At 62.0% G+C, this 56,948-nt stretch carries 54 protein-coding genes and 1 pseudogene (1 of these 55 running past the window's edge); 27 read left to right on the forward strand and 28 right to left on the reverse strand.

Features of this window, described 5'->3' with window-relative positions:
• Positions 1-373, reverse strand: a pseudogene (locus tag KHO23_RS21345) (bifunctional lysylphosphatidylglycerol flippase/synthetase MprF); the annotation flags it as partial.
• Positions 374-891: 518 nt separating this feature from the next.
• Between KHO23_RS21345 and KHO23_RS35455 the strand changes: the two are divergent.
• The gene (locus KHO23_RS35455) at positions 892-1,023 is read left to right on the forward strand and encodes a hypothetical protein (protein ID WP_268963903.1); all 132 of its coding nucleotides are present in this window, start codon (positions 892-894) and stop codon (positions 1,021-1,023) included.
• 156 nt (positions 1,024-1,179) lie between these two features.
• Positions 1,180-1,722, forward strand: coding sequence for a PaaI family thioesterase (locus KHO23_RS21350; RefSeq protein WP_211613227.1), 543 nt, complete (start codon positions 1,180-1,182; stop codon positions 1,720-1,722).
• A 35-nt stretch (positions 1,723-1,757) separates the two neighbouring features.
• Here the strand turns inward: KHO23_RS21350 and KHO23_RS21355 are convergent, their stop codons facing one another.
• A complete protein-coding gene (locus KHO23_RS21355) occupies positions 1,758-1,910 on the reverse strand; it encodes a hypothetical protein (protein WP_211613228.1) in 153 nt (50 codons plus the stop codon).
• 234 nt (positions 1,911-2,144) lie between these two features.
• On the opposite strand from KHO23_RS21355, the gene KHO23_RS21360 reads away from it, so the two are divergent.
• On the forward strand, positions 2,145-3,542 hold the full coding sequence (locus KHO23_RS21360; RefSeq protein ID WP_211613229.1) for an MFS transporter: 1,398 nt from the start codon (positions 2,145-2,147) through the stop codon (positions 3,540-3,542).
• A 35-nt stretch (positions 3,543-3,577) separates the two neighbouring features.
• Here KHO23_RS21360 and KHO23_RS21365 read toward each other — a convergent pair whose 3' ends face one another.
• Positions 3,578-4,630 carry an NAD(P)/FAD-dependent oxidoreductase gene (locus KHO23_RS21365; RefSeq protein WP_211613230.1) on the reverse strand — a complete coding sequence of 351 codons (1,053 nt, stop codon included), beginning with the start codon at positions 4,628-4,630 and terminating at the stop codon, positions 3,578-3,580.
• 486 nt (positions 4,631-5,116) lie between these two features.
• Here KHO23_RS21365 and KHO23_RS21370 point away from each other — a divergent pair, with 486 nt between their 5' ends.
• Positions 5,117-6,226, forward strand: a complete 1,110-nt coding sequence (locus tag KHO23_RS21370) for a porin (protein WP_211613231.1) — start codon at positions 5,117-5,119, stop codon at positions 6,224-6,226.
• A gap of 5 nt (positions 6,227-6,231) precedes the next feature.
• On the forward strand, positions 6,232-7,350 hold the full coding sequence (locus KHO23_RS21375; protein WP_211613364.1) for a nucleoside hydrolase: 1,119 nt from the start codon (positions 6,232-6,234) through the stop codon (positions 7,348-7,350).
• A gap of 62 nt (positions 7,351-7,412) precedes the next feature.
• On the opposite strand, the gene KHO23_RS21380 is transcribed toward KHO23_RS21375, so the two are convergent.
• Positions 7,413-8,339, reverse strand: a complete 927-nt coding sequence (locus KHO23_RS21380; protein ID WP_211613232.1) for a LysR family transcriptional regulator — start codon at positions 8,337-8,339, stop codon at positions 7,413-7,415.
• A 94-nt stretch (positions 8,340-8,433) separates the two neighbouring features.
• Here KHO23_RS21380 and KHO23_RS21385 point away from each other — a divergent pair, with 94 nt between their 5' ends.
• Both KHO23_RS21385 and add read left to right on the forward strand, forming a co-directional pair.
• On the forward strand, positions 8,434-9,780 hold the full coding sequence (locus KHO23_RS21385) for an NCS2 family permease (protein WP_211613233.1): 1,347 nt from the start codon (positions 8,434-8,436) through the stop codon (positions 9,778-9,780).
• Positions 9,781-9,883: 103 nt separating this feature from the next.
• Positions 9,884-10,981, forward strand: a complete 1,098-nt coding sequence (gene add, locus KHO23_RS21390) for an adenosine deaminase (protein ID WP_211613234.1) — start codon at positions 9,884-9,886, stop codon at positions 10,979-10,981.
• Between the two features lie 37 nt (positions 10,982-11,018).
• Here the strand turns inward: add and KHO23_RS21395 are convergent, their stop codons facing one another.
• A complete protein-coding gene (locus KHO23_RS21395; protein ID WP_211613235.1) occupies positions 11,019-11,879 on the reverse strand; it encodes a LysR family transcriptional regulator in 861 nt (286 codons plus the stop codon).
• A gap of 147 nt (positions 11,880-12,026) precedes the next feature.
• On the opposite strand from KHO23_RS21395, the gene KHO23_RS21400 reads away from it, so the two are divergent.
• From KHO23_RS21400 to KHO23_RS21415, 4 genes are all read left to right on the forward strand, one after another.
• Positions 12,027-13,427, forward strand: coding sequence for a DHA2 family efflux MFS transporter permease subunit (locus tag KHO23_RS21400; protein ID WP_236066943.1), 1,401 nt, complete (start codon positions 12,027-12,029; stop codon positions 13,425-13,427).
• A 271-nt stretch (positions 13,428-13,698) separates the two neighbouring features.
• Entirely contained in the window at positions 13,699-14,628 is a 930-nt protein-coding gene (locus tag KHO23_RS21405; protein ID WP_211613237.1) for a LysR family transcriptional regulator, read from the forward strand.
• Between the two features lie 1,224 nt (positions 14,629-15,852).
• Complete coding sequence (locus KHO23_RS21410) at positions 15,853-16,938, forward strand: glycosyltransferase family 2 protein (protein ID WP_211613238.1); 1,086 nt, start codon at positions 15,853-15,855, stop codon at positions 16,936-16,938.
• A gap of 302 nt (positions 16,939-17,240) precedes the next feature.
• Complete coding sequence (locus KHO23_RS21415) at positions 17,241-17,462, forward strand: hypothetical protein (RefSeq protein WP_211613239.1); 222 nt, start codon at positions 17,241-17,243, stop codon at positions 17,460-17,462.
• Between the two features lie 115 nt (positions 17,463-17,577).
• Here the strand turns inward: KHO23_RS21415 and KHO23_RS21420 are convergent, their stop codons facing one another.
• The 12 genes from KHO23_RS21420 to KHO23_RS21475 all read right to left on the reverse strand — a co-directional run bounded on the left by KHO23_RS21420 (position 17,578) and on the right by KHO23_RS21475 (position 33,989).
• A complete protein-coding gene (locus KHO23_RS21420; protein ID WP_211613240.1) occupies positions 17,578-18,891 on the reverse strand; it encodes an MFS family transporter in 1,314 nt (437 codons plus the stop codon).
• A 147-nt stretch (positions 18,892-19,038) separates the two neighbouring features.
• On the reverse strand, positions 19,039-20,190 hold the full coding sequence (locus tag KHO23_RS21425) for a GSU2403 family nucleotidyltransferase fold protein (RefSeq protein ID WP_236066944.1): 1,152 nt from the start codon (positions 20,188-20,190) through the stop codon (positions 19,039-19,041).
• A 99-nt stretch (positions 20,191-20,289) separates the two neighbouring features.
• The gene (locus KHO23_RS21430; protein ID WP_211613241.1) at positions 20,290-22,005 is read right to left on the reverse strand and encodes a SpoVR family protein; all 1,716 of its coding nucleotides are present in this window, start codon (positions 22,003-22,005) and stop codon (positions 20,290-20,292) included.
• Entirely contained in the window at positions 22,002-23,273 is a 1,272-nt protein-coding gene (locus KHO23_RS21435) for a YeaH/YhbH family protein (protein ID WP_211613242.1), read from the reverse strand. The genes KHO23_RS21430 and KHO23_RS21435 overlap by 4 nt, the downstream gene beginning before the upstream one ends.
• Positions 23,274-23,413: 140 nt before the next feature.
• Positions 23,414-25,336 (reverse strand): PrkA family serine protein kinase, encoded by a 1,923-nt coding sequence (locus KHO23_RS21440; RefSeq protein ID WP_054039598.1) that lies wholly within the window; start codon positions 25,334-25,336, stop codon positions 23,414-23,416.
• Positions 25,337-26,159: 823 nt separating this feature from the next.
• Positions 26,160-26,921 (reverse strand): 2-keto-4-pentenoate hydratase, encoded by a 762-nt coding sequence (locus KHO23_RS21445; RefSeq protein WP_211613243.1) that lies wholly within the window; start codon positions 26,919-26,921, stop codon positions 26,160-26,162.
• A 345-nt stretch (positions 26,922-27,266) separates the two neighbouring features.
• Positions 27,267-29,063, reverse strand: coding sequence for a methyl-accepting chemotaxis protein (locus KHO23_RS21450; protein WP_211613244.1), 1,797 nt, complete (start codon positions 29,061-29,063; stop codon positions 27,267-27,269).
• Between the two features lie 484 nt (positions 29,064-29,547).
• Entirely contained in the window at positions 29,548-30,591 is a 1,044-nt protein-coding gene (locus tag KHO23_RS21455; protein ID WP_211613245.1) for a LacI family DNA-binding transcriptional regulator, read from the reverse strand.
• Positions 30,592-30,718: 127 nt separating this feature from the next.
• Entirely contained in the window at positions 30,719-30,871 is a 153-nt protein-coding gene (locus KHO23_RS21460) for a hypothetical protein (protein WP_211613246.1), read from the reverse strand.
• Positions 30,872-31,107: 236 nt separating this feature from the next.
• Positions 31,108-32,070, reverse strand: a complete 963-nt coding sequence (locus tag KHO23_RS21465) for a sugar ABC transporter substrate-binding protein (RefSeq protein ID WP_211613247.1) — start codon at positions 32,068-32,070, stop codon at positions 31,108-31,110.
• 269 nt (positions 32,071-32,339) lie between these two features.
• The gene (gene corA / locus KHO23_RS21470) at positions 32,340-33,317 is read right to left on the reverse strand and encodes a magnesium/cobalt transporter CorA (protein WP_211613248.1); all 978 of its coding nucleotides are present in this window, start codon (positions 33,315-33,317) and stop codon (positions 32,340-32,342) included.
• Between the two features lie 231 nt (positions 33,318-33,548).
• Positions 33,549-33,989, reverse strand: coding sequence for a hypothetical protein (locus tag KHO23_RS21475; protein ID WP_211613249.1), 441 nt, complete (start codon positions 33,987-33,989; stop codon positions 33,549-33,551).
• Positions 33,990-34,264: 275 nt separating this feature from the next.
• On the opposite strand from KHO23_RS21475, the gene cydX reads away from it, so the two are divergent.
• The 7 genes from cydX to KHO23_RS21510 all read left to right on the forward strand — a co-directional run bounded on the left by cydX (position 34,265) and on the right by KHO23_RS21510 (position 37,287).
• The gene (gene cydX / locus KHO23_RS21480) at positions 34,265-34,414 is read left to right on the forward strand and encodes a cytochrome bd-I oxidase subunit CydX (RefSeq protein WP_211613250.1); all 150 of its coding nucleotides are present in this window, start codon (positions 34,265-34,267) and stop codon (positions 34,412-34,414) included.
• Positions 34,411-35,028: an AAA family ATPase gene (locus KHO23_RS21485; RefSeq protein ID WP_211613251.1), complete on the forward strand. Its 618-nt coding sequence runs from the start codon at positions 34,411-34,413 to the stop codon at positions 35,026-35,028. The genes cydX and KHO23_RS21485 overlap by 4 nt, the downstream gene beginning before the upstream one ends.
• 53 nt (positions 35,029-35,081) lie before the next feature.
• Positions 35,082-35,303, forward strand: a complete 222-nt coding sequence (locus KHO23_RS21490) for a hypothetical protein (protein WP_211613252.1) — start codon at positions 35,082-35,084, stop codon at positions 35,301-35,303.
• A gap of 365 nt (positions 35,304-35,668) precedes the next feature.
• Complete coding sequence (locus KHO23_RS21495; protein WP_211613253.1) at positions 35,669-35,869, forward strand: hypothetical protein; 201 nt, start codon at positions 35,669-35,671, stop codon at positions 35,867-35,869.
• Positions 35,862-36,392: a PAAR domain-containing protein gene (locus tag KHO23_RS35125; RefSeq protein WP_236066945.1), complete on the forward strand. Its 531-nt coding sequence runs from the start codon at positions 35,862-35,864 to the stop codon at positions 36,390-36,392. Before KHO23_RS21495 ends, KHO23_RS35125 begins: the two co-directional genes overlap by 8 nt.
• Before the next feature lie 2 nt (positions 36,393-36,394).
• The gene (locus tag KHO23_RS21505) at positions 36,395-37,009 is read left to right on the forward strand and encodes a hypothetical protein (protein ID WP_211613254.1); all 615 of its coding nucleotides are present in this window, start codon (positions 36,395-36,397) and stop codon (positions 37,007-37,009) included.
• Positions 37,006-37,287, forward strand: a complete 282-nt coding sequence (locus KHO23_RS21510) for a hypothetical protein (protein WP_211613255.1) — start codon at positions 37,006-37,008, stop codon at positions 37,285-37,287. The genes KHO23_RS21505 and KHO23_RS21510 overlap by 4 nt, the downstream gene beginning before the upstream one ends.
• Positions 37,288-37,887: 600 nt before the next feature.
• Here the strand turns inward: KHO23_RS21510 and KHO23_RS21515 are convergent.
• The 3 genes from KHO23_RS21515 to KHO23_RS21525 form a co-directional block, all read right to left on the reverse strand.
• Complete coding sequence (locus tag KHO23_RS21515; RefSeq protein WP_211613256.1) at positions 37,888-38,985, reverse strand: saccharopine dehydrogenase family protein; 1,098 nt, start codon at positions 38,983-38,985, stop codon at positions 37,888-37,890.
• Positions 38,986-39,209: 224 nt separating this feature from the next.
• Positions 39,210-39,668 (reverse strand): Lrp/AsnC family transcriptional regulator, encoded by a 459-nt coding sequence (locus KHO23_RS21520; RefSeq protein WP_211613257.1) that lies wholly within the window; start codon positions 39,666-39,668, stop codon positions 39,210-39,212.
• Positions 39,669-39,750: 82 nt separating this feature from the next.
• Positions 39,751-40,635: a LysR family transcriptional regulator gene (locus KHO23_RS21525; RefSeq protein ID WP_211613258.1), complete on the reverse strand. Its 885-nt coding sequence runs from the start codon at positions 40,633-40,635 to the stop codon at positions 39,751-39,753.
• Between the two features lie 187 nt (positions 40,636-40,822).
• Between KHO23_RS21525 and KHO23_RS21530 the strand changes: the two genes are divergently transcribed.
• Both KHO23_RS21530 and KHO23_RS21535 read left to right on the forward strand, forming a co-directional pair.
• Positions 40,823-41,347 (forward strand): Spy/CpxP family protein refolding chaperone, encoded by a 525-nt coding sequence (locus tag KHO23_RS21530; protein ID WP_211613259.1) that lies wholly within the window; start codon positions 40,823-40,825, stop codon positions 41,345-41,347.
• Between the two features lie 254 nt (positions 41,348-41,601).
• Positions 41,602-42,039 (forward strand): PGDYG domain-containing protein, encoded by a 438-nt coding sequence (locus KHO23_RS21535; RefSeq protein WP_211613260.1) that lies wholly within the window; start codon positions 41,602-41,604, stop codon positions 42,037-42,039.
• Position 42,040: 1 nt separating this feature from the next.
• On the opposite strand, the gene KHO23_RS21540 is transcribed toward KHO23_RS21535, so the two are convergent.
• The 8 genes from KHO23_RS21540 to KHO23_RS21575 form a co-directional block, all read right to left on the reverse strand.
• The gene (locus tag KHO23_RS21540) at positions 42,041-42,406 is read right to left on the reverse strand and encodes a DUF3022 domain-containing protein (RefSeq protein ID WP_211613261.1); all 366 of its coding nucleotides are present in this window, start codon (positions 42,404-42,406) and stop codon (positions 42,041-42,043) included.
• A gap of 166 nt (positions 42,407-42,572) precedes the next feature.
• Positions 42,573-43,385: a YhfC family intramembrane metalloprotease gene (locus KHO23_RS21545; RefSeq protein WP_211613262.1), complete on the reverse strand. Its 813-nt coding sequence runs from the start codon at positions 43,383-43,385 to the stop codon at positions 42,573-42,575.
• A 71-nt stretch (positions 43,386-43,456) separates the two neighbouring features.
• Positions 43,457-44,674: a LacI family DNA-binding transcriptional regulator gene (locus tag KHO23_RS21550; RefSeq protein WP_211613263.1), complete on the reverse strand. Its 1,218-nt coding sequence runs from the start codon at positions 44,672-44,674 to the stop codon at positions 43,457-43,459.
• A complete protein-coding gene (locus KHO23_RS21555; RefSeq protein WP_211613264.1) occupies positions 44,671-45,636 on the reverse strand; it encodes a 2-hydroxyacid dehydrogenase in 966 nt (321 codons plus the stop codon). Before KHO23_RS21555 ends, KHO23_RS21550 begins: the two co-directional genes overlap by 4 nt.
• Positions 45,637-45,640: 4 nt before the next feature.
• Entirely contained in the window at positions 45,641-46,936 is a 1,296-nt protein-coding gene (locus KHO23_RS21560; protein WP_211613265.1) for an MFS transporter, read from the reverse strand.
• Between the two features lie 213 nt (positions 46,937-47,149).
• Complete coding sequence (locus KHO23_RS21565; RefSeq protein ID WP_211613266.1) at positions 47,150-48,133, reverse strand: sugar kinase; 984 nt, start codon at positions 48,131-48,133, stop codon at positions 47,150-47,152.
• Positions 48,134-48,174: 41 nt separating this feature from the next.
• Complete coding sequence (locus KHO23_RS21570) at positions 48,175-48,948, reverse strand: sugar phosphate isomerase/epimerase family protein (protein ID WP_211613267.1); 774 nt, start codon at positions 48,946-48,948, stop codon at positions 48,175-48,177.
• Positions 48,949-49,107: 159 nt separating this feature from the next.
• Entirely contained in the window at positions 49,108-50,028 is a 921-nt protein-coding gene (locus tag KHO23_RS21575) for a LysR family transcriptional regulator (protein WP_211613268.1), read from the reverse strand.
• Positions 50,029-50,148: 120 nt separating this feature from the next.
• Here KHO23_RS21575 and KHO23_RS21580 point away from each other — a divergent pair, with 120 nt between their 5' ends.
• From KHO23_RS21580 to KHO23_RS21610, 7 genes are all read left to right on the forward strand, one after another.
• Positions 50,149-51,240, forward strand: coding sequence for a YeiH family protein (locus tag KHO23_RS21580; RefSeq protein WP_211613269.1), 1,092 nt, complete (start codon positions 50,149-50,151; stop codon positions 51,238-51,240).
• Between the two features lie 145 nt (positions 51,241-51,385).
• Positions 51,386-52,123, forward strand: coding sequence for a glutathione S-transferase (locus KHO23_RS21585; protein WP_211613270.1), 738 nt, complete (start codon positions 51,386-51,388; stop codon positions 52,121-52,123).
• Positions 52,124-52,235: 112 nt separating this feature from the next.
• Positions 52,236-53,969, forward strand: coding sequence for a ClcB-like voltage-gated chloride channel protein (locus KHO23_RS21590; RefSeq protein ID WP_211613271.1), 1,734 nt, complete (start codon positions 52,236-52,238; stop codon positions 53,967-53,969).
• A 216-nt stretch (positions 53,970-54,185) separates the two neighbouring features.
• Positions 54,186-55,523 (forward strand): C45 family autoproteolytic acyltransferase/hydolase, encoded by a 1,338-nt coding sequence (locus tag KHO23_RS21595; protein WP_211613272.1) that lies wholly within the window; start codon positions 54,186-54,188, stop codon positions 55,521-55,523.
• Between the two features lie 292 nt (positions 55,524-55,815).
• The gene (locus KHO23_RS21600) at positions 55,816-56,070 is read left to right on the forward strand and encodes a hypothetical protein (RefSeq protein WP_211613273.1); all 255 of its coding nucleotides are present in this window, start codon (positions 55,816-55,818) and stop codon (positions 56,068-56,070) included.
• Between the two features lie 23 nt (positions 56,071-56,093).
• Positions 56,094-56,324, forward strand: coding sequence for a DUF2795 domain-containing protein (locus tag KHO23_RS21605; protein WP_211613274.1), 231 nt, complete (start codon positions 56,094-56,096; stop codon positions 56,322-56,324).
• Positions 56,321-56,948, forward strand: partial view of an AraC family transcriptional regulator gene (locus tag KHO23_RS21610; RefSeq protein ID WP_211613275.1) — the 5' portion only. The gene runs 278 nt beyond the window's last position; only the first 628 of its 906 coding nucleotides appear in the window; it begins with the start codon at positions 56,321-56,323; its stop codon lies beyond the right edge, outside the window. Before KHO23_RS21605 ends, KHO23_RS21610 begins: the two co-directional genes overlap by 4 nt.

Below are 56,948 nucleotides of genomic sequence, written 5' to 3' on the forward strand. Positions count from 1 at the left end.
GCGTGACGTCCGACACCCCATAGACGCGCGCGCGCACGGCGCCGCCCGTCAGCGCGCCGAAGCCTGTCGCATTGCCGAGCGCGGAGCCCGCGGTCGAGCCGATCCACAGCGCCGCGCGCGGCACCGTGGCGCCGAGGTAGCGCAAGCCGACCGCGTCGCGGCCGACCAGCGCGATGTAGCTAAGCGCGGTCGCGCCGAGCGCGCCGGCCCACTCGCCCGCTGTCAGGTGACGCAGCTGGCGCATGATCGAGCGATAGTCGACCGCTTGCGAGAGATGTTGCAGGACGACCAGCAGCAGCCCGCAAATGACGAGTGCGAGCACGGGCGAGAGGATGCTCCGTTTGCCAAGCGTCTTCGATACACGGTCGAACATCGCGCCTAGCTGGTCGAACTTATTGTTATATCGGTGGAACATGGTCAATGCGGGCCTTGCGTGGAGCTGTCGCGGTGACGGATCGTCTGCCGCGGCGTCGCCTTACTTCGGCGATTACAAATGGATAACGGCAAAGTGTTGAAAAGGTTGACAGCGTCAGGCAACTCACCGGGATTTAATCTGGGCCGTCGTTGAAGCGGAATGTGCTTCGCGGCATGGCAGAGCGAGGTGGCCAGGCAATACGCGCCAATAAACGGTCGATATTGCCGATTGGGCTGCCGGGCTGGTGTGGGCCGCTGCGCTCGACAGGGGGCAGGAGTTTAAACGCTTATCGAGTCCGGCGAGACAAAGATTCGAGCTCGCGCCAATATCGCACCGGCAACGCGCGATCGCGCACTGATTTAAAGACTGATTTGCTCCATCAAGATTTTCGCTTCGCGTGCCGTAATCGAGAGCAATAGCACGGCGCAATGTTGAGCTTTCGTAGCAGGAATGACGGTAATCGAAGGGGAATGACGATGGCGGATCAAGATTGGGTGATGGCCGGTGTGTATCTGGTCGGGTTGGTGTCGATTGCACTTCTCATGAGCGCGTTGTCCGCGCGAGCGACCCGAGAGCGGCGGCCGGTCGTGTCGCGTATCAGGGAGTAATGCACGGGCAATCCGGGCCTCACTGTGAACGGCACGGGCGCAGCGCGTGCCAGCGAACCAGAGGCGGCCCTCCAGCGCCCTGAAGCGGTTTGGTGCTTTAATCGGGAACGATGCATCGATTCCGAAGCACGCTTCCCTCAGGACTGGAGACACGGATTGACGAACGAAAATCAACTCGAACGCTGGCTCGCACGCGAGCAGGAAGTATTGGCGGCGATTCACGCCGGACCGGGCCCCGGTGTCGCAAGCCCCGAACAGGCGGCGGGCAAGACCGGCCTGGAATTCATGCAGGCGATGATGAACGGGGAACTACCGTACGCCGCGATCGCGCGCACACTCGACTTTATGATCGTGGAAGCCAGTGCGGGGCACGCGGTGTTTCAGGGCACCCCGCTCGCGCAGCACCTGAATCCGCTAGGCACCGTGCACGGCGGCTGGATCGCCACCTTGCTCGATTCCGCGCTAGGCTGTTCGGTGCACACAATGATGCCGCCGGGCCGCGGCTACACCACCGCCGAGCTGAGCGTGAACTACGTGAAAGCCGTCACGCCGCGCGTGCAGCGCGTGCGCGCCGAAGGCAAAGTGATTCATTGCGGGCGGCAACTGGCGACGGCGGAAGCTCGCCTGGTCGGCCCCGACGGCACGCTCTACGCGCATGCCACAACAACCTGTCTGGTGTTCGAGATTCCGGGCCGGTAACGATCGATACCGTTGCTTGCCCGAACGCGTTGCGCTTACTGCGGGCGGCGATGCGCTTCGGCAAGCACGGCGCAGTTTTGCAGATGCAGGTTGAGCGCATGCAGCGCCAGTGCGCGGAGCTTGCTCAGCCACGTGGTGTTAGCGGCGGGTGCGGTGCGGACGGTAGCGGCGTTGGAAGCAGTGTTCATGGCGGACTCCTGTATAGGGTTTATACCTAGGCAATAACCCGATTATAGCCCTCTCGTGCCGCACCGCAACAAATATCAATAAAGTCACGGTGCGGTGTGCCACGGTCACATCCGCGATCCGCGCGATCTCGAAAAGGGGCGGCATCCGGCGGTGCGCTATTAACCATCCGCACCGTACAGGTGCAATAATGTCCCCTTTGCCTGCGACCATCCGCCGCGGACCGCCCGTCCCTCATGACCGTCGCCGAGAAAGCCCTGATTGCGCCCCTTATCGTCGCATGCGCGATGTTCATGGAAAGCGTCGATGCGAACGTGATCGTCACCGCCTTGCCTGCCATGGCGCGCGACTTCGGGCGCGATCCGGTCACGCTGAAAATTGCGGTAACGAGCTACGTTCTGGGTCTCGGCGTCTTTATTCCGGTATGCGGCTGGCTCGCGGACCGATTCGGCGCGCGCACCATTTTCCGCACCGCGATCGGCATCTTCGTCACCGGCTCGCTCCTGTGCGCCGCGTCGAACTCGCTGGCCACCTTCACTCTCGCCCGATTCGTGCAAGGTGTTGGCGGCGCGATGATGGTGCCGGTCGGGCGGATCATCATCTTCCGTGTGGTCCATAAGTCCGACTTCATCCGCGCGATGAACTATCTGAGCGTCCCCGCGCTGCTCGGACCGGCCGCCGGGCCGCTGCTCGGCGGCTTCATCACCACCTATCTGCACTGGCGTCTGATCTTCTTCATCAACGTGCCGATCGGTATTCTCGGTATCTATCTGACCAACCGGCATATCGCCAACACACGCGAACCCGATCCCGGGCCGCTCGACTGGATCGGTTTTTTTCTGTCGGCAGCCGGCGCGGTGCTGCTTCTGCTCGGACTGTCGCTAGTGGGCGGCGAACTCATGTCGAATCAGGACGCGTTCGGCATGTGCGCGAGCGGCGCCGTTCTGCTCGTGGGCTATGTCGCATACGCTCAGCGCGTCAAACTTCCGCTGCTCGATCTGCGCTTCTTCAAGGTGCCGACGTTCCAGGCGAGCGTGCTCGGCGGATCGCTGTTTCGCATCGGCCTCGGCGCGCTGCCCTTTCTGCTGCCGCTGATGCTGCAGGAAGGACACGGCATGAGCGCGTTCGAGTCCGGCCTGATCACCTGCGCCTCCGCGTTCGGCGGCATGTTCATGCGCACGTTCGCCTCCCGCGTGCTGCATCGCTTCGGTTTCCGTTCGGTGCTGGTGGTGAACGCGGCGCTCTCAGGGATATCAATCGCCGCATGCGGACTGTTTTTTCCGGGCACGCCGACCTGGATCATCTGGTTCGTTGTGTTGCTCGGCGGCTTCTTCCCCGCGCTGCAATTCACGAGTCTCAACTCGCTCACTTATGCGGAAATCGCCAGCCGCGACGTGGGGCGCGCGACGAGTCTCGGCAGCGTCGTGCAACAGATGTCGCTCGGTCTCGGCGTGACGGTGGGCGGTATCGTGCTGCAGATTTCGCGCGTGCTGCATGGGCATCCGAGCATCGCGTGGTCGGATTTCTGGCCCGCGTTTCTGGTGGTGGGCTTGTGCTCGTTCGCGTCGATTCCGGTCACGCTGCGCATGCCGCATCGCGCCGGTGAAGACATCTCGCGAGGCGGTCGAGGGTAAAGACCAGCCTTCTCAGGCCTTCTTACCGAACAGGCTCACCCCGCCGCCGCGCCGATCTTTTCCGCCAGCTTCGCGTCGTAACTGGAATGGACATGCACCCGCTTCTTCTCCGGATAGGCGTAGGCGTACGCCTTGCGCAGCGCTAACGAGGCCTCGTGAAAGCCGGACAGAATCAGCTTCTGCTTGTTCGGATAGTTGGCGATGTCGCCGACCGCGAAAATGCCGGGCCGCGAGCTTTCGTAGTTGGACGTATCCACATCGACGCGGCCGCCGTGGATCGACAGATTCCACTGCGCGATCGGCCCAAGATCGGCGACCAACCCGTACAGCACGACGAGGTGCTCGGTGTCGAGCTGTGTTTCGCCTTCGATCTGCCGCAGCGCGATCGATTTCAACGCATCGCCCTCGACGTTGAGCCCCGAAATCGCGCCCACGACAAAATCCATCTCCTCTGCCTCGACCGCGCGCCGCATCGACTCGACGCTCGAATTCGTCGCGCTGAAGCCGTTGCGACGGTGCACCAGCGTCACGCGCCGCGCGACCTTACGCAATGCCAGCGCCCAGTCGAGTGCGGAATCGCCACCACCGGCCACCACCACCGTCTTGCCGGCGAAATCGGCGAGACGCTGCACGCTGTAGTGCACGTGACGCGACTCCAGCGGCACGGCTTCGGCAAGCGTGAGTTTCTGCGGGACGAATGCGCCATTGCCCGCGGCAAGCAGAATGGCCGCCACGTCGAAGATGAGGCCGCGGTCGGTACGCACGGTCCAGCGCCCATCGTCGCGCTGCTCGACCGACTCAACCCGTTGCTCGAGATGAATCGGCACATCGAACGGCTTGCATTGCACCAGCAAACGCTCGACCAGTTCGCGCGCGGTACATGACGGAATGGCGGGAATGTCGTAGATCGGCTTGTCCGGATAGAGCTCCGTGCATTGGCCGCCGATCTCGTCGAGCGCATCGACGATCTGGCACGACAGGCCGATCACACCCGCTTCGAAAGCGGCAAAGAGGCCTACGGGGCCGGCGCCGACGATCAGGACATCGGAGCGAATCGGTTGCGGAAGAGAGTCTGCGGCGGGCGTCATTCGGGATCTCGTCGAGTAGGTCGATGATCCACCATACAGAATCGCCGGAAGCCCGGCAACGATGCCATTACAGGCGGTAAGGACGCTTGGGTGGCGGACGTCCTCCTGAATCGAGGCACTTGCCCTTGTGTTGCATGAGCATGTGCCTGGCGCTCCTAAGCGCTGATTGGCGACATTCAGCCCGCAATGCGCGGCGACTGTGTCGATGAATCGATCGAATGCGAACCGGCGCGCACCCTGGTGACGGTCGCGCCCAGCTTGTCCTGCATGGACGCAACGTGCGCCAGCTGATGAACGCTACCGTCAGACCCACCAGAATGCTGCCGATACACGCAACCGGTGGCCAACGACGGCTTGATTGAATAGATTAAATTTATAGAACCATAAAAAAACAACATTATTTTTATAGACGACGGCTTCGTATAGTCGAGCCCAGTTCGAATGCGCCCTCTGCCCGGCGCCCTCCTTTCCCGCTACTGGACCACGATGAAACTACTCAAGTTCGCCCCTCTCGCGATCGCCGGCGCGCTCTCCGGCGCCGCCCATGCGCAAAGCAGCGTGACACTGTATGGCCTGATTTCGGCGGGCATCGGCTACGCGACGAATCAGGGCGGCAAGAACGCGTGGCAGGCACTCTCGGGGACCAACCAGAATCCGCGCTGGGGTCTGAAGGGCGTCGAAGATCTGGGCGGCGGCACGAGCGCGATCTTCCAGCTGGAAAACGGCTTTAACGTGATGACCGGCACGGCGTCGCAAAACGGCCGGGAATTCGGCCGGCAGGCTTACGTCGGGCTCGCCAGCAAGACATTCGGTACGCTGACCTTCGGCCGTCAATACGACACCGTGCATGACTATGTCGGCCCGGTGATTATCGCGAGCAACGGCGTGAACATCGGCGACAACGACAACGGCTATAACGACATCCGCGTGCAAAATGCGGTGAAGTACGTGACACCCGACTATCGCGGCCTGAAGGCCACTGCCGAATACGGTTTCAGCAACGCCACCGGTTTCGCCAACAACAATGCGTACAGCTTCGGCGCCGGCTACGAGAACGGCCCGCTGAAGTGGAGCGTGGTCTACGCGCAGTACAACCACCCGTTCAGCGCGACCAATCCTGACGGTGCGATTTCGAATGACTACGCGTCGTCGCTGCTGATCTTCGCGAAGAGCGCGCTGCATCCGGCCGCGTATGCGAGCAAGCAGCGCATCTTCGGCACGGGCGGCTTCTATACGGTCGGTCCCGCGCAATTTGCAGCGCTTTTCACCGATGTCCACTACGATTATCTCGACGGTTCACATCTGCATTTGCAAAACTACAACCTGAACCTGAACTACCACGTGAGCCCCGCGTTCATTCTCGGCGCAGCGTATGCCTTCACTGACGGCAAATACGATGTGATCAACACGAGCCCCAAATGGCATCAGGTCAATCTGCAAGCCGACTATTACCTCTCGAAACGCACCGACGTCGCGCTGACGGTGGTCGCGCAACAAGCCGCCGGCGACGCGCAACACGCGCAGATTTTTGCCTACGCTCAATCCACCGGCATACGTCAGATGATCGCGACGGTCGGCATGCGTCACGTGTTCTGACGATGATGAACGCCTTCGATCCAACGCAAGACCGGCGCGCGTTCTTGCGCACGGCCATGGGACTCGCTGCGGGGGCATCGGCATGGCCGATGCTTGCAAGCGCGGCTTCAGGTGGTGCGGACACCGCTAACGCGGCAAGTGGCACGTCCTCTGCGGCCGCCATCGAAGCGAAAAACGGCGCGCGCCGCAACGTGATTATCGATTGTGATCCCGGTCAGGACGACGCGATTGCCATCCTGTTCGCCCTCGGTGCGAGCGACCGGCTCGACGTGCGCGCGATCACGACGGTTGCGGGCAACGTGCCGCTCGCTCTCACCGAACGCAACGCCCGCATCGTGCGCGACTGGGCCGGGCGTACGCAATCGCTGCCGGTGTATGCGGGCTGCCCGCGCCCGCTCACGCGCGAACTGATCACCGCCGCCAACGTGCACGGCAAGACCGGCCTCGAAGGCGTGCCGCTGCATGAACCGCTCGCGCCTCTCGCGCCGCAGCACGCGGTTGCTTTTCTGATCGACACGTTGCGCGCGGCGGCGCCGCATAGCGTGACGCTGTGCGCGCTCGGGCCGCTGACTAACCTCGCCACCGCGTTCACCGAAGCCCCGGAGATCCGCGACGGCATCCGCGAAATCGTGCTGATGGGTGGCGCCTTCTTTGAACGCGGCAACATCACGCCCGCGGCCGAATTCAATATCTACGTCGACCCTCAAGCCGCACAGGTCGTGTTTGCCAGCGGTGTACCGATCGTCGTGCTGCCGCGCGACGTCGCCGTGAAAGCGATGATCACACCGGCACGGATCGCGCCGATTCGCGCGCTCCGCAATCGCTGCGGCACGATGGCCGCCGACATCATGGCTGCGGAAGTCGCTTATCAGAAGGGACGCAAGGGTGTCGAAGAAGCCCCCATGTACGACCCCTGCGCGACCGGCTACCTGATCGAGCCGTCCCTGTTCAAAGGACGCGAGGTCAACGTGATGATCGAGACGATCGGCGAATGGACGCTCGGTGAAACCGTGGTGGACTGGAGCGGACACAGCGGCCGTAAGCCGAACGCGACCTGGATCGCCGAAGTCGACGCGGACGGTTTTTATGCCGCCTTGCGCGCCCGGCTCGCTACGCTGCCGTGAGCCGGCACATCCGTGCACCCCTGAAAGGGTCGATAACGATCATGGATACAACGCACGTTGCGTCAGATATGCGCGGCGATCCATTCGCGGCAAGCTCGCACATGCGGGCCGCGGTCCTCGCCGGCAAGCGAAATCAGTGCGATCGAACGGGTGACGCGCGGCTTGTCGAGGCGCAACGCGACGAGTTCCGTGTCGTGCAGATGCATGGTGTAGAGACTGGGCAGCACCGCAATCGCCAGACGGTTGCGTACCAGTTCGTACAGCGGTTCCGTGTACTCGACGCGGTAGGCGACCGTCAGTTGCAGACCTTCGGCCCCGCCGGTGCGCTGCAGCGCGTCGCTGACGCTGCCGCGCACGAACACCGCCAGATCTCGGCCCACCAGCTTTGCCCACGCAAGGCTCTTCTTCTGCGCGAGCGGATCGTCGCGCCGCACCACCACCACGATCTGATCCTCGAACAGATCCTGGTAGCGCAGCGCGGCTTCGCCGTCATTGTCCGCTGCGGTTGCATCGGGCTCATGCACACCGACGCCGAAATCGGCCGCGCCCTGGCGCACGGCATCGATCAAGGCGGTGTTCGGCATGTCGTTCAGCGTGAAGCGCAGCGACGGTTGCTGTGCGCGCAACGAGGCGAGCGCGGGCAACAGGCGCGCCGCAGCCGACGGAATCAGTCCGATTCGCACCGTCTGCACGCGTTCGGCGAAGGTACTCGCCATATCGTCGAAGGTGCCGCGCGCCTGATTGAGCAGGCGCTCAGCGAGCGGCAGAACGCTGGCGCCCGCATGCGTGAGCGTCAGCCGATGCGCGGAGCGCGCGAACAGCGGGCCGCCGAGCAGGAACTCGATCTGCCGGATCGCCGCCGTCAATGCGGGCTGCGTGAGAGCGAGCGACTGCGCGGCCTGCGTGAAGCTGCGCGCATGCGCAAGCGTGACGAAGTACTGGATTTGCCGCAGCGTGAGCGCGGGCAGCAGGGAGGAACGGTCGGTCATGGAGCGCAATGCATCGACACAATGCGCAGCAGTATAAATGGCGTGGTAATGGCGTGGTTACAGGATGAATCAATTGATCAATAACGAATCTACAATGCCGAAGACCCAAAACCCGGCACCGGCCGCACACGGCGGCTGGCTCGAACGGCGTTTCGCGCTCGCCGGGCGCAAAACCAGCGTGCGTATCGAAACGATCGCCGGTATCACCTCGTTTCTCGCGGCCGCCTATTTGCTGGTGGTGATTCCGTCGCTGCTGTCGGCGGGCGGCATGGACCGCGGCGCGGCGACCACCGCGACAATTCTCGTGTTCGTGCTGAGCACGGTGCTGATGGCGCTGTATGCGAATCTGCCGTTTCTGGTGGGACCCGGCATCGGCGGCTCGGTGATTCTCGGCATCACGCTCGCGGGCGAACACGTCGCATGGCAAACGGGTCTGGGCATTGCGTTCGTGTCCGGCGTACTGTTCCTGATCCTGACCCTGGTGGGTGCGCGCAGCCTCGTGGTGCGCCTGATTCCGGCGCAAATCAAGCTCGGGCTCGGTGCATCGATCGGTTTGTTCATCGCGGTGCTCGGTTTCCGTAACGCCGGCATGGTGATCGCCAACGCGAAAACCAATGCACTCGCGCTCGGTGATTTCTCGCGGCCCGGCACGCTGGTGGCATTGATCGGCCTCGGCGCGGCTGTCGTGCTGCAAGGCCGCCGCGTGCCCGGCGCGATTTTGTGGGCGATCCTGATCGCGGCCGCCGCCGGTGTCCCGCTCGGCGTCACGCATATGCCCGCGTCGTTTCTGTCGTGGCCGCATAGCATCGTACCGATCGCGTTCAAGCTCGACATCGCGAGCGCCTTGAGTGTGGCCTCGATTCCGTATCTGTTCGTGTTCTTCGCGGCGGAGTTTTTCTCGACACTAGGCACCACGCTCGCGGTCGGCGCCAAAGCGGATCTGCTCGACGAAAACGCAAATCTGCCGAACATCAACCGACCGTTCCTCGTCGATTCGATTGCCGCGACGCTCGGTCCGGTGTTCGGCATTCCGGCGCTCACCGCGCTGGTCGAATCTGCGGCAGGCGTTGAAGCGGGTGGGCGTACCGGCCTCTCCTCGCTCGCCGCGGCCGCCATGTTCGCACTGATGCTGTTGTTCGTGCCGGTCGCGCTGGCGATTCCGAAAGAAGCGACTGCGCCGGCGCTGATCCTGATTGGGCTGTCGATGTTCAGCACGATTCGCCATACGCATTTCGACGACTTCAGCGACTCGCTGCCCGTTCTTTCGATGGTGCTGCTCACACTGATGTCGAACAGTTTCGGCACCGGCATCGCGGGCGGCCTGCTCTGCTACGTCCTCGTCAAACTGCTCGCCGGACGTTTCCGTGAAGTACCGTGGGGTCTCTATGTGCTGGCCGTGCCGCTCGGTTATTACTTCTATACCGTGGTCAAACCGCATTGAGTTCCTGATCTGAGTGACCCTGCGCAGCAGCACGTTTTGATCCTGCATTTGCACTAAACCGAGTTTGCGTCGAGTTGTACGCACTACCGAACATCATACCGACATGAAAGAGACACTGGGCAACGTGCCCGCATCGCGCCTCGGCATTACGCTCACCGATGCCCATCGCGCCTTCTTCACTGCCCTGCCGAAGGTCGAGTTGCATTGCCACCTGCTGGGTGCGGTGCGTCACGAGACTTTCGTCGCGCTCGCCGAAAAGAGCCACGCGCCAATCGACCGGGACGAGATCGACGCGTTCTATACGCGCGGCGAAAAACCCGTCGGCGTGCTGCGTGTGCTGCGCGCGCTCGACGAGCATCTGCTCACGCATGCCGACGACCTGCATCGCATCGCCTACGAATACCTCGCCGACGCCGCCGCACACCAGGTGCGTCATAGCGAATTCTTCTGGAATCCTACCGGTACGGTGCGCGTTTCAAAGATTCCCTATGCGGATGCCCAGGCGGCCATCGTTGCCGCGATTCGCGACGCCGCGCGCGACTTCGGCATCAGCGCGCGCCTGATCCCGAGCATCGACCGCGAAGCCGATCCCGACGAAGCGGTCGCGCTGGTCGACTGGATGTGCGCGCATCGTGCGAACGAAGTGGCCGGTCTCGGCATCGACTACCGCGAGAACGACAGGCCACCTGAGTTGTTCTGGAAGGCATACCGCAATGCGCGAGACGCAGGCTTCAGGACCACTGCGCATGCAGGCGAATTCGGCATGCCGTGGCGCAATGTCGAGACGGCCGTCGACCTGCTGCAATGCGACCGGATCGATCATGGCTATACGATCGTCGACAACCCGCAGTTGGCAGCGCGTTACGCGGAGCGCGGCATCGTCTTCACCGTGGTGCCGACCAACTCCTACTATTTACGCACGCTCGCCCCCGAGGTCTGGGCCGAGCAGCATCCAATGCGGCGCATGCCGGGCCTGGGCCTGAAAATTCACCCGAACACCGACGACCCCACGCTGCACAAAGTGACGCCGAGCGAAGCATGGCAATTGATGGTTAGCCACTTCGGCTTCAGCATCGCTGAGTTGCGGGAGTTCATGCTGAACGGCATCGACGGCGCATGGATCGATGAAACGACGCGACACACATGGCGCGCGGCATGGGGCGCGGAATTCGATACGTTGGCGGCAGCCTTGCCCGCTTAAGTCGACGAACGCCCCGGGTCACGCCACCCGCCCAGCTTCATTCACCAATCCACGAACCGCGCAAATCGCTGTCGTGCAGCAATTGCAGCAACGTGCCCGCCGGACGGCTCAACCGTTTGGCGGCCAGCGCGATGAATTCCACCGAGGGCAGCGCCGGTAGACCGGCCGCGTTGAGCGGCGGCGTCAGGCCCCGGGCAGCCAGATACTGCGGACGAACCGTTATGCCGAGCCCGCCGCGCGCGGCTGCGATGCAGCCCGCGTGGCTGCTGCTGGTGCAGACCACCTGCCAGCTAAAACCGGCTTCGGCGAGCGCGTCGAGCACCACGGCGCGCGTCACGCTCGGCTCGGCGACCAGAATCAGCGGCAACGGCTGGCTGAGATCGACCAGTGTGCCGGTGCGCGCCAGCCACTCCAGGCGCCCCGTAAAAAGCGGCACGCCGCGGCGGTCACCCAGACGCCGCTTACCGACAAGCAGATCGATCGAACCGGCGTCCAGCAACTCATACAGCTTGCCGGTCATCCCGATCGTGATTTCCAGTTCGACATCGGGATGCGCATTGCGAAACGCCGCCAGCACCGTGGGCAGCGGCCCGAGCGCGACGTCGTCCGATGAGCCGAGCCGCACGCGCCCTTTCAGCCGCGGCGCGCGAAACTGCGACTCGGCCCGTGCGAGTGCTTGCAGGATCACGCTGGCGTGCGCGAGCATGGCCTCGCCGTCCGGGGTCATTGCGAGCGAATGGGTGTCGCGTACGAACAGACGCCGTCCGACGCTCTGTTCGAGCCGGCGGATATGTTCGCTGACGCTCGACTGCGTGAGATCGAGTTGCCGCCCCGCCTCGGTGAAGCTATGGCAGGCGGCGACTGTCGCGAAGGTCTTGAGCCAGATGGGATTGAGCATGCGTCATTGTGTTCCTGGTTATCGGCAAAGTCGATAACAGTCAACGCCTCCAGTGGGGTTCCCGATTGACGGCGATGTCAATATGATGACGGAATCCCCCCAACGATTGCTCCGAGCACGGCCCGCCGCCCCGTGGCTCAAATGAACATGAACAAGGATTCCGCCCAGACCGCGCTGCTCTGGATCGTCGCCGCCGGCTTCTTCATGCAGTCGCTCGACACGACGATCGTCAACACCGCGTTGCCGTCGATTGCGAACAGCCTGCACGTCGCGCCACTTGCCACGCAACCGATCGTGGTCGCCTACGCGCTGACCATGGCGATGCTGACGCCTGCTTCGGGCTGGCTCGCCGATCGCTTCGGCACGCGGCGGGTCTATTTCGCGGCGATTCTCGTCTTTGTGCTTGGCTCGGTCTGCTGCGCGAGCGCGCATACGCTCAGCCAACTGGTGATGGCGCGGGTGCTGCAGGGGCTGGGCGGCTCGATGCTGCTGCCGATCGGTCGGCTCGCCGTTTTGCGCAGCGTCTCGAGCGAGCAATACGTGTCGGCACTCGCGTTCATTTCGATTGCCGGCCAGTTGGGGCCGATCGCCGGTCCAACGCTCGGCGGCTGGTTCGTTCAGGCCATCACGTGGCACTGGATTTTTCTGATCAATGTGCCGATTGGCGCACTGGGTCTCTACGCGGTACAGCGGTTTTTACCGGCGCATGATGAAACCCGCGCGCCGCCGTTCGACTTCGTCGGCTGTGGGCTGCTGTCGCTGTGCATGATCGCGTTTTCGCTGGCCGTCGACGCCCCCGTCGACTCGCACCGCGTGGCATGGTCTTCGGGTCTCTTTGCGCTCGCGGTGATCAGCGCGCTCGCCTACATTCCGCACGCAAAGCGCCGCAACACTCCCCTCTTCAAGCTCTCGCTCTTTAGCGAACCGAATTTCAGCGTCGGTCTGATCGGCAACCTGGTATGCCGCGTCGGCTCGAGCGCCGTACCGTTTCTCGTACCGTTGCTGCTGCAACTACAACTCGGCTACTCGCCGCTGCATTCCGGCCTGATGATGCTGCCCGCCGCACTTGCCGGCACTCTTGCCAAACGCTGGATCGCGCCGCTCGTGCGGCGCTATGGCTATGACGCGTTCCTGCTCGTCAACACCGTGATCGTGGGGTCGGCGATCGTTGCGTTTGCACTGATTACGCGTGGTACGCCGCTCATCGTCGGGATCGTGATTCTGGCCGTGTTCGGCGCGGCCAACTCCATGCAATTCGCGGCGATGAACAGCGTCACGCTCAAAGGCCTCTCGCATGAAGATGCCGCCAGCGGCAACAGCCTCTTCTCGATGGTGCAGATGCTGGCGATCGGGTTGGGCGTTTCGATCGGCGGCGGGCTGGTGAATCTGTTCTCGGCGCAATGGGGATCGGCCGCGCTCGGGTTCCGCCTGAGCTTCGTGTGCGTGGGCGTCATTACGCTGGTGTCGGCATGGATTTTTCGCCATCTCGACGAAGCGCCCGTTACGCGCGACGTGCGTGGCCAGACGACCCAAAGCGCGGGACGCTGAATAGCGTCTTTCAGTCCACGACGGCGTTCTCCGTTAATCGGCATAAATATGCCTGACGCATGACGAGAACCGCATTCCTTTGTGCATCAGGCGGGCTCATCCGGATTGGCGTCAATCGGGTGCCTGACGCCGTAGCGTGGCTGATATTCCACTCATGATGCAGCGTCATCGATGCGGCCGGACGGGTCGCGTTTCCCGATAGCGGCGCATGAAATCAAACGATGTTTCGCGTTAGCATGTCATGCATTAATGCATAACAAAGGAATATCACATGCCATTTGACGAGCGCATGCTGAACGGCATGGGCGTGCTGACGGCGATCGTCGACTGCGGAAGTTTTGCGGCGGCTGGCGAAGCACTCGACATGTCGCAATCGGGGGTCAGCCGTTCGGTTGCACGGCTTGAAGCACGCCTCGGCATCCGGCTATTCGATCGCACCACCCGTTCGGTCACGCTGACAGACGAAGGCCGGCGCTTTTACGAACAGATCGTGCCGCTGCTCGGCGGGCTCGAGGAAGCGGCTGCTTCCGCGGCTGAGGGCGCCACTGCGGTTCGCGGGCGTTTGCGCGTGAACATGGACCCGTTCTTTTCGCGTCTCGTGCTGGGGCCGAGGCTTGGCGGCTTCATCGATAAGCATCCCGATCTGCAACTCGAGTTGATCACGCGCGACCAGTTAGGCGACATGGTCGCCGACGGCTTCGACCTTGCGATCCGTTTCGGCGATCCGCCCGTATCGACCTTGATTGCACGCAAGCTGCTCGACACGCGCATTCTGACGGTGGCTGCGCCCTCGTACCTGAAGAAGCACGGGCATCCGGCAAGCCCCGCGGAACTCGAAAACGGCAAGCATGTGTGCATCAAGTTCCGTGATCCGCTGACGGGTTATCCGTTCAGTTGGGAGTTTCATCGCGGACGCAAGAAGATCGTGACGAGCCCGCGGGGGCGGCTTACCGTGAATGACGTTGGTACTTTGCACAGCGTGTGTAGTGCCGGACAAGGCATCGCGCAAATTCTTGCGCTGGGGGCCGAGTCGTTGCTTGCCAATGGCAAGTTGGTGGAGTTGTTCCCCGATTGGGGGGATGAGGTTTATCCGCTGTATGCGCTTTATCCTTCGCGGCATCATCCGCCGGCTAAGGTTCGGGTGTTTTTTGACTTTGTTGTTTCGTTGACTGGAGGGGGGGTGCGGGAAGCGGGTGCTTGAGGTGGGGGTATGGTTTTTTTTGGGGGGGGTTGCCTGCTGGCGCTTGTTTGTCTGTGGTTTTGTGGTTTTGTGGTTTTGGCCTTTCCTTGATTTGTTAGGGGTTTATTAGCGTTCCCCCTGTGCGGGGGGGCACCTACTTTTCTTTGCCTGCCGCAAAGAAAAGTAGGCAAAAGAAAGCGGCTCAAACCGCTAATTTTTAAGCGGGTCCCCTGGCTTGGAAGAGGCAGTGGTGCATCTGGAATCCGTGCCCCCGCACACTCCGCGTTAGTGACTAAGGACTCATCAGCTCCCACTCCGCACTACGTGCGTCGCGGATGGGTATGTATGGGAAACCTGAGGCTTTGATTGGGCGTGATGGGCCATCGGCTTTGCCTCGGCGAAAACGGATTGGCGTGGGGAACCAACGGCTTCGTTTGGGCCCGGTGGGAACCATCGGCTTCGCCTCGGCGCGCGCGAGTCCGCATTGGAAATCGGTGGCTCCGTTTAGCGCGACGGGGAACATGCTTCGGTGAGACGCCGTGTCCGCATACCTAGCAGTACGACAGACCGGTGTGCGGCAGTGTGAGCCTGGGGGAGCGCGTTCACGGCCGGACGGTGCGCTGCCGTACCAAATCGAAAACGGACGCGAAACGATCGAATGGTTGGTGAAATACCCTTCGGCGCGCGCAGCGCCGCCGGAAGTATGACTGCCTTGTCACTCACGCGGAATGTGCGAGGGCACCGATTCCAGATGCACCACTACCTCCTCCGAGCTAGGGGACCCGCTTAAAAATTAGCGGTTTGAGCCGCTTTCTTTTGCCTACTTTTCTTTGCGGCAGGCAAAGAAAAGTAGGTGCCCCCCCGCACAGGGGGAACGCTAATAAACCCCTAACAAATCAAGGAAAGGCCAAGCACCCCAAATCAAGGAAAGGCCAAGAATTCCAGATCAAGAACAGGCCAAAACCACAAAACCACAAACAACCCGCCGAGCAGGCAAAAAACCCCCACCACCGAACGCAAGCCGCCACTCAACTAAAATACCTAGCACCAACCCAAGCGGCTTTGCTGCGTTTTAGCACCAAAATCGCACAAATTTTCCCCTTCGAACCCCTTTCATAACGCAGACATTTTTTCCGATTTATTACAGATTATTTTTTTCTTGTGATGGACTAATTTGCTGCATGCAGCAATGTGTGCGCAAGGCGAACAGGTTGCTCCCCTTAACAGATAAAAAAGGAGACGCCCGTGCTTACCTTCTCCACTACCGCCCCGACGTCCCATCCCTCTCCCAGGGTTTCCATTTGCCTGCCAACCTGCAATCGGCCTGAGCTAATCGTCGAGTGCATTGATTCGTGCCTCGCGCAGACGTATGGCAATCTGGAAATCGTGATCGGCGACGATTCTAAAGACACTCGCACGCAGCAGTTGATGGCGACGCGCTATGCGAACGAGCCGCGCATCCGCTATGCAAAGAACCAGCCGCCGCTCGGCCAGGCGCACAATGTCGCGAGCCTGTTCGAGCGCGCACGCGGCGACAAGATTCTGCTGATTCACGACGACGATCTGCTCACCACCGACGGCATCGAGAAGCTCGTGTCGCTATGGGCGCTTCATCCGCAACTCGAGGTAGCATTCGCCGATCAATACGAGGCCGATCACAACGGCGCAATCGATTTCGACGCGAGCCTGCGCCTGAACACCGCGTTTCGCCGCACGAAGGACGCCGAAGGCTTGCAGCCTTTGCCGGGTAGAACCGGGCTGATCCAGATGTTCCCGAACAACGGCTGGATGGCCAACGCGGACCTTGTCAGGCGGATCGGCTACAAGGATCAGTACGGCATGTGCTGCGATTTCGTGTTCGGCACCGAACTCTGTCTCGCGGCCCGCGAGGTGTTTTATCTGCACGAATACGTGTCGGTGTATCGGAAGACGGCAACCTCGATCTCGCATAGCACGCGCGGCACGGCGGTTGCCGCGACCGTCAGTGCGTATGCGTTCGTCAAGGCGTTGAAACTGCCCCCGCAACTGGAGCCGTCACGTAAGCTGGCATTGCGCCGGCTCGCGCCGGTCGTCGTCTCGGTTCATGCGAAAAATCGCCACGCAGCGCTCGGGTTGAAGATCGCGTTCACGCATCTCTTCGCCTACAACTATGGTTTCAGCATGCGCCTCTATTACCACCTGCTCATGCTCTCACGCGCGGCGGTGAAGATGCGGCAGCACGCAGCGGTGACGGGTGTGGCCGCAGCAGCACCTGCTGTCGCCGTCGAGCCGCTGGCTGCCGTAACGGAGCGTGTGACGGAGCTCGTGACCGATCGATCCGAACTGATCTGACGCCGCGGTAGCCGAATAGGCAACCGAGCGGTCCTTCACCAGCGACACCCCTTGATTCACGAACGAAAGTTGGCGCGTTATCCGTCGCAACGCTGACGCAAGCGCGAGATGCAGCCGATCGCCGCGCATGGGCACCACATCGGCAGCGGCGCAGCACGTACCGAATCAGGAAATGCTCCTGTTATAAGCGCGTTTTCTGCTAAGCATCCGCTCATTAGCAAACGTGTATTTGTCGCTTGGTCTTGTGCGTGCGGCTGATTACGATGGACCTCGATCCGTCATCAGCCCCGAGGTGATTCGCCATGTCCGACAGTGCCTGTTTCAAGCCGCGTGTGATCGAGCCGGTTGTCGTCAATCAGCCGGAAGGATTGGGGCTTGGGGTGGAATTGTGGCTCGCGCATCCCGTCGATGGAATCGCGGGACGGGCCGTGCAGATCCATTTGCGCAGCGATGCGAAGATGGCGCAAGCCGAGGCGCTGCGCGATCTGCTGCATGTATTGGGCACGGAGATCGTGGTGGTTTGAGCAGGCGCCGTGCTCGCGGTGCTTGCCGATGCGATAAAAAAACGGCGGCCGGGTTGCCCCTGGCCGCCGTCCTCAAGCAGCGCTCACGCGCGCTGTTCGAGCGTATCGCTTACGCTCAGGGTTCGTGACGCAGATACCCTTCTTTCGACGGATCGCGCATGCGCAGCGATACGAGACCGGCGATCGCGCACAGCACGGTCACATACCAGTAGAACATCGACTCGTTGCCCACCGACTTCAGCCACAGCGCGACGTATTCCGCCGAACCGCCGAAGATCGCATTGGCCACCGCATACGACAAACCCACGCCGAGCGCGCGCACCTCCGGCGGGAACATTTCGGCTTTGATCAGGCCGCTGATCGACGTATAGAAACTGACGATCGCCAGCGCCACGACCACGAGGCCGAAGGCCGCATACGGGCTCGTCACGTCTTTCAAGGCGTGCAGCAGCGGCACGGTGCCGATGGTCGCGAAGAAGCCGAAGAACAGCATTGAACGACGACGGCCGATACGGTCCGACAAGGCGCCGAACGCCGGCTGCATGACCATATAGACAAACAGCGCCGCGGTCATCACGTTGCTGGCCGTCTTGGCGTGCATGCCGGCCGTGTTGACCAGGTACTTCTGCATGTACGTGGTGAACGTGTAGAAAATCAGCGAGCCGCCGGCCGTGAAGCCGAGCACCGTCGCGAATGCGCCCTTGTGCACCCACAAGCCACGCAGCGTGCCGGCTTCCTTGCGTTGACGCGTTTCAGCCGTGGTCGTTTCTTCGAGCGATTTACGCAGATACAACGCGACCAGCGCCGCCAATGCACCGATCACGAACGGCACGCGCCAACCCCACGCTTTCAGTTCTTCGGTGGAGAGGGTTTGTTGCAGTATCACCAGCACCAGCAGCGCGCACAACTGCCCGCCGATCAGCGTGACGTACTGGAACGACGCGAAGAAACCGCGGCGGCCCTTGAGCGCGACTTCACTCATATAGGTAGCGCTGGTGCCGTACTCGCCACCCACCGACAAGCCCTGGAACAGACGCGCGACCAGCAGCAGCGCCGGCGCCAGGGCGCCGATCTGCGCATACGTGGGGAGCAGCGCGATCACGAGCGAGCCGCCGCACATCATGAACACCGACACCATCATCGCGGTCTTGCGCCCACGCTTGTCGGCGAGCCGGCCGAAGAACCAGCCGCCGATCGGACGCATCAGGAAGCCCGCGGCGAAGACGCCGGCGGTATTGAGCAACTGCGTGGTGGTGTTGCCGTTCGGGAAGAAGGCCGGCGCGAAATACAGCGCGCAGAACGAATACACGTAGAAGTCGAACCACTCGACTAGATTGCCCGATGAAGCGCCAACGATCGCGAAAATGCGGCGCCGGGTGTCGTGTGCGTCGTGGACCGTGGCCACGGTTTGGTCGGTTAGGTCGGTCATGCTGTTTTCTTTCCTTGTCTTTAAACGGAGGAAGCGGTCGTGGCGCCGCCTTCACAACGCGTGCATCCAGGTGCCGCAGTGGCATCCGTAACGCGCGTGCCGCGAATTTTACAGAATGGCAAGAAAAAGTTGGGAGTTTGTTAGGGACTATCCGGCGAGACTGGTTGCGAGTTCGTCGAGCCCGGCTTCGTGAGCGTCGCGCATCAGCGCTTCGACCTCGGGCAAGGTGCGGCGAACGAGTGCGCGAGCCGACCGCGGAAGGTCGGCGCAGGCGTCTTCGATATCGCCGGTGCGATGTTCGCCGAGCATAGCCAGTAATACCGACGCCTGACGCACGTCCTTTTGCGACTTGACGAGCGTGTTCGTACGCAGGCGCGACACGAGTAGTTTATGGATTGCAAAACGGGCCGCGTCAGGTACGCGCACGGGCACGGCACCATGCCGTGACACCAGCGTTCCGGTCTGAGAGCGGCCCAGCAGATAGGCCAGATACGGCAAGCCCGTGGCATGCGTGTTGAGCTCGGCGACCTGCACCGTGGGAAACGAGTCGTCATGCGAGGGAACCAGCAAATCGACGTGAAAGCGCGACTTTCCTGCTTCTGTAAACGATGTGGATGCCTCACCGCGTTTCATGGCGGGGACTGGCACGAAGTTAATGCCGGTCTCTTTCAGCATTGCGAGCAGTCCGCCTTCGGGAACGTTGACGAGCGCGAGCTGATGCCGGCGCGCGATATCGATATCCTCGGTCTCGTATGAGACGGCCTTGATGCCAAGCGCGTTGAGAATCACGGCGTAGGCGTGCGAGCCGACCAACACGGCCCCGGCATCGAAAAGGCCGTAATTGTAAAGAACGCCGACGGTAGCGTAGGTCTCGTTGTCTGCCAGTTGGAAGCCCAGCTTGCCCAGGTCGCGGATTCGCGAAATGAGATCTTTGCTCAGATCGATGCGGTGCTGCACCTCTTCCACGCGGCGGTCCACCTCAGGATCGCCCTTTGGACCGCCAAGGCTCTCCTCCTGCCTCTTGCCTTCCGGCCCCATATATTGACGGGCGTAGTAGACGGCTTCGCCCCGTTTGTGCTCGATAATCGTTCCGGGCGCGCCCATCAGGACCCTATCCTGAGTGGCCGCTGCCTGTTCGATGTTGGCGAACTGGGAACAGTAGGCTTGTTCCTGCTGCTCGTAGAGAGGAAAAGGCGACATGAGATTTTTCAGTAATTTTTTATATTTTACTGAAAAACGTGAGTCCGCGTGTTTTTCAGTAGTTTTTCGAGAATTACTGAAAAACGGGCGCCGAGTCATCCACCAGACTTTGCACGAAAAAGGCCCCTGTTCGTCGTAGACAAACAGGGGCCTCTGACAACTCAACAACCAGCCTCCATGTGACAAGACCGAACGAACTCAAACCCTTATCGCCGGAGGCACATACTTACATTCATACCGCTTCCTCACCGTGCCGTTCTCATCGACGCTTTCCAGAAAGACGTCGAACTGCCACAAGCGCGCCATGTGCTTCAGCACTTCATCGCTATCGCCGGAGAGATGCCGGTTGTCGCTCATGAAATGCCGCAGCGTCAGACTCCGGTCGCCACGTGTATTCACCGCCCACACCTGAATATTCGGCTCCCGGTGATGCATGTCGTACTGCCGCGACAACGCCTGCCTCACGTACTGATACCCGCTGTCGTCATGAATCGCGGACACTTCGAGCGCATCGCGCATATCGTCATCGAGCACCGAGAATAGACGCATCTCGCGGATCAGATGCGGCGACAGATACTGCGCGACGAAACTCTCGTCCTTGAAGTTGCGCATCGCGTAGTGCATCGCCTGCAGCCAGGGGCTGCCCGCCAGTTCGGGGAACCACTTGCGGTCCTCCTCCGTCGGCGCCTCGCAGATCCGGCGAATGTCGCTCATCATCGAAAAACCGAGCGCGTACGGGTTGATGCCGCTGTAGTAAGGCTTCGTGACCGGCGGCTGGTAGACCACATTGCTGTGCGAATGGAGAAACTCCATCATGAAACCGTCTTCCAGCTTGCCCTGGGCGTACATCGTGTTGAGCAAGGTGTAGTGCCAGAACGTGGCCCAGCCCTCGTTCATGACCTGGGTTTGCCGCTGCGGATAGAAATACTGCCCGACCTTGCGCACGATGCGGATCACTTCCCGCTCCCACGGCTCGAGCAGCGGCGCGTTCTTCTCCGCGAAATACAGCAGGTTTTCCTGCGGCTCAGGCGGGTAACGTTCCTCGATTTCCTCCGGCAACGGTGTATGCCGGGTCGGCAAGGTGCGCCACAACTCGTTGACCTGCGATTGCAGATAAGCCTCACGTTCGCGGCGCGCCGCAAACTCCCTTTCCAGCGACAGTTTCTGCGGACGTTTATAACGGTCCACGCCGTAGTTCATCAACGCGTGGCACGAGTCGAGCAGTTCCTCCACCCGGTCGAGCCCGAAGCGCTCCTCGCACTCCGCGATGTAATTCTTCGCGTAGACGAGGTAATCGATGATCGCGTGCGCATCCGTCCACAGCTTGAACAGATAGTTGCCCTTGAAGAACGAGTTGTGCCCGTAGGCCGCGTGCGCGATGACGAGCGCCTGCATCGTCATCGTGTTCTCTTCCATCAGGTACGCGATGCAAGGGTTCGAATTGATGACAATCTCGTACGCCAGCCCCATCTGCCCGCGACGGTAGCTCTTTTCCGTAGAGAGAAAGTGTTTGCCGAACGACCAGTGACGGTAGTTCACCGGCATGCCGACGGACGCGTAAGCGTCCATCATCTGTTCGGCGCTGATCAGTTCGAGCTGGATCGGATACACGTCGAGTTCATATTGCTCTGCAACAAGAGCGATATGGGAGTCGTACTCTTCGATCAATTCGAAGGTCCAGTCGGACGGGCACGGCAAAGGCCGTCTATCGGCTACGTTCATACGGACTTCCCTTTGCCCCTCAGTGGGCGTTCCGGTGTGTCCCCGTGCTGCAGCGGCGTCGACTGCTCCGGCTGGGGCGGCCCCAGTATCGTCCGCCTTCGCCTTGGCATGCCCCGACTGTTGCTGCTGCGGCACGCCTTTCCCACGCTCCGGCTGATAGCCGCGCGCTTCGTTGTGCAGGTGCTTGGTCATGAAGACGCCACCTGCTTCTCAAACAATTCCCGAAACACCGGATAAATGTCAGCCGCGGTTTCGACCTTCTTCATTGCCATGTGCGGCTGGCTGAGCGCCAACTGGGCATATTCGAGCCACAGGTTCTGCTCTTCCGGCGTGACCTGGATATACGCAAAATAGCGCACCTTCTCCAGGATGTCATCCGAAAGTATCTTGCGGCACTTGGGCGAATCGTCGGTCCAATTGTCGCCGTCGGAAGCCTGAGCGCCGTAAATATTCCATTCAGTCGGCGAATAGCGCTCGTCCATCACCTTCTGCATCAGTTCCAGCGCGCTCGACACCACCGTGCCGCCGCTTTCCGTCGAATGAAAGAACGTGTCTTCGTCGACTTCTTCGGCGCGCGTATGGTGGCGGATGAACACCACCTCGATCTTCTCGTAGTTACGCTTGAGGAACAGATACAGCAGGATGAAGAAGCGCTTGGCGAGATCCTTGCGCTGCTCGTCCATGGAACCGGACACATCCATCAGACAGAACATGACCGCCTGGCTCGACGGCGTAGGCTGCTTCACGCGATTCACGTAGCGCAGATCGAACGGATCGATAAACGGAATGCGCCAGATGCGCCCGCGCAAATGGTGGATTTCCTCTTCGAGCAGTTTGATCTCTTCGCGACGGTCGGCCGGATCGGCCTTCATCACGTCGAGCTGCCGTTCCATCTCGTGCAACTGATTGACGAGCGGCGCACCGAGCGCAATCCGGCGGCCGAGCGCGCTGCGCAGCGAACGGACCACGTCGATATTGTTCGGCGTGCCTTCGGCCGCCCAGCCGGCGCGGATGCTTTTCCACGTAGGCACGGCCATCAGATGGGTTTTGACGAGACGCGGGAGTTCGAGGTCGTCGAAGAAATACTGCATGAATTCTTCGCGGCTCAGCTCGAACACGAAGTCGTCCTGACCTTCGCCTTCGTTGCTGGCCTGACTGCCCCCGCCTCCGCCGCCGCCACCTTGCGGGCGCTGGATCTTGTCGCCGCGGATGTAGTCGGAGTTGCCCGGATGCACCATTTCCCGCTTGCCGCCGGGACCATGCCGGAACGACGGCTCCGCGATGTCCTTGCGCGGAATCGTGATGCTCTGGGTGTTCTGGATATCTTTGATGCTGCGGTCGCGCACGGCTTCCGAAACGGCGCGACGAATGTAGTTCTTAACGCGTCGCAAAAAGCGCTCGCGATTTGCAATGCTCTTGTTCTTACCAGCTAACCTGCGGTCGATGATTTGATGAAGCACGCCCGGTCTCCAGCTGTAATTTCGGCTGCGCGAGACGCACGTCGCATAGGCATGTCTGCAAACGCAACGCTATGTCCATGCAACATGCGTCTCGCAAGGTGCCCGCGCGGTTGGGCCGCGCGGGCGGCACGCAGTGCGTATCATGACGACTTGCGCACGCGCAGATACCAGTCACACAGCAAGCGCACCTGCTTCGGCGTATAGCCCTTCGTCACCATCCGGTTGACGAAGTCTTCGTGCTTGCGTTGTTCTTCCGCCGAGCCCTTGGCGTTGAACGAGATCACCGGCAGCAGTTCTTCCGTGTTCGAGAACATCTTCTTTTCGATCACGACGCGCAGCTTCTCGTAGCTGATCCACGCGGGATTCTTCCCCGCATTCGCAGCACGCGCACGCAGCACGAAGTTCACAATCTCGTTGCGGAAGTCCTTCGGGTTGCTGATACCCGCGGGTTTCTCGATCTTCTCCAGTTCGGCGTTCAGCGCCGCGCGATCGAAACTCTCGCCGGTGTCGTGGTCGCGGAACTCCTGATCCTGAATCCAGAAGTCCGCATACGTCACGTAGCGATCGAAGATATTCTGACCGTACTCGGAATACGACTCCAGATACGCGGTCTGAATTTCCTTGCCGATGAACTCGGCATAGCGCGAAGCGAGCACGTCCTTGATGAACGACAGGTACTTCTGTTCGGTTTCCGGTGGGAACTGCTCGCGTTCGATCTGCTGCTCGAGCACATACATCAGGTGCACCGGATTCGCCGCGACTTCAGTCGAATCGAAGTTGAACACGCGCGAGAGGATCTTGAACGCGAAGCGGGTCGACACGCCGGTCATCCCTTCATCCACGCCCGCGAAATCGCGGTACTCCTGATACGACTTGGCCTTCGGATCGGTGTCCTTGAGATTCTCGCCGTCGTACACCTGCATCTTCGAGAACAGGCTGGAATTCTCCGGTTCCTGCAAGCGCGTGAGCACCGACATCTGCGCCATCATCTTCAACGTACCCGGCGCGCAGATCGCACTGGCCAGCGATGAATTGCGCAACAGCTTCTCGTAGATCTTGACCTCTTCGCCATAGCGCAGGCAGTACGGCACCTTCACGACGAAGATCCGGTCGAGCAGTGCTTCATTGTTGCGGTTGTTGCGGAACGCCTTCCATTCCGACTCGTTCGAGTGGGCGAGGATCACGCCGTCGAACGGGATCGCGCCGAAGCCTTCCGTACCCTTGAAGTTGCCTTCCTGAGTTGCGGTCAGGAGCGGGTGCAAGACCTTGATCGGCGCCTTGAACATTTCGACGAACTCGAGCAAGCCCTGATTCGCGAGGCACAGGCCACCGGAGTAGCTGTATGCGTCCGCATCGTCTTGTGCGTACTGTTCGAGCTTGCGGATGTCGACCTTGCCGACCAGCGACGAAATGTCCTGATTGTTTTCGTCACCCGGTTCGGTCTTGGCGATACCGATCTGACGAAGGATCGAGGGGTAGCGGCGCACCACGCGAAACTTGCGGATGTCGCCGTTGTATTCGTGGAGGCGCTTCACCGCCCACGGGCTCAGAATATTTTTCAGGTAGCGGCGTGGAATACCGTATTGCTCTTCGAGGATCGGACCGTCCTCGTCGTAATCGAACAGACCGAGCGGCGACTCGTTCACGGGCGAGCCCTTGATCGAGTAGAACGGCACGCGTTCCATGAGTTGCTTGAGACGTTCCGCGATCGACGATTTACCGCCGCCGACCGGTCCCAGCAGATACAGAATCTGTTTCTTTTCTTCGAGCCCCTGGGCCGAGTGCCGGAAGTAGGCGACCACCTGCTCGATCACCTCTTCCATTCCGTAGAACTCACGGAATGCGGGGTATACCTTGATGACCTTGTTCGCGAAGATGCGCGACATGCGCGGATCGTTGCGAGTGTCGATCTGTTCTGGTTCTCCGATTGCCGTCAACATGCGTTCGCCGGCCGTGGCGTACGCGGCGGGATTGTCTTTGCAGAGCGCGAGATACTCCTCGAGCGAGAGTTCGTCTTCTCGCGTTTTCTCGAAGCGGGTCGCGAAACTGCTGTAGATATCCATGCTACCTCCTCGCCGAAGTCTAGACCGATGTCGTGCGCGGCGCGCTATTCGGAAACGACATCGCTCGAATTCATCCTAAACCCTTTTAAATTTTTTTTCACGGACTACGTGATGAAAATCGTGCCGTGTTGGCCCCCCTACAATCCTCACTTGGAAACACAGATACGCTCACCTACAATCTTGCACTCGCATTGCAGCGCATACGCAACGACTGCCGGCTCACGTTGCTGCCCGTCCAACACCCTCTGCTCGCCGTGCTGTTCAGCACAGTTCGCATCCCCCTGTTACACGAATCGCCTCATTCATCGAACGATCTCGCTGCTGCACCGGACAGCCTGTCTGCACGCGCACACTTTGTCGCATCGAACGCGGACGTCATGCAAATTCGTGTGCCATGGTACTTTTTTATCAACGTGCGGCATCGCCGTTTGGTCTACAGCGCGAAGCATGGTGTTACATGTTCGTTCGCCGTGCTGACCAGAAGCGCTGTTCACGGGTGCATCGCCTGGAGGTTCGTCAACGCACTGGTGGATTTGTTCCATGCCGTTTGCCATGGCGTGCATGTGTATCGCCGCGCTTGCCGCTCACGCGGAGCCCCGGTATTAACCGTACCGGCGGCATGGTCGGCCGGACGTATAACTGGATGACGACCGCACAATGAGCCGATTCATAGGTGTATACGGCAAAGCGTCCCGCGCAGATGCGCCAAATGTAAAACGGCTGCCCGCGGGCAGCCGTTTGCTCGATGCTTCGTAATAGGCGGTAACACACCGGCAGTAGCTGGCGGGCCGTTACACGTGAGGTGCGGTACCCCGCGCCACGCTCAGGTCAGTTCAATCTCCACTTCCCCAAGACCGTCGATGTGCCCGCGCACAATGCCCGGTTTGTCCACATTGTGCGCACCGACGTACGAACCGGTGGTCAGCGTCCATTCCGGCTCGATGGTGATGCCCATGGCGGCGCAATGGTTGACGAACCACACCAGCAGTTCGCGCGGATCGCCGGCCGGGTTGCCGGTGGTGTCCGGCACCAGCGAGTCGCCGTCGAAGCTCAGTTCCAGTTCAGGCGACACGAAATCGAAGCCGCGGGCGAGGCCCGCATAGGCAACCGGATGGCCGGTGATCAACGCGCCGTTGTTCTGTGCGTCGGCCAGTTGCGCGAGCGGCGCGACATTGGGCCATTCGGCGAAGCGGCTATCCACGATCTCGATGGTCGGCAGCACGACACCCACCTTCGAGAGCACCTCGTCACGCGCATAAGCCCGGCCGCGCGGCTCGATTGCCTCGGCAAAGCGAAAGGCGATCTCCAGCTCCACCAGCACGCGGAAGAAGCCGGCATGGCCCACCCGGGCGGGCGACGGCACCACCAGCGAAGCCGGAATCGGCGCGCCCGAGGCGGCCCCGCCCGGCGCTCTGGCGCCGATCTTCCACGCTCCCGTCGCGTCGCCGAGACCTGCGATGACAGCCTGCTGGATCGCGTAGGCGGTTGCCGCGTCAGGCGGGAGGCTATCGAGCGGGGGCGCATCGATCGGGCGATGCTGCCGGCGGGCTTCGACGAGGCGGTGCGCGAGGTCGTATTGCGTCATGTCGGTCCTTTATGGCTGGCGCGTTGAGCGGTGGGCTGGCGCGTTGAACGGTGGACTGCCGCGCAGTGTTGCGACAGTTGGGAAAAGCGGGCTCACGGTCCGCGCGCTGACTGTCGGCAGCGGCGAGGTTACCGATACGAGCGGTAGTCGCGCCCGTCAATGTACCGGATCACGGCGCTCGCCAGGGTGCCGACCACGTTTATGAACGTCACTTAGTCCGCAGACCATGAAAAAAGACCGCGGTTGCATGTGCAATCGCGGTCTTTATCGTCATGCGGCCGATCCGCATCAACGTGGTTCTGTCTCATGCTGCATCGGGAACGAATGTTGCAGCACGGTGGCCGATCAGAAGGTTTCCCAGTCCTGATCGCTGCCGGAGCTTGCCACTGCCTTGGCGGGCGCCCTCGTCGGCGCGGCGGCAGCCGGCGTTGCGGCGGGTGCCGCCGGTGCCTTGGCGGCTGTAACGGGCTTCACAGCGGGTTTCACAGCGGGCTGCACAGCCGCTTGCGACGCGGAATGTGACACTTTGCGTGCCGCCGTCGAGCGAACCGGCGCGGCCGCGCGCTTCGGCGCCGCGCTCACCGGCGCCTTGTAGCCGCTTTCTTCGAGCTGGAACACCGCGACCGCGGTACGCAGCTTGCCGGCCTGATCTTCGAGCGAAGACGCCGCCGCGGCCGCTTCCTCGACCAGCGCGGCGTTCTGCTGCGTCACCTCGTCCATCTGGGTGACCGCGCGCGCCACCTGGTCGATACCGCTGCTTTGCTCTTCCGAGGCCGCCGCGATCTCGCCCATGATGTCGGTCACGCGCTGCACCGCACTGATGATCTCGGTCATGGTGCGGCCCGCTTCGTCGACCAGCGCCGAGCCGGACTGCACACGCTCCACCGAGGTGTCGATCAGCTCCTTGATCTCCTTGGCCGCCGCCGAAGAACGCTGCGCGAGGCTGCGCACTTCGCCCGCCACCACCGCGAATCCGCGCCCTTCTTCGCCGGCCCGCGCCGCCTCCACGGCCGCATTCAGGGCGAGGATGTTGGTCTGGAACGCAATCCCCTCGATGATCGAGATGATGTCGGCAATCTTCGCCGAACTCTGATTGATGTCGCCCATCGTGCCGACCACCTGGCCGACCACCGCACTGCCCTTGTTGGCAATCTCGGACGCATTGGCCGCCAGCGAGCTCGCCTGGCGAGCGTTGTCGGCGTTCTGCTTGACCGTGCCGGTCAGCTCTTCCATGCTCGACGCGGTTTCCTGCAGCGCCGAGGCCTGTTCTTCCGTACGCGAGGACAGGTCGATATTGCCGGCCGCGATCTGGCGCGTGGCCGTCGCGATCGACTCACTGCCGCTGCGCACCGTACGCACCGTTTCGGTGAGACTGCGCTGCATTTTGGCGATGCCTTCAAGCAACCGCCCCATTTCGTCGCGCGAGGTGACCACGACCGGGCGGCGCAGATCGCCGGCGGAGATCGCGTCGAAATGACCGAGGGCTGCGTCGAGCGGGCGGCCGATCGCGCGGCTGAGCGTCAGATAGGACAGCACAGCGGCGAGCACGCCGACCAGCAGAGCACCGGCGCTCACCATGCGGAATACTTCGAAGCTGCTTTGCGCGGAGTCGTAACCTTGTTTGGCGGAAACGAACTGGAACTTGCGCAGCGCGTCGTCCGAGTTGGCGAGTTCGTTGTAGGTCACCTGCAAGCGCTTGGCTGCGTCAACCACCTTGCTTTGGTCATTCGCCGCGATAACCGCCGCAAACGCGTCCAATTGCTGATGCAGCGCGTCGCGTTTGGCGATGACGTCCTGCGCGAGACGGTCTTCCTCAGCGTCGCGCGGCAGGTCCATATACTTTTTCCACCACGTGTCGGACGTCGCGCGCATTCCACGCGCACGCTCGAGCGCCGACGCCGCGTCCGGCGTGCCGATCATGAACGCCGCCCGGTCGAGCGCCAGCCGCTCGCGCGCCGCATACAGCTCGGCGTTGCCGATATCGACAGCGCTCGGCATGGCATTCGTGAAAGTGTCCTGATAAGCGTCGTTCGAACGGCTCATGCCGAACAAACCGAAAACGCCCATGGCCACCAGCAGCGCGGCGAGAAAAGCCATCGTGAGGCCAATCCGCGCCTTGATCGTGATGCCTTTGTTCAACATGCTTGTTCCTGGTCTTAGCAAATGAGAGGCTGCGTGCGCAGCGCGAAATCGCGTGTGGCGTCTGCCTGTATGGCGCTGATTTGAAGCCGCGCTCTAATAGTCAGGTTTACGGCATTCCCTTTGCGGACTTGAAGGTTTTATATGGTATGAAGAAAACCGTTGTAAGCAATTGGAAGAATTTACAAACCGATGACAGGCGCCGCCTGCGCAGAGGTTTCGCAGCGTTTCTGCCAGCCAGAGAAGTGAATTCCGACGGCCCGGAAGGCCAGGATCGGATAGGTGGGAGGTGTAAGGCAGGGGTGTGAATGGAGCGCCCGAGCGGAGCGCCCGGCTTGCGGGACACAATGACGCGCTTAAGCACCGGCGCAAAGCCTTCACGCCTGGCTGTATGGCCGATTTTCCCGCACGATCGGCAGTGCAAAAACAGCACGAAAGACCGGGTGCGATGCCTTCCGGCTCGCGCCCGGCAGAGCAGCGCGCGCTATCAGGCCGCCAGATCGCGCCGGGCCACGCCGGCCCATGTCGCGGTGGATTCGCGCACGATCAGGCGCGGCGACACGACACGCCGGCGGCCCGGCGCGCGCGGAGGACTGCCCGTCGAGGTCCCGGCGATGCGTTCGATCAACGTCTGCGCGGCCATGTCGCCGAGCGCGCGGACCGACTGCCCCACGGTCGAGAGCGCCGGATAGGTGAATCGTCCCAGTTCGATATCGTCGAAACCGATGATCGAGCAATCGCGCGGCACGCTGATATTGCGCTCCGCCGCAGCGCGCAACGCGCCGATGCCCATCATGTCGTTGCCGGCAAAAATCGCCGACGGGTTCACGGTATCGAACAGCTGTCCAGCCGCGCGATGGCCGCCTGTTCCCGAAAAATCGCTTTCGACAATCGCACCGGCCGGAATCTCGATGCCGCGCTCCGTCATGGCGCGGATAAAACCATGCAAGCGCATGGCGCTCACCGCCGTCTTCACTGGCCCGGTGATGCAGCCGATCCGCACATGCCCCAGTTCGAGCAGATGACGCGTTGCGAGGTAGCCGCCCTTCTCGTGGTCGATCTGCACGAGATCCGCGTTGATGCCTTCGATATTGCGGTCCACGACGACCAGCGGTTCGTGGGAGTCGGCGAGCGTCTGCGCCAGCACCGCGTCATCGCCCGCGGAGGCGACGATCAGTCCGTCGATACGTTTTTCCTGCAGCACGCGCAGATAGTTACGCTGCTTGGCCGGATCGTCGTCGGAATTGCAGAAGAACAGGCAGTAGCCGTTGCGCGAGCAACCATCCTCGATACCGCGCGCCATCTCGGCGAAATACGGATTCGTGCTGTTCGGCACCACCAGACCGATCGTCGCCGTCGCGCGCGCCTTGAGCGAGCGTGCCACCGCCGACGGCACATAGTGAAGCTGACGGATCGCGTGCTCGACCTTCGCGCGCACGTCGGCCGACACCGGCCGCGAGTTGTTCACCACGTGCGATACCGTCGTGAACGACACGCCTGCCACGGCCGCTACATCCTTGATCGTCGCCATAACCTGTTGCTCTCCTGCCTGTTGTTCCCGCCGGCCACGCCACCTGGCAACCTACCGGACATCTTCATCGAAGACAGACCAAACCCATGAATACTTACGCTTTACAGCAATTTCTGCACTTCCCGCTTCAACTGCTCCCGATCGGCCGGTGAGCGTGCTGGCCGGCTTGCCGCTTACCAACCAGCGGCGCGGACGGGTCGGCGGGCGGCGTGGCCGCTGCCCCGTCCTGACGCGCCTCCGGCTTGCCACCCGATGCTTCACGCACCGATTGACCGGTCATGACAGACTCCCTGCTTCATGGATGTCGGGCGCTTACCTCTGGATTTAACGGCGGCGCAGCAGGTTTCTTGAGCGTTTGTTGAATTGGTACGGATTCTTGCGTTTTTCCATGCATTCAGCATGAAACGGAGTGGGTGCGAACCCGCGTGCGTCGGTGTGCGCGGTGTGCGTCGGTGTGTCGCGGTGCTTCCTGCGGTGCATCTCGCAGTCCGCATTTCGGCACTAACCGCGTGACGCTTACTTCGTCACCAGGTCGCACGGCGTTTCCACCACGCCGGACAACTGCGACTGCTTCCTGTGTTCGCTGATCGCCTTAAGCGCGGTGTCGATGCCGAACACGGCCTGCTTGGCGGCGTACTGGTCGGCGGTGGCAAGGACGCGGCCGTCCTTGAGCATCGGCCTGATTGCGTTGATGTTGTCGTAGCCGACCACCAGCACCTTGCCCTGCTTGCCTGCCGCGCGCACCGCCGAGACCGCGCCGATCGCCATGTTGTCGTTGCCGGCGAGGAGCGCCTTCAGGTTCGGATACTCATTGAGCATGGCCGACGCCACCGCGTTGCCCTTGTCGATTTCCCATTCGCCCGATTGCACTGACACGACCTTGGCGCCGACGGTCTGCATGGCGTCCTTGAAGCCCGCGGTGCGCTGTTGCGCGTTGGTGGTGGTCGACACGCCTTCGATGATGCCGACTTCATCGCCCGCCTTCAGCTTTTTGGCCAGGTAATTGCCGACCTTCTGCGCGCCCTTGCGGTTATCCGGACCGACGAACGGCACGTTCAGGTCTTTCGACTTGAGCACGTCCGGGTCGAGCCGGTTATCGATGTTCACGACGATGATGCCCGCATCGACCGCCTTCTTGACGACCGGCACCAGCGCCTTCGAGTCGGCCGGAGCCAGCACGATCGCGTCGACCTTCGAGACGATCATCTGTTCGACGATCCGGATCTGGTTCGCGGTATCAGTCTCGTCCTTGATGCCGTTGATGATCAGGTCGAACTGGGAGGCATTGTGTTTCTGGTAGTCCTTCGCACCGTTTTCCATGGTCAGGAAGAACTCGTTCGCGAGCGACTTCATCACCAGCGCGACCTTCGGCTTATGGGCGGGCGTGCTTTGCGCGTAAGCGGCGGAAAACGGCAAAGCGGCGGTGACGGTGACGAGAACGGCGGCCGCCAGCATGCGGCGGCGAATACGATGGCTCATGCATCTCTCCGGGTTTATCGGGCTCGCACTCGATCGGACTCGCGGTCGATCGGACTCGCGGGCGAGCCGTATTTTTAGTTCTTCGCAAACCGTTTTTCGCAAACCGCTTTTCGCAAACGTTTGCGAGGCCTATTCTCAGCGCGCCCGGTTCGGACTGTCAACGATTCGCGGTATTGCGGTGCACCGGTACGCGCAAAGTGCGTCGATGCTGGACTTTTATCGCGTACGGTGCAAGCGGGATCAGCGCGGCGCGACGGGTTACCGGTGTCTCAAAGCCAGCCGGACTTACGGAAGCGCCAGAACAGGACCAGATCCACGGTCAGCATCACGGCAATACAGACAGGATAACCATACTTGTAATGCAACTCGGGAATGCTCTGGAAGTTCATCCCGTAGATGCCGGCGATCATGGTCGGCACCGCGAACAACGCGGCGAACGAGCCGAGCCGCTTGGTCACCTCGTTTTCGGCAAGCGAGATCATCCCCAGATTGACCTGCACCGCGGTCACCACCATTTCGCGCCGGCCGTCGATGATTTTGACGATCCGCTCGAGGTGGTCGTAGACGTCGCGGAAATAGGCTTGCATACCTTCGCAGATGCTCGGAATGCGGCCGCCCGTCAATTTGCCGATCGCTTCCTGCAAGGGTGAAATGTGGTGCTGCAAGATCACGAGACGGCGTTTCAACGAGTACAGATCCTCGATAATCACCCGTGACGCCGCCGAATTATTGCGCTCGAAAATGCGGTCTTCGAGTGCTTCGATCTCGGCGTTCATCGCCTCGACGATCGGGAAATAACGATCGACGATGTCGTCGGCCAGCGCGTACAGCACGAACGCCGAGCCTTCCTTGAGCAATTGCGGCTCGCGTTCGCAACGGGCGCGAACGTTCTGGAAGCCGGCGCGCGTGCCGCGGCGCACCGACAGCACATAGTTGTGCCCCACGAACACGTCGACCTCGCCGATCAGCAGTTCGCCGTCTTCATCCATTTCCACGGTATGCATCACGGCGAACAGCGACTCGCCGTACTCTTCGATTTTCGGACGCTGATGCCCGTTTTGCGCATCCTCGATCGCGAGCTCGTGCAGGCCGAACTCGTGTTGCATCACGGCCAGTTCATCCGGCTCCGGGTCTTTCAGCGCGACCCAGACGAAGCATTCGGGCCGCGCCACGTAGTCGCTGATGCTATCGATATCGATGTCAGCCAGCTTCCGGCCGTCCTGATAGGCGGCGCAATTGATCAGCATTTTGGATTTCCTTGAAAACGGAACAGACCGGCCGGCTTCGCGACGTGCGCAGGCCCGGTGGCCGATCTGCATGAACGAATACGCGCTAGCCGCCATGTTAAAGGCTAGACGTGAACGTACTGTATCCAATTGTCAAAGAGCTTGGGCACGGCAGTGGCGGTGGCCGTTGCGGCCGCGGGCACAGTTCGACACGGGCCGCCGCAGTGCGGCGTTGTCAGTCGCGGCCCTGCGCTATTGGGCAACCCTGCGCAAAGCGATGCGGTGATCCTGGTCGAAGGTGACCGACGCGCGGTTCGTATAGCGCGTATCGGCCGTGACCGTGAAGCGCATTTCCACAACCGGATCGAATTGCGTCGAAACACCGACGCGATGCACGCCCGGGCTCAGATAGAAGACCACATGTTCGCCGTTCATCAGATCGGTGACCTGCTCGCCGTCGATATACACCAGGGCGTCGCGGAACCGGACGATAAGGTCGCGAGAGCGTTCGCGCCGCACGTCCACGGCAACCAGTCCGGTGCCGGGCTGCGTGTAGCCGGGCTGGACGATGCGCGCTTGCGGCACCTCCTTGAACGGGACGGGTTCGGCAGGGGTCGAGGCGCAACCGGCGAGCGACGCGATAGCCAGCGCAAGCAGCGCGGCTTTGCAGTGAAAGTGCTGACGCATCGGCATGCTGGGTCTCCCGTATTGTGGGTGGTGCTGCTCTTGTTATAGGCGCATTGCGCCATCCTGGCCGAACGGCCGACCCTCTACACGCGCTCTTGCACCGAACCGCGTTCTTCTTCATGATCGCTGCAAAGTGCTGCGCTGTGGGCGCCGCACGCTGCGGATTTACCCTCGGACCCGCTGCATGCTACCTTTGTCTGTCAGCATGTTTGCTTCTCTCTACCGGCCATGCGCAACGCTTCACCGCCTGCCTCGCCGGACATACGATCAAGGAGACTGCAATGTGGTATTTCACCTGGATTCTCGGCATCGGCGTGGCATTGGGCTTCGGCATCATCAATGTGATGTGGCTGGAGGCCGGCGGCAAATTCGCGCGCGACCCGCAGCACGCCGGCACCGCGCCCGCCGCGCCCGAGGACACGTCTTCGTGACCCATCTGGTTTTCTTCTGTGGTCATGCCGGTACCGGCAAGACCACTCTGGCAAAGAAGCTGATCGGCCCGCTCATGCGGGCGAGCGCAACGCCCTTCTGCCTGCTCGACAAAGATACGCTGTTCGGCGGCTACAGCGCGGCCGCCATGGGCATGCTGACCGGCGATCCGAACGACCGCGACAGCCCGCTTTTCCTGCAGCACCTGCGCGACCCCGAGTATCGCGGCCTGCTCGACACCGCCCGCGACAATCTCGAACTCGGCATCAGCGCGCTGGTAGTCGGACCGCTGTCGCGCGAGGTGCGCGAGCGGCGCCTCTTCGATCGCGCCTGGCTGGGCATCGGCACGGACGTGGCGCTGCGGGTGGTGTGGATCCACACGTCTGAAGAGACGGCGCATCAGCGTATCGCCGAGCGCGGCAATCCGAACGACGCCTACAAGCTCGCGCATTGGGACGAGTACCGGCAGCGCCGCTTCGTGCCGAGCGGCGAGATTTGCAAAGATCTGGTGATGTTCGACAACACCGCGCCGAGCCGCGCAGACTATGAAGCGTTGCTCGCACACCTCGTAGGCGAACCGCATGGGTCGTCGGCGATGCCGCCGGTGCCTGTGTAGCGCCACTGTACTTGCCTTCATTGCCGCATGTGAAAACGCAATGTCGGCGCGTCATGACTGAATTTCTGCACGCTGATCGTCAACAGGATTGCACCCCGTTTGACGCCGCCGTTATCCGCATGGATCAATTGCGCTCGCTGGCGGGGTTGTTGAGTCTGGAGGAAGTCTCTGAGCAATTCTCCGAACTCTCAACGCTTGCCCAGATTCTCATCTTTGCCCTGTTCAAGGATGGTCTAGCAGACATACGCGCAGCGCCGACGCAGACGGCTGTATGAATAACCTGCTGCGTGATACCGCAAGTGATTGAATCTTCCCCCAAAAGAGAGAGCGACGGACACACGCCACAGTCCGCGCGCCGCCCTCCAAAACCTGTAGGGCGGCAGCGAAGATATCGCCCGTGCCTTGGTCGAAAATACTGCCGCACTCGCTGCAGCGCAATCTGACAGCCGGAAAGATGGCACGAAGGCCGACCCCGCAACGGTAGTTTTTTCGTTTCTGCGAGGAAGCGCGTTAGTCAAAACGATTAACAATCCTCAGAAAATAAATCAGACGTGTCCGATTGATACTGACTTCTCCTTCTCCTTCGCGTTAGCGTGGCGTGGCGTGGGCGATTCGCACCCATTTATCAGGAGAAGGAGCAATGAGTAACGATCAACACGAGGAAGCGCTGACCTCCGCGCCGGAAGGTTCCTGTCTGAGTAGTGGCGACGCGATCACGCAAACACTACAGGACGGCCACGGCATATCGGTTCGCCACGGCGAACTCATTCCATGCCTGTTTGATCCGGCCTATATGCCGCGCCTGAGCATTGACGCGAACAGAGGGCCGAACCATGCGTAAGGCAGCCGTACGGAACGGTGATCCAACGACAACGGGTGGGTATGTCATTGGCACTTCAACCCGCATTAACGATAAGGCAAAAAAGGTTGCCCTGAATGACGATCACGCTACCTGTGGAAACTGCAAGGGAACCCACAGGATATTTGGAACCGGCAAGGGAATATCCGACAAGGGGCGCAACGTAGTTGTTGACGGTGATTCGGTACTCTGTCCGTGCGGAAAGAACCGGGTAATCGTCGGTAGCAATCCGGGATACTTTCTCAATTCGGACCACGGTTCGGCAGGTGCGAGCAGCAAGGCAAGCGCGGCCCAATCCACTTCAGCAACATGTGCATCGGTCATGACCTATGACGACCGGTTCATCCTGCGAGATGCCGTTGGCCGCCCGCTTGCAAACACCGCGTATGCGCTGCGACGGGAAACCGGTGGATTTGAATACGGCGAAACAGACGCGAAAGGACACACACATTTGCTGTCGTCAGTTGCCGCCGCCGAGAACATAAACGTTTATCTTGCAGGATAACCATGTCAGAGCAGACTCACGTCTCCCCGGACGGGGTGAAATACCGTTTGATAGCATCCAAAACAACGACGCCGACAAAAAACGCTTCGGCAAAAGAAATCATTGTAGATTCCACCACCATAGAAGTCGTTATTAGCGACTCCCGGCTCTTCAGTGTGGGCTCACAGTGGGGACATGTCGCCATAGATATTGACGGAATCGTCTATAGTCGCGCTCATGAAGAATACGTAAAAATAGATAAACACACCTATTTTTATGGTGGCGTCGTCAATTTAACCAACGGGTCAATACGAACCGGCGGAAATTTGTGGCGCGACAATGTGGGCTTGGTGCTCAGAGTATCTCCAGCCGAAAAGGAGAAGGTAAAGCGCGAGCTAGAGCGACGTATCAATGTAGATCGAGCGTTCAAGCGGGCACATCCGAGTGAAAGTACGTACAGTCTATTTGACAATAGTTGCTCGTCGAATGTGGCCGACGTACTAGAAACTATTGGTATTCTGGCTCATGACCCACGCTGGCTCCCCACGCCGGTAGCGCCGGCGGAGCTAGATGCCGTGCTAGAGAAATCGAAGCGTCTCTCAAAAAAGAACTATTATCCGAAGCAGGCTAACCATTGAAGAAGCGCTATTTCACCCTTGCCCTTGTTCAGTTGCTTTTGATTTTCATGGCTGGCTGGCTAAGGCGAGCTTCGTGGAGGGAAATTGATTTTGCTGGCGGGGCGTGGCCTCTGAGCATGCAGCTTTCGTTTTACTGTTTGGCAGGGTGGCTGGTAACGATTTCTATAGCAATGTGGTTTGCTGTAGTTGACAGGGCGAGTAGAACGATGCTCGTCCTGTTCCTGATTCTTCTCGTGCCCTCGATTGAATTCTTTTTGTGGTTTGCGCTGAGCTTTTGATAACCATCCTTTTGCAGCCGCCCGCGTCGCAATCCTCGCGCCCAAAGCTGCATACGAACCGTTACAGTAATCTGCCCGGACACCTTGGAAACGGGCAATAAGCTGAATTTCCCTGCACTTCACGGCGCGATTAAAGGCACGCCCAGCCGAGGCTTTACCCCGATTAGGCGGTAATGCTGTTTAGTTAAGGTCCTTCTTCCAGAAAGGAACGGTATAACGGTGAGGTCGGAAGTTGACGACCCGGTCGCATGCGCAGCCGGGTCGTTTCTCGTTGGGGCGCGACTTGAGACGCTCACGCAGGCGCTCCAGACAGGTAGGCATTTCGCATAGGCCGGCGTTATCGCGGCTCACATCATTTCGTACTGGATCTGCAGGGCGCGCACGACCATCGCGCCGAAAAGTTAACATCCCGGCGCACCGTCTACAACCTATTCCTGTTCCGCAAATGAAAATGCCGTTCAGTGTTAACTGAACGGCATTAGCCGCATTGCGGGGCGTTCATCAGACGGCCTTCTACGAGGCTTTTTTCATTGAACGCGGCAGTCCTTGCCGCGTCGTCGCACGGCCCTCGGATTTGAGCCTCAACGCGACAGTCGCGGCTTACACCGTTGCCATCGCATCCAGCGACTGCCCTTCGTACAGCTGGCCAAAGCGGTTCGCGAGGAAGTCGCGCAGCGACACCTGTTCCTGACGCACGAAGCCGCTTTGCGGCAGCTTCTGCTCACGGAACAGATCGAGCACCGCGCACATCGCGCCGGCGGTGGTGATCTGGATCGCGCTCATCGGCACGCCGCACACCGTCTTCGCGAAGATCTTGCGGGTGAACACTTCCTGCACCAGTTGACCGTCGCGCATGCCGGACACGGTGATGAACACCAGCACGACGTCTTGCGCGGTCGAGGGCACTGAACGGCGCATGATGGATTTGAGCGTGTCGCGGTCGCTCGAAAGACGCAGGTCTTCCAGCAGGAACTGCATCAGGTTGCGGTGACCCGGATAGCGCACCGACTTGTAGTCGAGCGATTCGACCCGGCCCGCCAGCGTTTCGCATAGCGTACCCAGCCCGCCGGAAGTATTGAAGGCTTCGTATTCGGTACCGTCGAGCGAGAAGTGTTCGAGGCCTTCGAGCGGCTGCACCCACTGCGTGCGGCTGTCGCGGATCGCTTCGCACGGCTGGCAGTATTCGTTGATCAGGCCGTCCACGCTCCACGTCAGGTTGTACTTCAGCGCGTTGGTCGGGAACTCCGGCAGCGCGCCGACACGCATCTTGACGTCGCGGATTTCGGTGAAACGATTCGCCAGTTCATGCGCGGCGATACCGATGAAGCCCGGTGCCAGACCGCACTGCGGCATGAAAGCGTGATCCGCGGAGTCCGCGATTGCACGAATCGCGCTGGTGGCGCGCACGTCTTCGGTCAGGTCGAAATAATGAACGCCCGCGCCCTTGGCCGCCGTGGCCACGTTCACCGCCAGGTAATACGGCAGCGCGTTGATGAGCGTGTCGAAGCCCTGAATGGCGGCGCGCAGCGCGGCGGCATCGGCGGAATCGACGCGGCGGGTCGGGATGCCCTGGGCGGCGAGCTTATCGAGCGCATGCTGATCGCGGTCGAACGCGACGACGTCGTAGTCGCCTGTTTCGCGCAACATATGGGCGATAGTGTGACCGATCAAACCTGCGCCAACGATGGCTACTTTCATGAGCTTCTCCTAGTTATCTGTGAGCTGTCTCCAGCTTGGGAAGTGCGCGGCGCTTAGGCGCTGCGCCCGGCGGGCTGAACCCTTGAGACACAGTTTAGGGAGAAGCAAAAACAGTTCATACGCGCATAATGCTGCGCTATGACCACGAAATTCGACGTTATGACGACTCAATCAGTCGATATGTCGAAAACTTGTCAAAACCGCGTAAAAATCAGGCAGCGAGATCACACCATGCCGCGGTCGATCTTGCGCGCGAGAATGATCGACGTCGTGGTTCGTTCAACGCCTTCCAGTCCGCCGATCTCGTCGAGCAGATCGTTGAGACGGTCGGGCGAATCGGCACGCAGCCACGCCACATAGTCGAACTCCCCACTCACCGCGCATAGCAGTTGCACCTCGGGCATCTTGCCAAGACGCTTCTGAACGGTCGGCCCGTGCCGGGGCGCGATGATGATGCCGACGTACGCCTGGATGCTCGAGTCGAGCACGTCCTGGCCAAGCCGCACGCTATAGCCGCCGATCACGTTGCTGCGCTCGAGCCTTGCAATCCGGGCGATCACGGTGGTGCGCGCCACGTCTAGCTGACGCGCGAGATTGGCGACGCTCTCACGCGCGTTGGCTTGCAGCAGCGCAACGAGGTTGCGGTCGAGGTCGTCGAGTTGGTCCAGGCGCGGAGGTCTCATCGGGGGCAGGAAGTTGGTCAGCAGTGGAGAGGATTATCGCGTGTCTTGGGCATCGGGCGGCAGGCAGAGGAACCCCGAAGGATCACACCCCGAACCGCTCGATCACGAAATCGATGAAGCTGGTGAGCTTCGGCGTGGCGCGGCGGTCGCGCGGGTAGACCAGATGCACGGGCGCGCCCTCGGGTAAAAAGTCTTCCAGTACCGAGACCAGTTCGCCGCTGGCGATCTCTCTCGCCAGCAGTGCTTCGGGCTGCAGCACCAGCCCGAAGCCGCGCAATGCGGCAACCTTGAGCGCCTGGCCGTTGTTCGCCCGGAACCGTCCGGCGCGCAACTGGTTTTCGTTCGCGGTCTCGCCGCCTAGCCGCCACAATCCCTCGCGCCCCCAATGCAGAAAGCCCAGGCATTCGTGCTGCATGAGATCGGCCGGGGTGCGCGGTGTGCCGGCGCGTTCCAGATAGGCCGGCGACGCGCATGCGCGCATCCGGTAAGGTTTCAACGGCCGCGCGACGAAACCGGAATCCGGCAAGTGGCCGATTCGCACCGACGCATCGAAGCCCTCCTCCACCAGGTCGATCACGCGATTCGACAGATCCAGTTCGAGGCTCACGTCCGGCCATGCGTTCAGGTAGTCGGTCATCGCCGGAGCAAAGACTTCGACGCCGTACGTCAGCGGCACGGTCACTTTCAGCACGCCGCGCGGCGCGGCTGCCATTGCCTCGGCGAGAGACTCCGCTTCCTTCACGTCCGCCAGAATGCGTCTGCACTGCTCGTAATAGTGCCGGCCGATTTCTGTCAGGCTCTGACGGCGCGTGGTGCGCGTCAGGAGCCGCGTCGCGAGCCGGGTTTCGAGCGAGCGGATGTGCTTGCCCACCATCGCGGACGAAATGTCAAATCGCTCGGCTGCCGCAGTGAGACTGCCCGCTTCGACCACCGCGACGAAGATTTCCATGCTGACGAATTTGTCCACCCGCTATTTCCTGTTCGTTTCGGTTGTAAGCGTTTGTCGCACCGCAGCCGCATTGTAGAGATATCGTGATACAAATAGCGTCGACGGCGAAGTGGGCATCCAGCCACCTTGCTTCGGTATGCCGACGCGCGTTGGGCCGCTCGCCATGCTCGCCTTGTCACAATTCGAATAGACATCAGGAGTTTCGATGAAAAAAGCACTCGTAATGCTGGCCACTGCAGTCGCCATGAGCGGCGCGTTCGCACAAACTTCCGCTCCGGCATCGGCACCGATGAACGCATCGGCGCCCGGCACATCGGCTTCGGCACCCGCCGCAAAAGCTGGCCACGAGCGCAATGTCGAAGACCGCATCGCCTACCTGCACACGCAACTGAAGATCACGCCGGCGCAGGAATCGCAGTGGAACGCGTTCGCCGATGTGATGCGCAACAACGGCCAGACAATGGGGCAGTTGTTCCAGCAGCGCAAAGCCGATACGAACCTGTCGGCGCTCGACGACATGAAGCAATACGCAACGATCGCGCAAGCGCATGCTGACGGCGTGAAGAAACTGGTCGACGCGTTCGATCCGCTGTACAACGGCTTCTCGCCGGAACAGAAGAAGCTGGCCGACGTGACCTTCCGTCAGGGCGGACCTGAAGGCGGCCATCGTCACCACGGCAAGGGCGGCGCCAAGAAGGCGCCGGAGAACGATGGGACTGTGAAGCCGTAATAGGCTGATCGGGTGGTTGATCGCGCGCGGCACGGACTTCTGCGCTGCGCGCCCGGTTCTTTTGCCGTTGGTGGCTTGCTGGCCTGGTGGCCAGGTGATGGCGAGCGCGGAATGCAAACCCGGCCTGTCCGCCGCCTTCCTCGCCAACGTCAAAAAAAGCCAGTCGTCAAATGCATCTGGCATGATTGCGAGTATGTGGCGTCGAGACGCAAAGTCCCGGCGCGGCTGTCACTCTCCCTACACCCACTCGCTTCATGACCGAACTCAAAAATCTCGATCTGAGTAAAGATGCCGACGCCCAACGCGTTGTAAAAAACGAAACCGTGAGCGTTGAATTCGCTGCTGCCGAAGGCGAACTGATGAGCCTTGAAGGCCCGAATCGCTATGCCCGCGACGACGCGCTGATCACGGGTTCAACGGGCGACCGCTGGGTCGTCTCGCGCGAACGCTTCGACGCCAAATACCTGCCGGAAGACAGCGCCCTCGCCCATGGCGATCCGGGCGCATACCGCAACCGGCCGGCCGTCGTGCTCGCCAAACAGATGAATGAAGCATTCTCGCTGGCCCGCTCAGCGAGTGGCGGCGACGTGCTGCACGGTGCGGCTGGCGACTGGATCATGCAATACGCGCCCGGCGATTACGGCGTGGTGCAGGCGGCACGCTTCGCGAAGGTCTACCGGCTCGCCGATTGACTTAAGCAAACTCGTCGCCGAGATCCACTGTCACGTCGCGCGGCACGGCCTCGCCGTTCGCATACTGCTCTTCGAGCGAGCCGATGCTCGCTTCGACATACGCCCGCAGCACCGCGAAACTGCGGCCACGCAGCCGTGCCGGCAGCGCGCGATAACGCGCCAATGCCGTCGGCGCAATCACCACGGTCATCACGATACGGCGCGCAGCCGCACCGAAACGCATGGCAACCCAGTGAATTGCCAGGGTCGGCGTGCCGTCTTCGCCCGCACGCTGGATGAACTGTGTCTGCTCGGGAAACAGATCGCTGATGACGCGCGCCAATTCCTCGAACTCGGGATTCGCGCAGTCGTATTGGTAACTTTCCATGAAGTGTGCCGAAAAGGTGAGCCTGAGCGGTGTACCGAAAGGGTACGCCGAAAGTTAGAGAATCGCGGAGGGTCTGTGGAGCGAGCGGCTCATAAGCGGCTCATAAGCGGCTCATAAGCGGCTCATAAGCGACTCATGAGCGCCCCACAAGCGGCCCACAACACGCTCACGCAGCAGCCGGCGCCGCGCGACGGCACACTCTGAACAACAAGCCCGCAACAATCACCGCACCCAGCGCATACACGCCGTCCACCGCGGCGAGCGGCACGAGTTGCGCCTGGAACAACGCAGCCGGCACGTCGACCAGCGCATGCAGCGCAATCGCAAGCGGCAGGATGCCACGCCAGCCTGCCCGCACGCCGCGCCACATCAGCACCGACAAACCAATCTGGAACACCAGTGCCGCCACCCGTTCGAGCGCGAAAATGCCGGCCATCTGCGGCGTCAGGCTGGCCAGGATCAGGTGGATGCGCATCACCGAGCCGGTCGGCAGGTTGCTCAGGAAGCCGTCCAGCTCGCCGCGGTTTTCGAAGATAGCAAACAGGATCCATTGAACCTGCACCATCACACCGACCAGCCAGGCTTCAGCGCCGCCGTGGCCGAGGCCGTAGGCCAGCGCCGAGCCGTCACCCGTGTTCGCGGTGGCCGCGGACTTCGCTGCCGTGCGCTTGAGCACAAGGCGCAGGCCGATGAAACGCCCCACTTCTTCGCAGATCCCCGCAGCCAGCGCGCCATACACCACGAAGGCGAGCGGATGGGACAGGAAGGTGGCGGTCGCTTCGTTCCGGTGCAGCACGTAGTCATTCAGCGCGCGCTCGATCACCATGGCGAACAGCGCGAACACGGCGATGCCGGCGATTGCGTCGCGATGGTTCAGGGCGAACGGCAGGCGCAGACGGCGGTAGATCAGGAACGGTAAGACGGCGACCAGCAGGGTCGCGAGGGCGAGGCTCGTGAGGGTAAGCGGTGCAACAACCATGAGTTTCCTTGCGATGACCGGCGCGCACCCGCTGCGCGCCGCAGCCCGAATGATCGCAGATCAGCGCGAAGTCAGCGCAAAGTTGAGGCGCGGACGATCAATTCGCCCGGCAGGAGGCAGTCGCGCGCGGTGGTTTGAACCCCTTCGATGCGCTCATGGAGGAACTCGACCGCACGGTAGCCGATCTCGTAGGTCGGCTGGCGGATGGTCGTGACGCCGGTCAATTCGGCCCATTCGGGATCGTCGATCGAGAGCAGCGCAACACGCGCCTGCCAATCCGCGCCATAGCGCGCTTTCAGATGAAGGGCGAGGCACAGCGCGACCGGCGCGTTGGCCGCGAACAAGGCGATGCGCCGGGTGTTGCGGGTGGCGCTATGCGTGGCACTAGCCAGGGTGTTGCCTGCCGCGTGATCTGTGGCGCCGCGTGCGGTGTGTTCTGTCGCGCTGCTCACGGCCGCGCCGGGACCGCCGGCCGCGTCGATTGCGCGGTCCAGTTCGGCGAGGGCACGCTCCACGGCGGCCGGCTCCGCAAGGTTCAGCACCAGCGTGTGCCCACGCGCACCGCCTTCGCCGCCTTTGCCGCCTTCGCCGCTTTTGCCCATTGCGCCGCCCGTTCCGCCCAGATCACGCTTGCCGCTCTCGCCGTTCATCACCTCGCGAAACGCCGCCTCGCGCAGTTGGCGCGAACTGACTTGCTCGAAGGGTTGCACGACGAACCAGATGTCGTCGAACCCATTGTCAAGCAGGTGCCGCGTGCCGAGCTCGGCGGCCGCCCGGTTGTCCAGCCCAACCATATCGGCGACGAGCCCCTCCACCGAACGGTCGACCAGCACCGCCGGAATTCCTCCTTCGCCCACCGGCCGCAGCGTTTCCTCACGCACGCCGAGCGCGTTGACGATCACGCCTTCCACGCGATACGTGGTCAGCAGTTGCAGATAGCGCCGCTCCATTTCGACTTCGTTGGCCGCGTGGCAAATCAGCGGCATCAACCCGAGTGCATGGCAAGCGGCTTCCACGCCTTGCAGCACTTCGACGGTGTACGGATTGGTCAAGTCGGCGAGCAGCATGCCGATCAGGCGATTGCGGCCACGCTTGAGGCCGCGCGCCATCTGGTTCGGCTGATAGTCGAGACGCTCGATAGCCGCCTCGATGCGCGCGCGCAATTCCGGCGACAGCACACTCATCTCGCCATTCAGGTAGCGCGAGATGCTGGTTTTGCCCGTGCCGGCTTCGCGCGCGACGTCGGTAATCGTCGCGCGGCGCGCGGCGGCAAGCGGCGGCGTACTCATTTCTTCAACACTTCGCGATTGACGATGTTGGTGGCGAGCGTCCCCTCGAGCGCGGCGACGAGGTTTTCAGCCGCGTTGCGCGCCATCGCATGGCGAGTCTCGTGCGTCGCCGAACCGATATGCGGCAGCGCGACCACGTTCGCCATTTTCAGCAACGGCGAGTCGGCCGGCAGCGGTTCGGTCTCGAACACGTCGAGACCCGCGCCGTGAATCGTGCCGTTTCGCAGTGCTTCGATCAGCGCCTGTTCATCCACCGTGGCGCCGCGCGATGCATTGATCAGGATCGCGCTCTTCTTCATCGATTTGAGTTCGGCCGTGCCGATCATGTGCTTCGTTTCGGGTGAGAGCGGCACCTGCAGGCAGACGAAGTCCGCGGTAGCGAGCAGTTCCGCCAATTCGACGCGGCACGCGCCGTAAGCCTGCTCCGCCTCTACGTTCGCGCTGCGATTCGTGTACAGCACCTTCATGTTGAAGCCAAGCGCCGCGCGCCGCGCGACCGCGCCGCCGATCCGTCCCAGCCCGACGATGCCGAGCGTCTTGCCCTGCACGTCGACGCCGAAATGCGCCGGTCCGATGCTGTGCGTCCACTGCCCCGCCTTCACCCACTCCGCAAGTTCGACCACCCGCCGCGCCGACGCGAGGATCAGCGAGAACACCGTATCCGCGGTGGATTCGGTCAGCACGTCCGGTGTGTGCGCGAGCACGATGCCGCGGCGCGTGAGGTCGGCAACATCGAACTGGTCGAAGCCCACCGAGATGGTCGACAGCGCCTTCAGCCGGTTCGCGCCTTCGAGCATTGCCGGCGTGATTTTCACGCTCGAACCGATGCCGCCGTCCGCGTCCTTCAACGCGGCGACGAACGTGTCGTGCTGCGCGGGGTCGACCTGCACGACGTGCGCATGTTGTTGCAGATAGGCGAGCACCTCTTCGGGCAACGATTTCCAGGCGACGATCTTCTTCATCAGCTTATTTTCCTTGCAACGGTGTAGCGAGCGTGGCGCCCTGGGTCAACGGCTCTGCTTGCGGCTGCGGTTTGACGATCAGCGTCAGAATCACTGCGGCGAGCAACGCCACGCTCATGAACGCATAGGATGCCGCGGGCGAACCGGTCGCGCCATTCAGATAGCCGACCACGTACGAGCCGACGAACGAACCAAGCGCCCCCATGCTGTTGATCAGCGCCATCGCGCCGCCCGCCACGTTCTTCGGCAGCAATTCCGGCACGATCGCGAAGAACGGTCCATACGGCGCGTACATCGCGCCGCCGGCGATCACCAGCAACGCGTACGAGATCCAGAAGTGCGTGGAGCCGAGCGCGTACGACGCCGCGAACGCGATCGCGCCGACCAGCAGGAACGGCCACACGAACACTTTGCGGCGGTTGAGTTTATCCGATGCCCACGAAGCCGCAAGCATGGCGATCGTGGCGGCCAGATACGGCAGCGCCGAGAGCCAGCCGGTTTCGACCATGCCGAGCGTCGAACCGTTCTTCAGGATCGACGGCAGCCACAACACGAAACCGTATACGCCGATGCTCCAGCAGAAATACTGCGCGCACAGCTTGATGACCGCGGGCGTGCGAAACGCTTCGCTGTAATTGCGCACCGGCTTGATCGCGGCCTGTTCGGCGCGCAAGGTTTCGGCGAGGTCGTCTTTTTGCTGCTGCGTGAGCCACGAGACCTGTTGCGGCTTGTCCTGCACGATGAACCACCAGCACACCGCCCAGAGGATCGCGGGAGCACCTTCGGCGATGAACATGTGGCGCCAGCCGAACGAATGCACCAGATAGCCGGAGACCACCGACATCCACAGCACCGTCACCGGATTGCCGAGAATCAGGAAGGTGTTGGCCCGCGAGCGCTCGCGCTTCGTGAACCAGTTGCTGATGAAGATCAGCATCGCCGGCATCACCGCTGCTTCCACCACGCCGAGCACGAAGCGGATCACCATCAGCGAGGGGATATTGCTGACCATGCCGGTCAGCGCCGCACAACCGCCCCACAGGACCAGGCTCCAGAACACGAGCTTTTTCACGCTGCGGCGTTCCGCGTAGATCGCGCCGGGAATCTGAAAGAAGAAATAGCCGAGAAAGAACAACGCGCCGATCAACGACGACAGTCCTTTACTGATGCCGAGATCCTGGTTGATGCCGGCAGCCGATGCGAAACCGAAGTTCGCACGGTCGAGGTAAGCCAGGCTGTACGTGATGAATACGATCGGCATGATCGTCCACCAACGGCGAATCGCGAGCGATGAAGTCATGGAAGTCTCCTTTGTCGACCAGAGTTGGTGCAAAGCACTTACTCGGGTCCCATGCAAGATAGTTGCTAACGGCTTCCCGAAGCACTGAGGGCGGTTATGCGGCGCTGTTCGAGCGCTCTTGCTGTTATCGAGCCAGCTAATGCTGGATGCGCTAGATGCGCTGAATACACTGAACGCGGCGTTGGGCGTGGCAGATTCATGTTCAGGCCACGCTCAGGCCGCGGTGGCAACGCGCGAAACATCGGCACGTTCGAGCGCGTCAAGCGCGGCGCGGCTCGGCAGGCCTTCCGAATCGCCGATCACCTGGATCGCCAGCGCGCCGATGCGGTTGCCGCGCGCAACCGCTTGCGGCAGTGTCTTGCCCTCGAGCAGCGCGCTGACCACGCCAACGGCGAAGCCATCGCCCGCGCCAACCGTGTCCACCACCTTCGCGACCGGCTGGCCTGCGATCACGGCGGCATCGTCGGCGGTGCGAAAGTACGCGCCTTCTGCGCCGAGCTTGATGATCACGCCGCGCGCGCCCCGATCGAGATAAAACTTTGCAATGTCGTCCGGCTGCGTATAGCCGGTCAGAATCTCGCCTTCGCCGATGCCGGGCAGCACCCAATCGGCCAGTGCGGCGAGCGCGTTCAACCCTTCGACCATCGCGGCGCGCGAGGGCCACAGCGTTGGGCGCAAGTTCGGGTCGAACGAAATGGTCTTGCCCGCGGCCCGCATTTCACGCGCCAGATGGAAGGCGAGTTCGCGCGAACTCGCCGAGATGGCAGGCGCCACGCCCGTCAGATGGAGGTGAAGCGCGGGCAATACGTAATCGGCCGCGTAGTCGTCCAAGGACAGGTGGCTCGCCGCCGATCCTTTGCGGAAATACTCGATGGCTGGGTCGCTGCCGTCGTCGTTCTTCGACTTCAGCTGGAAACCGGTCGGATAGCGCTCGTCGGTGGTGACGCAGCGCTGGTCGATGCCTTCTTTCGCCAGCGTGTCGCGCACGTACTGGCCGAACGAATCGTTGCCGACCCGGCTCATCCAGCCCACCTTGAAACCCAGGCGCGACAGACCGATCGCCACATTCAGATCGGCGCCCGCAATGCGCTTGGTGAACTGCCCGACACCGGCGAGCGCCCCGGTTTCGGCGGCCACGAACATGGCCATCGCTTCGCCGTAGGTGATGACGTCGAGTGCTGCGTTTGTGTTGTTCATACCTTGCTCCTGCGTATTTCTTTCAAGGTTGTACGCGCCGCTCACGCGGCCGCCAGCCACGTGACGTAATGCGCCGCGTCCGCATCGATACGGTTCGTGTCGAACGGAAATTCAATGCCGCGCGGCACGTGGCGCGGCAGCGTGTCGAGCACCGCGGCGAACTGCGTGTCGCCGACAGCCGGCGCGGCGGGAAAGCGCCGCGCGCCCTCGCCCACCGCCGTCTTGCAATGGATGTATTCGACATGCGCGGCCAGCGGCCCGGCGGCATCGAGCGGCGCGACATCGCGCCAGGCCCAGTTACCGATGTCGAAGGTCATGCCGAGGAGATCCGTATGGCCTTCACGCGCCAGCGCGTCGAACAGGCCAATGAATTGCGCGAGCGAGCCGCCTTCGGCCAGTTGGCCGTTTTCGACAACAAGACGCACACTCGCACCGCGCAGATGGTCGGCAATCGCCGCGCCATGCGCCTCGGTAGCGAATCCGCCGAGTTGCAGCTTCACAAAGCGCGCACCGAATGCTGTCGCTTCATCGAGCGCGAGACGCAGTGCGCCGGCGTCGAGGTGTCCGTCTGACGTGTACAGCGAAGCCGGGGTCGAATACACCGACCACAAGCCCAGTCCGGCGATCGACTTGCCGAGCGCGCTCAATGCCTGCGGCGCAACGTCGGCTTCGTGCGCGAACAGTTCGCGGCGCACTTCGAACGCCGCCGCGCCAGCCTGTTTGCTCGCGCCGGCCCACTTCAGATGACCGCCCTGACGGACCGCGTCCATCCCGAATGCGCTTGCAACGATCACCACGTCCACTGCGTCAGTCATGTCGAATTTACTCAAATCTGTGCCATATCAGCATTTGATCGGCGATTGGAACCGGTTCCAAACACATTTCTAAAAAAAGCGCCGAGGCGCTTGCGATGCCCGAATAGTGCGCCGGGCGCGCCGTCATGCACCATAGTGGAAATCCCCAGGCCGGCTCGATCAGGTTCCATCGGCGAGGCAAAGCGCGAGGAACTGCTCGACGACCCGCGAGGGCGCACTCGCATGCGGCACCAGAATCGACAGCCGCCGTGTCAGCGGCTCGGGGCCCAGCGAGAACAGGCATAGCGCGCCGTCCTCGTGCCGCATCGACATGGCCGAGACGAAACCGATGCCCATGCCCGCCCGCACCGCTTCCTTGACGCCCTCGACCCCGGCAATCTCCAGCGCCACGCGCATCGGCACGCCCGCCCGGGCAAAGGCGCGCTCGACAATCTGCCGCACGCCCGAGCCCGCTTCGCGCAAGACCAGCGGATGCGGGCCGAATGCCGCCAGCGCCACCCGGCCGCCGTTGATGCCCAAACCATCTTCCGTATCCGCGCCGGCCGCCTGCGCCAGTGGATGCGTGCGGGGCATGATCGCGACAATCTCGTCCTCGCGCCACGCATGCACCGCGGTGTCGGGCGGCAGATCCGCGCCGACCGGCCCTTCGATCATCGCGATATCCACTGAGCCCAGCGCGCCGACGATTTCCGTGGTGTTGCCATCGGCGGTATGCAGCGTCACCTCGGGATGGCGGCGATGAAAGTCGGCAATCAGGTACGGCAGCAGATAACTCGCCGGCGTGGTGCTGGCGCCAATGCGCAAGGTGCCCTGCTCGAGCCCGCGCAACGCGTCGCGATACGCATGCGCCTGCCGCCACGTATCCCGAAGCCGGGTGGCATAGCTGGCGAGTTGCTCGCCGGCGGGCGTGAGGCGCACGCCGCGCCCGTCGCGCAGGTAAAGCGGCTCGCCGAATTCGTCCTGTAACTGCCGCAATTGTCCGGACACGGCCGGCTGCGACAAATGCAGCGCCACAGCCGCCCGGCTGATGTTGCGATGTTCGGCAACGGCGGCAAACGTTATAAGTTGGTCCGGGGTCATGGTGGTCAAAGTATCCGCACAACTGATACTTTACATTCTAAATCACGATTTTTCATATCGATATATCTAATTTAGGATTAGGGCTATCGAATCAAGTCAGTCATAGGAAGGCACTACGCCATGTCCACGCCACATCTCACCGCTTCTGCCGCATCCGCCGGATCTTCGGCGTCGTCCACCCGTGGCCAGCTCAACGGCATTCTCTTCGTTGCCCTGTTTGCCGCTGCCGTGACCCGCATCGCGTCGATCCCGGCCATCGCCGGCTTGGGTTTGAGTCCACTGATCGTCGGCATCGTGGCGGGCGCCATTTACGGCAACGCACTGCGCGACGGCATGCCCGAAAGCTGGGCGGCCGGTGTCAACTTCTCGGCGCGCAAACTTCTGCGCATCGCCGTGGCGTTTTTCGGCTTGCGCGTGAGCCTGCAGGAAATCGCTCAGGTCGGCTTGCCCGGTCTCGCTGAATCGGTGCTGATCGTCGTGAGCACGCTGGTGATCGGCACGTGGGCCGGCATGAAGATCATGAAACTCGATCGCGATACGGCCCTTCTCACGGCCGCCGGCAGCGCGATCTGCGGTGCGGCCGCCGTGCTCGCGTTCGAATCGACGCTGCAATCGAAGCCGCATAAGAGCGCCATGGCCGTGGGCAGCGTGGTGCTGTTCGGCACGCTCTCGATGTTCCTCTACCCGGTGCTGTTCAAGGCGGGCTGGCTGCATCTCGACACGGTTGGCGCAGGCCTCTTCTTCGGCGGCACGATTCATGAAGTGGCGCAGGTGGTCGGCGCGGCCAGCAACGTGAGCCCGGAAGCGACCCACATCGCGACCATCGTCAAGATGACCCGCGTGATGCTGCTGGTGCCGGTGCTGCTGGTGGTCGGCATGTGGGTCAACCGCTCGGCGCGCAGCGCCGCCACGGCCGAAGACGGCAAGCACCACGCTCCGCGCAAGCTGGCGATTCCCTGGTTCGCGCTCGGCTTCCTCGCCTTCGTCGTGATCAACTCGCTGCACGTCCTGCCGGAAAGCGCGACCAGCACGCTGAACATGCTCGACACCTTCGCACTCACCATGGCCATGACCGCGCTCGGTATCGAAACCCGCATTGCGCAGATTCGTCAGGCCGGACCCCGCGCATTGACCACCGGTTTCATCCTGTATGTGTGGTTGATTGCCGGCGGACTGGGTATCACATGGGCCGTCCAGCGCCTGCTCGGCTAAATCGCCCCCGCCTTCCGACCCACCCCGCCGCGTGCGGGGTTTTGTGCATTCAGGAGACCCATCCGGCACGCACGCGCGGCATACTGGTTGCCGACGTTGTTCGCTCATGCAAACTTCTTCATGCAACCGGGATAAGGACCGATCGATGAGTCTGGAACTTTATTATTGGGACGGCCTGCAAGGCCGCGGCGAATTCGTGCGGCTGGCATTGGAAGAAGCCGGTGCGGACTATGTGGAAGTGGCGCGCGGCGAGCCGTCGGCGGGCCTCGGCACGAACGCGATGATGACGCTGATGAAGAGCAGGAACGAGCCCTACCCGCCGTTCGCGCCGCCATTTCTGAAAGACGGCGATCTGGTGATCGCGCAGACCGCCAACATCCTGCTCTACCTCGGCCCGAGGCTCAAACTCGCGCCGTCGGACGAAAGCCTGCGCTACGTCGCCAACGGGCTGCAACTGACGATCGCCGATATGGTGACCGAAGCGCACGACACCCATCATCCGCTCGCCAGTGCCCTGTATTACGAAGACCAGAAAGACGCAGCCAAAGTGCGCGCGCACGAGTTCATCGACAACCGCATTCCGAAGTTCATGACGTACTTCGAGCGCGTGCTGAAACAGAACCCGGCCGGCGACACGTTCATGGTTGGCGACGCGCTCACTTACGTCGACTTGTCGATGTTCCAGCTGATCGACGGTCTGCTGTACGCGTTTCCGCGCGCGCTCAAGCGTTTCGGCGAACACTATCCACGCCTCGCGGCGTTGCACGACGCGGTGATCGAGCGGCCGAACATCGCCGCTTATCTGCAGTCCAACCGGCGCATCGAGCATAACGAAGCCTGCATCTTCCGGCACTACCCGGAACTCGACAAGGCGGCGGCTTGATCCGCGCCGCCCGCCTTCGCGAACACTGCGCATCGCGCCCGCTTCCGCCAGCGGGCGCGATGCTGTTACCGTACGCGCATTCCATCCACCCAACCCACCCTCTCCTGCCGACGTGCTTTCATTCCTGCTGAAGCTGCGCACCCGCGCCCAAACCCTGTTCCGTCTGTCCGACGCCCATACGATGCTGGTCTGGTCGGTGGTGGTCGGCGTCGCGGGCGCCTTCGCGACCATTGCCTTTCGCGAAGGCATTGCGTTGCTGCAACTGGCGGTTGTCGGCAAGTCCGGCAGTTTCGTCGAAATGGCGCGCGGCTTGCCGTGGACGGTGCGTGTGTGGCTGCCCGCAGCGGGCGGCCTGATCGCCGGCTTCTTTTTGCTGATCGCGCAACGTCACGTCGACAAATGCAATCACATCGATTACATGGAAGCGGTCGCGATCGGCGACGGCGTGGTGCCGGTCAAGCTGAGCTTCTGGCGCAGCGTGTCGTCGCTGTTCACGATTTCGAGCGGCGGCTCGATCGGCCGCGAAGGTCCGATGGTGCAACTGGCGGCGCTGGCCGCGTCGCTGATCGGCCGCTGGGTGCATTTCGATCCGCCGCGTCTGCGCCTGCTCGTCGCCTGCGGCGCGGCAGCCGGGATTACCTCCGCGTACAGCGCGCCGATTGCCGGCGCGTTTTTCGTCACTGAAATCGTGCTCGGCTCGATCGTGATGGAAAGCTTTGGCCCCGTGGTGGTTTCGGCGGTGGTCGCCAACATCACCATGCGCGAGTTCACCAGCTACAAGCCACCGTACGAAATGCCGGTGTTTCCGCCGGTGGCGGGTGCCGAAGTCCTGTTGTTCGTCGCGCTCGGGCTGCTGTGCGGTGCGGCCGCGCCGCAGTTTCTACGGCTGATGGACTTCTCGAAAGCCAACTTTCGCAAGCTGCCCGTGCCGCTGCCCATCCGGCTGGCGCTGGGCGGTCTGATCGTCGGCATTCTGTCGGTGTGGACGCCCGAGGTGTGGGGCAACGGCTACAGCGTGGTCAATTCCATTCTGCATTCACCGTGGACGTGGAGCGCGCTCGTCCTCGTGCTGGCGTTCAAGATCGTCGCGACGTCGGCAACCGTGGGTTCAGGCGCGATCGGCGGGGTGTTCACGCCGACGCTCTTCGTCGGCGCGGTGGTCGGCTCGCTGTTCGGCCTCGGCATGCACGCGTTGTGGCCGCACGGCACCTCGGCGCCGTTCGCTTATGCAATGGTCGGCATGGGCGCGTTTCTGGCCGGCGCCACGCAGGCGCCGCTGATGGCGATCCTGATGATCTTCGAAATGACGCTCAGCTATCAGGTGGTGCTGCCGCTGATGCTGTCGTGCGTGGTCGCATATTTCGTGTCGCGCGCGATCGGCAAGACGTCGATGTACGAAATCACGCTGCGCCGCAATCAGGAGGAACAGGAGCGCAGCCGTCTGCGCGCGACGCAGATGCGCGAGCTGATCCGCCCCGCCGAGACCGTCGTGGCACCGAACGCGACCGTGCAGGACATGACGCGCGTGTTCCTCGAATATCCGGTGAAGTATCTGTATGTGGCCAACGAGTCCGGCGCGTTTCTCGGCGTGGTCGCACTCAAGGACATCACCTCCGATCTGCTCGACAAGCGCGACACCGCCGCGAAAACAGCCGCGGATTATCTGCAGGCGCATTTCGACGTGCTCACGCCGGATATGCCGCTCGGCGTTGCGTTGCAGCACTTCATGGCGTTTCAGGGCGAGCGGCTGCCGGTGGTCGAAAGCGCTGCGGATCCGAAGCTGGCGGGGGTGGTGTACAAGACCTCGCTGCTCGATGCCTACTTCCGCATGAATCCGACGCGCTAGGCCAAAGTTCAGGCATTCGAGCGCCGGGACGTTTGATCGCTGAGTCATTGGCCGGGCCCACGCGGCAACGCGCGGCGCCTCACCAACACCGCCTTCCCGGCCCGTGCAAAGCGCGGAAGATTCCCTACAATGGGAAAACCGCTGCAGCGATTGTGCGCAGCGCGCGTTACGCCAGGACGGGCGCACCGAGACGCCCGCTTTTCGATCGGAGCGAAGATGAGCGAACCGTCCCTCGATGCCGTGCGCCGCGACCAGGCGGGCTGGATTTTCCTGCATATCGAAGGCGAGCCGTACGATCGCGGCGAGCAGCACGGCCAGTTGCTCGCCACTGAAATCCAGAACGCGATCCGCACCGCCCGCTACCTTGCAAAATGGGACACCGGCGAAGACTTCGATACCTTCGTGGACGCCGCCGTATCCCAGTTCGCCAACAAACTCGACACCGAATTCGCCGACGAAATCCAGGGCGTCGCCGACGGCGCGAAGCTGCCGTTCGCCGAAGTGCTGGCCTGGAACGGCTACATGGATCTGCTGCAAAGCTGGTGGCCGAGCCACGCGGCAACCCAGCAACCGCAGCTCGGCCTGAAACCGTGGCGCGGACGCCGCGGCCATCACTGCAGCGCGTTCATCGCAACCGGCAATGCCACCCGGGACGGCCGCATCGTCATGGCGCACAACTCGTGGGACCGCTATGCCGCGGGCGACGCGTTCAACGTCGTGTTCGACATCGTGCCCGATCGCGGCAACCGCATCCTGATGCAGGGCCTGCCGGGCTGCATCTCCAGCCTCACCGATTTCTGGGTGACCGAAGCCGGCCTGATGGTCACTGAAACCACCATCTCCAACTTTGCCGGCTACAACGCAGCGGGTGCGCCGGAGTTCTATCGCTCGCGGCGCGCGTCGCAATACGCCGGCAACATCGGCGAATGGTGCGAGATGTTCGCGGTCGCCAATAACGGCGGGTATGCGAACAGCTGGCTGCTTGGCGACACCAAGACCGGCGAGATCGCGCGCTATGAACTCGGGCTGCACTATTCCGGTTTCGAGAGTACGAAAAACGGCTTCTATAGCGGCTACAACACCGCGACCGATCTGAAAATCCGCAACCAGGAATGCATCGGCGAAGGCGAAGACTATACGGACGTGCGCAAGAACGGCGCGCGCCGCCTGCGCTTCATGCAGCTCGAAGAAATGCATCACGGCAAGATCGACGTCGAACTCGCGAAAGAGATGATCGCCGACCACCACGACGTCTATCTCGACCGCAACGACAACCCGTGCTCGCGCACCATCTGCGGGCATCTGGAACTGGACGACGCGCGCTTCGGCGGCACCGATCATGGGCCGTTCAATCCGTGGGGCGCCAACGACGGCAAGGTGGTCGATAGCGACATGGCGCGCGCCATGGCCTTCACCGCGCGCTGGGGGCACCCGTGCGGCCGGCCGTTCGACGCCCAGGCGTTTATGAAGCGCCATCCGCAGTGGAACTGGCTCAACGGCTATATGCGCGACCGCCCGTCATGGCCATGGACGCGTTTCGAGGTGCTGCGCTAGGCGGAGCGCCTAAAAACGCCTATAAGCGACTATAAGCAGCCCGCTGCAGCGCAACATAAATGCTGCACGATCGTTCGCGACTGCATTGCCTTTTTCCTGCCATCATGTGAAACCTACAATGAGGTTTTGTCTCTTTTGTGCGCGCGGCCGAACGGTTTGCCATCTAAGATGGTAGATATACGCTGCGCGCATAGGGAAACGCCGCGTGTAGGTTGCGCCCTCCTTTCGACGCGGGGGGTGGCGTAGCGCTTGCTCACCCTGTCAGCGCCGCATGAGCTTAGGAGGTCGGGCGATGAAAACCTCGACACTGTTGACCATGGTGACGCTGTCGGCCTCGTGTTTTGCCGCACCGGTTCATACCGCGCTGGACGGCACTGCCGCCAATAGCCTTGCCGAACGCGCCAACGCCGCACCCGTCGCTCCAGCAGCGCCGGACGTCGCTGCCACTGACGACACACGTCCGCAACAATGGCAACACATCGCGCTGCCCAAGTCGCGGCATCTGGAGCGAAGCTTCACGGGCCAGAACGAGCACTTGCAGACCTGAAAACAGCCCTTGGGAGCACTTGCATGACGGCATCGGCTATTCCCGGCGAATCGATCGATTTGCAGATCGCCGACATTCTGCGCGAAGTCAGTTTCCCGACTTACAAAGACGCGCTAGTCGACGCCGCGCGCGAAGCCGGCGCGAGCAATGAAGTATTGTCGATGCTCGACGGCTTGCCGGAGCAGGATTACGCCGACGTCACGTCGATCACGCGCCTGATCGGCGGCAATTACGGGCCGGGTCTGGGCGCATGAGCGGCCAGCGGGTCTTAACGCTGGGTTCGCTTTCGTCCGATCCGAAGCCCGCTGCCGACTGGATTCATCGGTCGCCGCATTCGGGCGGCACGGGCGGCATCGAGCGGATCGAAGCCTTCTTTCATCGTGCCGGCTATGCCATGCACCGGCACGATACCTATGCGATAGGCCGCACGCTGGCTGGCGTGCAGAGCTTCCGCTACCGCGGCAGCATGCGTAGCAATTTGCCGGGCGGCACGATGGTGCTCCATCCCGATGAGCCACATGACGGCCAGGCCGGCACCCGCGACGGCTTTCGCTACCGGATGATCTATGTCGATCCGGCGCTGTTCCAGCAGGCGCTCGGCGGCAAGCCGCTGCCGTTTCTCGAAGGCGGCCTGTCGAACGACCCGCGTCTGTTTGCCGCGACCGAGAGTCTGCTGCGCACCATGGATCGCGCAATCGATTCGCTCGAACAGGACGACGCGCTCTACGATCTCGCCATCGCGCTCGACGCCGTGGCCGGTGCGGCTGCGACGCGCCGTCCGGTGGATTACCTCGCCGCGGAACGGGCGCGCGAGTATATGCTCGGCTCGCTCGATAGCGCCGTGACGCTCGACGAACTGGCGGCGGCCGCCGGACGCG

The sequence above is a fragment of the Paraburkholderia haematera genome, assembly GCF_905220975.1.
Classification (GTDB): Bacteria; Pseudomonadota; Gammaproteobacteria; order Burkholderiales; family Burkholderiaceae; genus Paraburkholderia; species Paraburkholderia haematera.

Excerpts from the sequence above, each read along its gene's own strand:
- KHO23_RS35455 (WP_268963903.1), top strand. The coding sequence starts at position 892 with ATGGCGGATCAAGATTGGGTGATGGCCGGTGTGTATCTGGTCGGGTTG.
- KHO23_RS21355 (WP_211613228.1), bottom strand. The coding sequence starts at position 1,910 with ATGAACACTGCTTCCAACGCCGCTACCGTCCGCACCGCACCCGCCGCT.
- KHO23_RS21360 (WP_211613229.1), top strand. The coding sequence starts at position 2,145 with ATGACCGTCGCCGAGAAAGCCCTGATTGCGCCCCTTATCGTCGCATGC.
- KHO23_RS21365 (WP_211613230.1), bottom strand. The coding sequence starts at position 4,630 with ATGACGCCCGCCGCAGACTCTCTTCCGCAACCGATTCGCTCCGATGTC.
- KHO23_RS21370 (WP_211613231.1), top strand. The coding sequence starts at position 5,117 with ATGAAACTACTCAAGTTCGCCCCTCTCGCGATCGCCGGCGCGCTCTCC.
- KHO23_RS21375 (WP_211613364.1), top strand. The coding sequence starts at position 6,232 with ATGAACGCCTTCGATCCAACGCAAGACCGGCGCGCGTTCTTGCGCACG.
- KHO23_RS21380 (WP_211613232.1), bottom strand. The coding sequence starts at position 8,339 with ATGACCGACCGTTCCTCCCTGCTGCCCGCGCTCACGCTGCGGCAAATC.
- KHO23_RS21385 (WP_211613233.1), top strand. The coding sequence starts at position 8,434 with ATGCCGAAGACCCAAAACCCGGCACCGGCCGCACACGGCGGCTGGCTC.
- add (WP_211613234.1), top strand. The coding sequence starts at position 9,884 with ATGAAAGAGACACTGGGCAACGTGCCCGCATCGCGCCTCGGCATTACG.
- KHO23_RS21395 (WP_211613235.1), bottom strand. The coding sequence starts at position 11,879 with ATGCTCAATCCCATCTGGCTCAAGACCTTCGCGACAGTCGCCGCCTGC.
- KHO23_RS21400 (WP_236066943.1), top strand. The coding sequence starts at position 12,027 with ATGAACAAGGATTCCGCCCAGACCGCGCTGCTCTGGATCGTCGCCGCC.
- KHO23_RS21405 (WP_211613237.1), top strand. The coding sequence starts at position 13,699 with ATGCCATTTGACGAGCGCATGCTGAACGGCATGGGCGTGCTGACGGCG.
- KHO23_RS21415 (WP_211613239.1), top strand. The coding sequence starts at position 17,241 with ATGTCCGACAGTGCCTGTTTCAAGCCGCGTGTGATCGAGCCGGTTGTC.
- KHO23_RS21420 (WP_211613240.1), bottom strand. The coding sequence starts at position 18,891 with ATGACCGACCTAACCGACCAAACCGTGGCCACGGTCCACGACGCACAC.
- KHO23_RS21425 (WP_236066944.1), bottom strand. The coding sequence starts at position 20,190 with ATGACTCGGCGCCCGTTTTTCAGTAATTCTCGAAAAACTACTGAAAAA.
- KHO23_RS21430 (WP_211613241.1), bottom strand. The coding sequence starts at position 22,005 with ATGACCAAGCACCTGCACAACGAAGCGCGCGGCTATCAGCCGGAGCGT.
- KHO23_RS21440 (WP_054039598.1), bottom strand. The coding sequence starts at position 25,336 with ATGGATATCTACAGCAGTTTCGCGACCCGCTTCGAGAAAACGCGAGAA.
- KHO23_RS21445 (WP_211613243.1), bottom strand. The coding sequence starts at position 26,921 with ATGACGCAATACGACCTCGCGCACCGCCTCGTCGAAGCCCGCCGGCAG.
- KHO23_RS21450 (WP_211613244.1), bottom strand. The coding sequence starts at position 29,063 with ATGTTGAACAAAGGCATCACGATCAAGGCGCGGATTGGCCTCACGATG.
- KHO23_RS21455 (WP_211613245.1), bottom strand. The coding sequence starts at position 30,591 with ATGGCGACGATCAAGGATGTAGCGGCCGTGGCAGGCGTGTCGTTCACG.
- KHO23_RS21460 (WP_211613246.1), bottom strand. The coding sequence starts at position 30,871 with ATGACCGGTCAATCGGTGCGTGAAGCATCGGGTGGCAAGCCGGAGGCG.
- KHO23_RS21465 (WP_211613247.1), bottom strand. The coding sequence starts at position 32,070 with ATGAGCCATCGTATTCGCCGCCGCATGCTGGCGGCCGCCGTTCTCGTC.
- corA (WP_211613248.1), bottom strand. The coding sequence starts at position 33,317 with ATGCTGATCAATTGCGCCGCCTATCAGGACGGCCGGAAGCTGGCTGAC.
- KHO23_RS21475 (WP_211613249.1), bottom strand. The coding sequence starts at position 33,989 with ATGCCGATGCGTCAGCACTTTCACTGCAAAGCCGCGCTGCTTGCGCTG.
- cydX (WP_211613250.1), top strand. The coding sequence starts at position 34,265 with ATGTGGTATTTCACCTGGATTCTCGGCATCGGCGTGGCATTGGGCTTC.
- KHO23_RS21490 (WP_211613252.1), top strand. The coding sequence starts at position 35,082 with ATGACTGAATTTCTGCACGCTGATCGTCAACAGGATTGCACCCCGTTT.
- KHO23_RS21495 (WP_211613253.1), top strand. The coding sequence starts at position 35,669 with ATGAGTAACGATCAACACGAGGAAGCGCTGACCTCCGCGCCGGAAGGT.
- KHO23_RS35125 (WP_236066945.1), top strand. The coding sequence starts at position 35,862 with ATGCGTAAGGCAGCCGTACGGAACGGTGATCCAACGACAACGGGTGGG.
- KHO23_RS21505 (WP_211613254.1), top strand. The coding sequence starts at position 36,395 with ATGTCAGAGCAGACTCACGTCTCCCCGGACGGGGTGAAATACCGTTTG.
- KHO23_RS21515 (WP_211613256.1), bottom strand. The coding sequence starts at position 38,985 with ATGAAAGTAGCCATCGTTGGCGCAGGTTTGATCGGTCACACTATCGCC.
- KHO23_RS21520 (WP_211613257.1), bottom strand. The coding sequence starts at position 39,668 with ATGAGACCTCCGCGCCTGGACCAACTCGACGACCTCGACCGCAACCTC.
- KHO23_RS21530 (WP_211613259.1), top strand. The coding sequence starts at position 40,823 with ATGAAAAAAGCACTCGTAATGCTGGCCACTGCAGTCGCCATGAGCGGC.
- KHO23_RS21535 (WP_211613260.1), top strand. The coding sequence starts at position 41,602 with ATGACCGAACTCAAAAATCTCGATCTGAGTAAAGATGCCGACGCCCAA.
- KHO23_RS21540 (WP_211613261.1), bottom strand. The coding sequence starts at position 42,406 with ATGGAAAGTTACCAATACGACTGCGCGAATCCCGAGTTCGAGGAATTG.
- KHO23_RS21545 (WP_211613262.1), bottom strand. The coding sequence starts at position 43,385 with ATGGTTGTTGCACCGCTTACCCTCACGAGCCTCGCCCTCGCGACCCTG.
- KHO23_RS21550 (WP_211613263.1), bottom strand. The coding sequence starts at position 44,674 with ATGAGTACGCCGCCGCTTGCCGCCGCGCGCCGCGCGACGATTACCGAC.
- KHO23_RS21555 (WP_211613264.1), bottom strand. The coding sequence starts at position 45,636 with ATGAAGAAGATCGTCGCCTGGAAATCGTTGCCCGAAGAGGTGCTCGCC.
- KHO23_RS21560 (WP_211613265.1), bottom strand. The coding sequence starts at position 46,936 with ATGACTTCATCGCTCGCGATTCGCCGTTGGTGGACGATCATGCCGATC.
- KHO23_RS21565 (WP_211613266.1), bottom strand. The coding sequence starts at position 48,133 with ATGAACAACACAAACGCAGCACTCGACGTCATCACCTACGGCGAAGCG.
- KHO23_RS21570 (WP_211613267.1), bottom strand. The coding sequence starts at position 48,948 with ATGACTGACGCAGTGGACGTGGTGATCGTTGCAAGCGCATTCGGGATG.
- KHO23_RS21575 (WP_211613268.1), bottom strand. The coding sequence starts at position 50,028 with ATGACCCCGGACCAACTTATAACGTTTGCCGCCGTTGCCGAACATCGC.
- KHO23_RS21580 (WP_211613269.1), top strand. The coding sequence starts at position 50,149 with ATGTCCACGCCACATCTCACCGCTTCTGCCGCATCCGCCGGATCTTCG.
- KHO23_RS21585 (WP_211613270.1), top strand. The coding sequence starts at position 51,386 with ATGAGTCTGGAACTTTATTATTGGGACGGCCTGCAAGGCCGCGGCGAA.
- KHO23_RS21595 (WP_211613272.1), top strand. The coding sequence starts at position 54,186 with ATGAGCGAACCGTCCCTCGATGCCGTGCGCCGCGACCAGGCGGGCTGG.
- KHO23_RS21600 (WP_211613273.1), top strand. The coding sequence starts at position 55,816 with ATGAAAACCTCGACACTGTTGACCATGGTGACGCTGTCGGCCTCGTGT.
- KHO23_RS21605 (WP_211613274.1), top strand. The coding sequence starts at position 56,094 with ATGACGGCATCGGCTATTCCCGGCGAATCGATCGATTTGCAGATCGCC.